The organism is Motiliproteus sediminis, assembly GCF_017912535.1.
Classification (GTDB): Bacteria; Pseudomonadota; Gammaproteobacteria; order Pseudomonadales; family Balneatricaceae; genus Motiliproteus; species Motiliproteus sediminis.
This window is the reverse complement of sequence record NZ_JAERQK010000009.1, coordinates 114,684-170,403: the sequence shown is the minus strand read 5'-3', so window position 1 is coordinate 170,403 and position 55,720 is coordinate 114,684. Positions and strand designations below refer to the sequence as shown.

General features: G+C 54.5%; 53 protein-coding genes and 1 rRNA gene (1 of these 54 running past the window's edge). 4 read left to right on the top strand and 50 right to left on the bottom strand.

Annotated features, from left to right (window positions below):
* The 10 genes from JJQ76_RS14915 to ndk form a co-directional block, all read right to left on the bottom strand.
* Positions 1–116: ribosomal RNA gene (locus JJQ76_RS14915) — 16S ribosomal RNA — on the bottom strand; the annotation flags it as partial.
* A 381-nt stretch (positions 117–497) separates the two neighbouring features.
* Positions 498–1,352: a glutamate racemase gene (gene murI / locus JJQ76_RS14910; RefSeq protein ID WP_210397673.1), complete on the bottom strand. Its 855-nt coding sequence runs from the start codon at positions 1,350–1,352 to the stop codon at positions 498–500.
* A 2-nt stretch (positions 1,353–1,354) separates the two neighbouring features.
* A complete protein-coding gene (der, locus tag JJQ76_RS14905) occupies positions 1,355–2,770 on the bottom strand; it encodes a ribosome biogenesis GTPase Der (RefSeq protein WP_210397672.1) in 1,416 nt (471 codons plus the stop codon).
* Between the two features lie 93 nt (positions 2,771–2,863).
* Positions 2,864–4,015, bottom strand: a complete 1,152-nt coding sequence (bamB, locus tag JJQ76_RS14900; protein WP_210397671.1) for an outer membrane protein assembly factor BamB — start codon at positions 4,013–4,015, stop codon at positions 2,864–2,866.
* 1 nt (position 4,016) lies between these two features.
* Positions 4,017–4,676 carry a YfgM family protein gene (locus tag JJQ76_RS14895; RefSeq protein WP_343232544.1) on the bottom strand — a complete coding sequence of 220 codons (660 nt, stop codon included), beginning with the start codon at positions 4,674–4,676 and terminating at the stop codon, positions 4,017–4,019.
* A gap of 31 nt (positions 4,677–4,707) precedes the next feature.
* Positions 4,708–5,955: a histidine--tRNA ligase gene (hisS, locus tag JJQ76_RS14890; protein ID WP_246480937.1), complete on the bottom strand. Its 1,248-nt coding sequence runs from the start codon at positions 5,953–5,955 to the stop codon at positions 4,708–4,710.
* Positions 5,956–6,009: 54 nt separating this feature from the next.
* Positions 6,010–6,972, bottom strand: coding sequence for a RodZ domain-containing protein (locus JJQ76_RS18275; RefSeq protein ID WP_210397669.1), 963 nt, complete (start codon positions 6,970–6,972; stop codon positions 6,010–6,012).
* Positions 6,972–7,736 carry a type IV pilus biogenesis/stability protein PilW gene (gene pilW / locus JJQ76_RS14880; RefSeq protein WP_210397668.1) on the bottom strand — a complete coding sequence of 255 codons (765 nt, stop codon included), beginning with the start codon at positions 7,734–7,736 and terminating at the stop codon, positions 6,972–6,974. Before pilW ends, JJQ76_RS18275 begins: the two co-directional genes overlap by 1 nt.
* A gap of 23 nt (positions 7,737–7,759) precedes the next feature.
* Entirely contained in the window at positions 7,760–8,881 is a 1,122-nt protein-coding gene (rlmN, locus tag JJQ76_RS14875) for a dual-specificity RNA methyltransferase RlmN (RefSeq protein ID WP_210397667.1), read from the bottom strand.
* 67 nt (positions 8,882–8,948) lie between these two features.
* Entirely contained in the window at positions 8,949–9,356 is a 408-nt protein-coding gene (gene ndk / locus JJQ76_RS14870) for a nucleoside-diphosphate kinase (protein WP_210397666.1), read from the bottom strand.
* A 147-nt stretch (positions 9,357–9,503) separates the two neighbouring features.
* Between ndk and JJQ76_RS14865 the strand changes: the two genes are divergently transcribed.
* Positions 9,504–9,830, top strand: coding sequence for a hypothetical protein (locus tag JJQ76_RS14865; RefSeq protein ID WP_246480885.1), 327 nt, complete (start codon positions 9,504–9,506; stop codon positions 9,828–9,830).
* A gap of 42 nt (positions 9,831–9,872) precedes the next feature.
* Here the strand turns inward: JJQ76_RS14865 and JJQ76_RS14860 are convergent, their stop codons facing one another.
* The 11 genes from JJQ76_RS14860 to gyrA all read right to left on the bottom strand — a co-directional run bounded on the left by JJQ76_RS14860 (position 9,873) and on the right by gyrA (position 22,340).
* Positions 9,873–10,160, bottom strand: coding sequence for a ComEA family DNA-binding protein (locus tag JJQ76_RS14860; RefSeq protein WP_210397665.1), 288 nt, complete (start codon positions 10,158–10,160; stop codon positions 9,873–9,875).
* Positions 10,161–10,222: 62 nt separating this feature from the next.
* A complete protein-coding gene (gene pyrF, locus JJQ76_RS14855; protein WP_210397664.1) occupies positions 10,223–10,933 on the bottom strand; it encodes an orotidine-5'-phosphate decarboxylase in 711 nt (236 codons plus the stop codon).
* Between the two features lie 18 nt (positions 10,934–10,951).
* Positions 10,952–12,127, bottom strand: a complete 1,176-nt coding sequence (gene lapB / locus JJQ76_RS14850) for a lipopolysaccharide assembly protein LapB (RefSeq protein WP_210397663.1) — start codon at positions 12,125–12,127, stop codon at positions 10,952–10,954.
* A gap of 2 nt (positions 12,128–12,129) precedes the next feature.
* Positions 12,130–12,435, bottom strand: a complete 306-nt coding sequence (locus tag JJQ76_RS14845; RefSeq protein WP_210397662.1) for a LapA family protein — start codon at positions 12,433–12,435, stop codon at positions 12,130–12,132.
* A gap of 22 nt (positions 12,436–12,457) precedes the next feature.
* A complete protein-coding gene (locus JJQ76_RS14840; RefSeq protein ID WP_210397661.1) occupies positions 12,458–12,748 on the bottom strand; it encodes an integration host factor subunit beta in 291 nt (96 codons plus the stop codon).
* Between the two features lie 80 nt (positions 12,749–12,828).
* Positions 12,829–14,505, bottom strand: coding sequence for a 30S ribosomal protein S1 (gene rpsA / locus JJQ76_RS14835; protein WP_210397660.1), 1,677 nt, complete (start codon positions 14,503–14,505; stop codon positions 12,829–12,831).
* Positions 14,506–14,572: 67 nt separating this feature from the next.
* A complete protein-coding gene (cmk, locus tag JJQ76_RS14830; RefSeq protein WP_210397659.1) occupies positions 14,573–15,259 on the bottom strand; it encodes a (d)CMP kinase in 687 nt (228 codons plus the stop codon).
* Between the two features lie 3 nt (positions 15,260–15,262).
* Positions 15,263–17,470, bottom strand: a complete 2,208-nt coding sequence (locus JJQ76_RS14825; RefSeq protein WP_210397658.1) for a bifunctional prephenate dehydrogenase/3-phosphoshikimate 1-carboxyvinyltransferase — start codon at positions 17,468–17,470, stop codon at positions 15,263–15,265.
* Positions 17,467–18,570: a histidinol-phosphate transaminase gene (gene hisC / locus JJQ76_RS14820; RefSeq protein WP_210397657.1), complete on the bottom strand. Its 1,104-nt coding sequence runs from the start codon at positions 18,568–18,570 to the stop codon at positions 17,467–17,469. The genes JJQ76_RS14825 and hisC overlap by 4 nt, the downstream gene beginning before the upstream one ends.
* A 15-nt stretch (positions 18,571–18,585) precedes the next feature.
* Positions 18,586–19,686 (bottom strand): prephenate dehydratase, encoded by a 1,101-nt coding sequence (pheA, locus tag JJQ76_RS14815; protein WP_210397656.1) that lies wholly within the window; start codon positions 19,684–19,686, stop codon positions 18,586–18,588.
* 26 nt (positions 19,687–19,712) lie between these two features.
* Positions 19,713–22,340 carry a DNA gyrase subunit A gene (gene gyrA, locus JJQ76_RS14810; RefSeq protein WP_210397655.1) on the bottom strand — a complete coding sequence of 876 codons (2,628 nt, stop codon included), beginning with the start codon at positions 22,338–22,340 and terminating at the stop codon, positions 19,713–19,715.
* Positions 22,341–22,573: 233 nt separating this feature from the next.
* Between gyrA and ubiG the strand changes: the two genes are divergently transcribed.
* From ubiG to JJQ76_RS14795, 3 genes are read left to right on the top strand one after another with little or no spacing between them, the layout of a single operon-like run.
* Complete coding sequence (ubiG, locus tag JJQ76_RS14805) at positions 22,574–23,308, top strand: bifunctional 2-polyprenyl-6-hydroxyphenol methylase/3-demethylubiquinol 3-O-methyltransferase UbiG (RefSeq protein WP_210397654.1); 735 nt, start codon at positions 22,574–22,576, stop codon at positions 23,306–23,308.
* A 21-nt stretch (positions 23,309–23,329) separates the two neighbouring features.
* Entirely contained in the window at positions 23,330–24,031 is a 702-nt protein-coding gene (locus tag JJQ76_RS14800) for an HAD-IA family hydrolase (RefSeq protein ID WP_210397653.1), read from the top strand.
* Positions 24,024–24,800 (top strand): YciK family oxidoreductase, encoded by a 777-nt coding sequence (locus JJQ76_RS14795; RefSeq protein ID WP_210397652.1) that lies wholly within the window; start codon positions 24,024–24,026, stop codon positions 24,798–24,800. The genes JJQ76_RS14800 and JJQ76_RS14795 overlap by 8 nt, the downstream gene beginning before the upstream one ends.
* Here JJQ76_RS14795 and rluB read toward each other — a convergent pair.
* The 29 genes from rluB to rfbA all read right to left on the bottom strand — a co-directional run.
* A complete protein-coding gene (gene rluB, locus JJQ76_RS14790) occupies positions 24,794–25,645 on the bottom strand; it encodes a 23S rRNA pseudouridine(2605) synthase RluB (protein WP_210397651.1) in 852 nt (283 codons plus the stop codon). The genes JJQ76_RS14795 and rluB overlap by 7 nt on opposite strands.
* A gap of 137 nt (positions 25,646–25,782) precedes the next feature.
* Positions 25,783–26,187, bottom strand: coding sequence for an H-NS histone family protein (locus JJQ76_RS14785; protein WP_210397650.1), 405 nt, complete (start codon positions 26,185–26,187; stop codon positions 25,783–25,785).
* 131 nt (positions 26,188–26,318) lie between these two features.
* Positions 26,319–27,332, bottom strand: a complete 1,014-nt coding sequence (locus tag JJQ76_RS14780) for an MraY family glycosyltransferase (RefSeq protein ID WP_210397649.1) — start codon at positions 27,330–27,332, stop codon at positions 26,319–26,321.
* Positions 27,333–27,375: 43 nt separating this feature from the next.
* Positions 27,376–28,323: an NAD-dependent epimerase/dehydratase family protein gene (locus JJQ76_RS14775; protein ID WP_210397648.1), complete on the bottom strand. Its 948-nt coding sequence runs from the start codon at positions 28,321–28,323 to the stop codon at positions 27,376–27,378.
* A gap of 11 nt (positions 28,324–28,334) precedes the next feature.
* Positions 28,335–29,231, bottom strand: coding sequence for a glycosyltransferase (locus JJQ76_RS14770; RefSeq protein WP_210397647.1), 897 nt, complete (start codon positions 29,229–29,231; stop codon positions 28,335–28,337).
* A gap of 25 nt (positions 29,232–29,256) precedes the next feature.
* Positions 29,257–30,270 (bottom strand): NAD-dependent epimerase, encoded by a 1,014-nt coding sequence (locus JJQ76_RS14765; RefSeq protein ID WP_210397646.1) that lies wholly within the window; start codon positions 30,268–30,270, stop codon positions 29,257–29,259.
* 17 nt (positions 30,271–30,287) lie between these two features.
* Complete coding sequence (gene tviB, locus JJQ76_RS14760; protein WP_210397645.1) at positions 30,288–31,565, bottom strand: Vi polysaccharide biosynthesis UDP-N-acetylglucosamine C-6 dehydrogenase TviB; 1,278 nt, start codon at positions 31,563–31,565, stop codon at positions 30,288–30,290.
* A complete protein-coding gene (locus JJQ76_RS14755) occupies positions 31,562–33,490 on the bottom strand; it encodes a polysaccharide biosynthesis protein (RefSeq protein ID WP_210397644.1) in 1,929 nt (642 codons plus the stop codon). The genes tviB and JJQ76_RS14755 overlap by 4 nt, the downstream gene beginning before the upstream one ends.
* Positions 33,491–33,500: 10 nt before the next feature.
* The gene (locus JJQ76_RS14750) at positions 33,501–34,847 is read right to left on the bottom strand and encodes a UDP-glucose dehydrogenase family protein (RefSeq protein WP_210397643.1); all 1,347 of its coding nucleotides are present in this window, start codon (positions 34,845–34,847) and stop codon (positions 33,501–33,503) included.
* A gap of 28 nt (positions 34,848–34,875) precedes the next feature.
* Positions 34,876–36,114 carry a UDP-N-acetyl-D-mannosamine dehydrogenase gene (gene wecC / locus JJQ76_RS14745; protein WP_210397642.1) on the bottom strand — a complete coding sequence of 413 codons (1,239 nt, stop codon included), beginning with the start codon at positions 36,112–36,114 and terminating at the stop codon, positions 34,876–34,878.
* A 49-nt stretch (positions 36,115–36,163) separates the two neighbouring features.
* Positions 36,164–37,291 carry a non-hydrolyzing UDP-N-acetylglucosamine 2-epimerase gene (wecB, locus tag JJQ76_RS14740; RefSeq protein ID WP_210397641.1) on the bottom strand — a complete coding sequence of 376 codons (1,128 nt, stop codon included), beginning with the start codon at positions 37,289–37,291 and terminating at the stop codon, positions 36,164–36,166.
* 253 nt (positions 37,292–37,544) lie between these two features.
* Positions 37,545–38,660 (bottom strand): glycosyltransferase, encoded by a 1,116-nt coding sequence (locus JJQ76_RS14735; RefSeq protein ID WP_210397640.1) that lies wholly within the window; start codon positions 38,658–38,660, stop codon positions 37,545–37,547.
* Positions 38,657–39,847 carry a GumK N-terminal domain-containing glycosyltransferase gene (locus JJQ76_RS14730; RefSeq protein WP_210397639.1) on the bottom strand — a complete coding sequence of 397 codons (1,191 nt, stop codon included), beginning with the start codon at positions 39,845–39,847 and terminating at the stop codon, positions 38,657–38,659. Before JJQ76_RS14730 ends, JJQ76_RS14735 begins: the two co-directional genes overlap by 4 nt.
* Before the next feature lies 1 nt (position 39,848).
* Entirely contained in the window at positions 39,849–41,882 is a 2,034-nt protein-coding gene (locus tag JJQ76_RS14725; RefSeq protein WP_210397638.1) for an alginate lyase family protein, read from the bottom strand.
* 184 nt (positions 41,883–42,066) lie between these two features.
* On the bottom strand, positions 42,067–43,326 hold the full coding sequence (locus tag JJQ76_RS14720; protein WP_210397637.1) for a lipopolysaccharide biosynthesis protein: 1,260 nt from the start codon (positions 43,324–43,326) through the stop codon (positions 42,067–42,069).
* Positions 43,319–44,365, bottom strand: coding sequence for a glycosyltransferase family protein (locus JJQ76_RS14715; RefSeq protein WP_210397636.1), 1,047 nt, complete (start codon positions 44,363–44,365; stop codon positions 43,319–43,321). Before JJQ76_RS14715 ends, JJQ76_RS14720 begins: the two co-directional genes overlap by 8 nt.
* The gene (locus JJQ76_RS14710; protein ID WP_210397635.1) at positions 44,366–45,523 is read right to left on the bottom strand and encodes an N-acetyl sugar amidotransferase; all 1,158 of its coding nucleotides are present in this window, start codon (positions 45,521–45,523) and stop codon (positions 44,366–44,368) included. It lies immediately after the preceding gene.
* Between the two features lie 4 nt (positions 45,524–45,527).
* A complete protein-coding gene (locus JJQ76_RS14705) occupies positions 45,528–46,298 on the bottom strand; it encodes an AglZ/HisF2 family acetamidino modification protein (protein WP_210397634.1) in 771 nt (256 codons plus the stop codon).
* Between the two features lies 1 nt (position 46,299).
* Positions 46,300–46,914, bottom strand: a complete 615-nt coding sequence (gene hisH, locus JJQ76_RS14700) for an imidazole glycerol phosphate synthase subunit HisH (RefSeq protein ID WP_210397633.1) — start codon at positions 46,912–46,914, stop codon at positions 46,300–46,302.
* A gap of 2 nt (positions 46,915–46,916) precedes the next feature.
* Positions 46,917–47,846, bottom strand: coding sequence for a methionyl-tRNA formyltransferase (locus JJQ76_RS14695; RefSeq protein WP_210397632.1), 930 nt, complete (start codon positions 47,844–47,846; stop codon positions 46,917–46,919).
* A complete protein-coding gene (locus JJQ76_RS14690) occupies positions 47,846–48,949 on the bottom strand; it encodes a DegT/DnrJ/EryC1/StrS family aminotransferase (protein ID WP_210397631.1) in 1,104 nt (367 codons plus the stop codon). The genes JJQ76_RS14695 and JJQ76_RS14690 overlap by 1 nt, the downstream gene beginning before the upstream one ends.
* A gap of 4 nt (positions 48,950–48,953) precedes the next feature.
* On the bottom strand, positions 48,954–49,922 hold the full coding sequence (locus tag JJQ76_RS14685; protein WP_210397630.1) for an NAD-dependent epimerase/dehydratase family protein: 969 nt from the start codon (positions 49,920–49,922) through the stop codon (positions 48,954–48,956).
* Positions 49,919–50,866, bottom strand: coding sequence for a Gfo/Idh/MocA family protein (locus JJQ76_RS14680; protein WP_210397629.1), 948 nt, complete (start codon positions 50,864–50,866; stop codon positions 49,919–49,921). The genes JJQ76_RS14685 and JJQ76_RS14680 overlap by 4 nt, the downstream gene beginning before the upstream one ends.
* Positions 50,863–51,363: an acyltransferase gene (locus tag JJQ76_RS14675; RefSeq protein WP_210397628.1), complete on the bottom strand. Its 501-nt coding sequence runs from the start codon at positions 51,361–51,363 to the stop codon at positions 50,863–50,865. The genes JJQ76_RS14680 and JJQ76_RS14675 overlap by 4 nt, the downstream gene beginning before the upstream one ends.
* Positions 51,364–51,366: 3 nt before the next feature.
* Positions 51,367–52,533: a DegT/DnrJ/EryC1/StrS family aminotransferase gene (locus JJQ76_RS14670; protein ID WP_210397627.1), complete on the bottom strand. Its 1,167-nt coding sequence runs from the start codon at positions 52,531–52,533 to the stop codon at positions 51,367–51,369.
* Positions 52,534–52,757: 224 nt separating this feature from the next.
* Positions 52,758–54,068: a phenylacetate--CoA ligase family protein gene (locus JJQ76_RS14665; protein WP_210397626.1), complete on the bottom strand. Its 1,311-nt coding sequence runs from the start codon at positions 54,066–54,068 to the stop codon at positions 52,758–52,760.
* A gap of 250 nt (positions 54,069–54,318) precedes the next feature.
* Positions 54,319–55,170 carry a dTDP-4-dehydrorhamnose reductase gene (rfbD, locus tag JJQ76_RS14660; protein WP_210397625.1) on the bottom strand — a complete coding sequence of 284 codons (852 nt, stop codon included), beginning with the start codon at positions 55,168–55,170 and terminating at the stop codon, positions 54,319–54,321.
* Positions 55,167–55,700: a dTDP-4-dehydrorhamnose 3,5-epimerase gene (gene rfbC, locus JJQ76_RS14655; protein WP_210397624.1), complete on the bottom strand. Its 534-nt coding sequence runs from the start codon at positions 55,698–55,700 to the stop codon at positions 55,167–55,169. Before rfbC ends, rfbD begins: the two co-directional genes overlap by 4 nt.
* A protein-coding gene (rfbA, locus tag JJQ76_RS14650; protein ID WP_210397623.1) for a glucose-1-phosphate thymidylyltransferase RfbA crosses the window boundary here: on the bottom strand, positions 55,697–55,720 show its final stretch. Its footprint extends 858 nt past the window's final position; the window shows 24 of its 882 coding nt (coding positions 859–882); its start codon lies off the right edge, out of view; the stop codon is at positions 55,697–55,699. The genes rfbC and rfbA overlap by 4 nt, the downstream gene beginning before the upstream one ends.

Here is a 55,720-nt window from a genome sequence, read left to right as displayed (position 1 = left end):
ACTCACCCGTCCGCCGCTCGTCAGCAACTAGCAAGCTAGTCCTGTTACCGCTCGACTTGCATGTGTTAGGCCTGCCGCCAGCGTTCAATCTGAGCCATGATCAAACTCTTCAGTTCAAATTTTGTGATAGTCCGAAAACCATCAAATCTGACTCAAAGTAACTACTGTAAAAAACCTAACTAAACGTAAACGTTGTAGTTAAATGAATTCACGAGTCGTTTACCTTGATAATGCTTTACTGCTTCATCCCGGCAAACGCCCACACGAATTGCATGGTCGATTTGTTAAAGAGCGTGCCTGAGCGAGATGCCTTTCGTCTCAAGCAGGGCGCACATTATAGCGCTGCCCGATGCGGAGTCAACCGCGAAAACCGATAATTTTTAACTTCAAAATCACCTGTTTTCCTGTGCCGCTCCCGCTTCGTCAGCGGCAACGTGGGGGCGCATTCTACAGCCTCGCCAAACCCTGTCAACGGCCCTGATGAAATAAATATGAAATTATTTTTGGAGCTGAGGAATATCGATCAGCTCGACCTCCTCGGCCCGCACCGGGCGGCTGAAGAAAGTGCCGGCAACGCGGGCAAATCGAGCCGTTCCATCGGTGACCAGATAGCGGATCTCGCCCTGACGATCTGGCTCCGGATGCAATTCTCCGGAATCAGTCAGCAGCTCCGTCAACGCCGCGGCGGTAGTTTCCGCCGAATCAACCAGTCTCACCTGACTACCGAGCACGTTGGCGATGGCATTTTTCAGTACCGGAAAATGAGTGCAACCCAACACCAACGTATCAATCCCCGGCGCATCGCTTTGCTGCAATGACCCGAGATAGCGCTCCAGCACCCGCTCAAGCAATTCACCTTCGGTCCAGCCCTCTTCCGCCAGCGCCACAAACAACGAGCACGCCTGAGCATGAACTACCGCACTCGGCCGCAACCGCCTGACCGCTGCCTGGTAGGCGCCGCCCGCTATAGTGCTCTCAGTGGCAATAATACCAATATGCCCGCTGGTTGACGCTTCACAACTGGCTTTGGCTCCGGGCTCGACCACACCCAAAATCGGCATGGTCGGATAGCTGTCGCGCAGCAGCTCTACAGCCACTGCCGAAGCGGTGTTACATGCGATCACCAACGCCTTGACGTTACGCTGCACCAAAGCCAAAGCCGCCTGGCGCGCATAGCGTGCGACCGACTCCGGGCTTTTGGTGCCGTAAGGCACCCGCGCGGTATCGCCGAGATAGACGAGGTCTTCGCCCGGCAACGCCCGATGGATAGCATCCAGAACCGTGAGTCCGCCAACACCGGAATCAAAAACACCGATCGGACGCCGAGCGTCCGCCTGAACCTGGTTGCTCACAGCTACCGTTTTCCACTCTTGCCGCTTTGGCTGAAGCGCTTCAGACGCGCTTTCTTGGCGATCTGGCGCTTGCTGAGCTCGTTTTTCTTACCCTCGAAAGGGTTGTCGCCGGAGCGGAAGTCAAAACGCACCGGTGTACCCTTGATCTTGAGAATGTCAGTGAACCTATTCTGCAGATAACGGCGGTAGGACTCCGGCAGCTTGTCGGTCTGGTTGCCGTGAACGATAAACAGCGGCGGATTTGAGCCACCCTGATGCGCGTAACGCAACTTGATCCGACGCCCGTTCACCAGCGGCGGCTGATGATCGGCGATTACGTCTTCGAGCAACTTGGTCAAACGGTTGGTGCTCCACTTGCCAGTTGCCGAAGCGTAGGCCTGCTCGACCGACTTATACAGGTCACCCACACCGCTGCCATGTAACGCGGAGATAAAGTGGATGTTGGCAAAATGGGCAAAAACCAGCCGCCGGTCAAGCTGATCTTTGATTCGCTGCTTCTCGTCCGGGGACAATCCGTCCCACTTGTTGACCGCGATCACAATGGCTCGACCATCATCGAGGGCAAAACCGAGCATATGCAGATCTTGTTCGGTCAAGCCCTCACGCGCGTCCATCACCACGATAACCACATTGGCGTCTTTAATCGCCTGCAGGGTTTTGACGATGGAGAATTTTTCTACCGCATCCTTGATGTTTTTGCGCCGCCGAACACCGGCGGTATCAATCAGCGTGTACGATTTGTCGTTGCGGGTATAGGGAATGTAGATACTGTCCCGCGTGGTACCTGCCTGGTCAAAAACAACCACCCGATCCTCACCCAACATACGATTAACCAGTGTCGATTTACCCACGTTCGGGCGCCCGATCACCGCCATACGAATGCCGCGTTCTTCGTCGTCTTCAATACAACCTTCTTCAGGCGCGTCGCTATCAAACCGCTCCAGCACCTCCTCCAGTAGCGACCGTACTCCACGACCATGGGCTGCGGCGATCGGGACCGGCGCCGCCAGACCCATAGCGTAGAAATCCGCCATCGCTACATCAGGGTCAAGGCCGTCAGTTTTGTTCACTGCCAGAAAGTAAGGTTTGTCGGTACGGCGCAGATGTTGCGCAATCATCTCGTCCGCAGGATTCAACCCGCTGCGACCATCTACCAAAAACACTACCGCGTCGGCCTCATCGATCGCCAACAGCGACTGCTCCGCCATCACCGAATCGATCCCCGATTCATCCCCGGAGATGCCACCGGTATCGATAACAATAAAGTCACGCTCATCGAGCTTGCCTTGACCATATTTTCGATCACGGGTAAGCCCGGGGTAATCCGCCACCAGCGCATCGCGGGAGCGGGTCAGACGATTAAACAGTGTGGACTTCCCCACATTGGGCCGCCCCACCAGGGCGATCACAGGTACCATGTTGCTATCCGATTTGGTTAAAGCACAAAAAAGCACAAAAACGAAAAAGGGGTGCCAGTTGCTGGCACCCGCTTTCTCTCAATTCAAACCCTGTTAACCGTCGATGGTCAGGGCGGTGACTCGTCCACTGTTGCCGAGCACATAAAGCACACCGTCCCGCACCGCTAACGGCGCAGCCACACCGGCAGAGTCAACCCTTTCACGAGCGATAAAGCGTCCATCCTGCGGTGACAAGAAGTGCAGGTAACCTTCAAAATCCGCCAGTACTACTGCGCCTTTATAATAGACGGGCGCGGTTGGCTGGCGGAAGTAAAGTCCCTCTTGCAGCCAAAGCTCGGTACTGCTCACCTTGTCGTAACCCAGTACCCGGCCTTCGGCATCAACCGCAAAAAGCTGCTCATCACTCTCAGCCACGCCGCGGTAGCTTGATAACTCACGCCCCCATAGCACACGGCCGTCACGCATAGCGATGGTCGCAACACGCCCTTGGTAGGTCGTTGCATAGAGCACACCGTTACCGGCGACCAGATCGCCGTCGATATCGACCATACGCTCAAGCTCTGTTTGGCCAGTCGGCACCGTTACACGTGATTCCCAGACCATCTCACCGGAGGCAAGTCGCAGCGAAACCACCTTGCCGTTGGCAAAGCCTGCGTATACCAGGTCACCAAGAATCAGCGGCCGACTGGTGCCGCGCAAGGTCAATGAAGGTTTCTGAGCCGTGTAGCTCCACTGCCGTTCGCCGGTTTCAGCATTGAAGGCGACCAAACGTCCGTCGATGGTCTGCACCAGCACCAAGCCGCCACCAATGGCAGCCGGAGCAACGGCCTCACTGCTCAACGGAGTCTGCCATTGCGCTGCACCATCCAAAGCACTGAATACCAGCAAGCGGCCATCGTAACTGGTTACTGCCAGCTTTCCGTCACCGGCAGCCACGCCCCCGGCTATGGCTGTATCAATGTCCACCCGCCACAAGCGCGTACCGCGTTCAACATCGGCCGCTGCCAGACGGCCATCCGCGCTGATGCTATAAATTCGATTGCCCAAGAACGCCGGCCGATATTGTTGATACTTGTCGCCCAGCCCGCCAGCGAGCTGGCTCGACCATAACTCCTGAACATCGAACTCTTCGTCAAAACTGACCAGTGCCGCCGGCTCGACCTCTTCACCGTCAGAAACAGCACTGCAGCCCCCGAGCATTACCAACAGGCTCAGCAGGACCGCTAATACGGCACGACTGCGCATCTTAACTTTCCTCTGCAACAGCCAGGTCATCCAGCTTCATGGTCAGTATGGGGCGCGGCTCTTCGCCGGCAAGATCAATCCCTTGCCGATAGGCACGACGAGCACCATCGATATCTCCCTGATGAAGCAAGATATCGCCTTTAATTTCATAGAAGGTCGCTTCAAAGCCCTGCCGAGGTGCGTCGCCCAGTGCCGCCAGCGCCTGCGGATACTGTTCGCTGGCGGCCAGCACGCGAGCCAGCCGCTGACTGGCAACCTGCTGTACCTCGGGCTCCGGCTGCTGCGCCAACACCCACTCAAGCTCCTGACGGGCACGGTCGAGTTCACCTGCCTCTACCGCAGATTTTGCCAACCAGAGCGCCGCAAACTGGGCATAAGCACTAGCGGAAAAATCACTTTTGAGCTGACCGGCCAGATGTTCTGCAGTTGCACGCCGCTCTTGCGGCAACTCCTCGCCAGGCTGGAGCTGAATCGCACCAGTCAGGTTCTGATAGATTGCCGAAGCCGTCTCAGCCTTCTGCTGCTCGAAGTCCTGGTAAGTGCGCCAGCCAAACACCGCCACTGCGGCTAAAGCAACCCCCAGCACGGTGGAACGGCCATTCTCTTTCCACCAGTTCTTAATCGCTTCAATCTGTTCTTCTTCGGTACGCAAATCTGCCACTACGGCATTCCTCTTTAAATCGAAAATAAGATCAGGAGCGGCACGCCGTCTCCGTGGCTTGTAACGCTTCTATCAGGGCGGCAGCCGGCATCGGCTCGCTCCGCTCCTCTCCTCGCCACAAGGTCGCCAACACCTGCTCCGGATCCTGTTTCAGCAGCACAATCAGTGGCGCCCCGGTCTGGCGCGCCTTGTTGTTGATGTTCTTCAAGCCGCTGCAATGGATCATTACCCGCAGTTGCGGCAAGGCGTTACGCAGCTGTTCGGCCAGAGCCACCACATCGGCCTGCAATCCTTTGTGCTCTGCTGCCAGAAAGAGATCTAGCGGCACACGCAGAGACGCGGGGAAACACTCGAGCGCCTCAAGCAGCAAAATCAACCGCTCCACACCCATGGCGAACCCCACTGCAGGCGTTGGCCGGCCACCAAGCTGGTTGACCAGACCATCATAACGCCCTCCGGCACAGACAGTTCCTTGCGCGCCAAGCTCGTCGGTCACCCACTCAAACACTGTCTTACAGTAGTAGTCGAGCCCTCGCACCAAGCGAGGGTTAACCTCATATGCTATCCCGGCCCGGTCAAGGTGACCGCAGAGCGTTGCAAAATGCTCGCGCGATTCGTCGTCAAGGTAATCGGTCAAAACCGGTGCTTCGGCAAGAATCAGTCGGGTTCGTTCATCCTTGGAGTCAAGGATCCGCAACGGGTTGCTCGACAGGCGGCGTTGGGAGTCTTCGTCCAACTGGTCGCGATAGCCACTCAGGTAGTCGACCAGTGCCGACTTATAGAGAGATCGCGCCTCATTGCTTCCCAATGAGTTCAATTGCAGCGTTACCGCATTAGCCAGGCCCAGCTGCTGCCAGAGACGCGCCGATACCATGATCACCTCGGCATCGATATCGGCACCACCCATACCGTAAGCTTCGACTCCAATCTGATGAAACTGGCGGTAACGACCTTTTTGCGGCTTCTCATACCGAAACATGGGACCACGATACCAGAGCCGCTGCACCTGATTGTAAAGCAGGCCGTGCTCTTCGGCCGCCCGCACGCAACCGGCGGTGCCTTCAGGACGAAGAGTCAAACTTTCCTCGTTGCGGTCATTGAAGGTATACATCTCCTTCTCGACGATATCTGTCACTTCGCCGATGGAGCGTTTAAAGAGTTCGGTTTTTTCAACCACCGGCAGGCGTATTTCGCTATAGGCATACTGGCCCAACACACGCTCCACAGTGGATTCCAGATAGCGCCATAGCGGCGACTGATCTGGCAAAATATCGTTCATGCCACGAATGGCTTGGATCTTTGCCACAACTAGGGTCTCAATTCTGTCGTTCAATCAGGGAATGCGCAGAGTTATGCGGGCCACATTCTGGCGTGCAGCTTCATCTAGCGCCAAGTTCTCACCCGCGAACCGAGCCTCATTGACGGCGCTAACGCGACCAACCAGCAGTTCAGCGGGCTCCGACAAGCTGAGCGACAACCGGTCGCCCGCATTGAAGATTCGAGCAACCAAGGTGCGCCCGGATTGACTCTTAACCGTCACCCAGCACTCATCAACAAATTCGAGGCTGAGCTCCACCTCTGCAGTAGTTTCCTCGCTGGCGACTAGCGCCTCAGCGGCCGCCGGCTCGGTTGACTCATCCTGCGCCGATGAAGCGTTCGCCGCCATCTCTGCGGCCAGCCGGGCAGTCTCTTCATCAGTGAGATAGGTGGGTTCGCTCTCTTCAGCGTCCACGCTGAGAGGAGCAGCCGTATCCGTATCACCATCAGCAAAGGACGCCGCCGAAACAGCGGGCGCAACCTCCGGCGATGCGGCTTCCGGTTCGCTTGACAGCTGCGGCACTGCCGACGGAGGCACTACCACCGCTGGTGACGGTTCGGTTTGCGCCTGCCACCACCAAAGGCTGAATCCTACCAGAGCCAACAGCAAAATCACCGCCACAGTGCGAACCAGAGGATCTGCCATAGTTGCTTGCGGGCGGACTTTGGTGATCGTGGTTACGCTACGTTCGGGCCCCTCCCCCAAACTCTGATTGTACTGTTGCACCAGTGCGTCACCATCCACTCCCAGCAAGCGGGCATAGCTGCGCAGATAGCCACGAACAAAGGCCCCGCCCGGCAGACGCTCCAGCTGGTCCGTTTCCAGTGCAACAATATACCGGCTGGTGATATTCAGCTGGGTGCTGACCTGATCAATGCTTAGACTTAGCTGTTCGCGCGCCTGACGCAATGTTTCGCCAATGGCAGCCGTCGCAGAGATGCCCTCCGCGCCCTGCTCGTCAAGAGGGGATTCGGACACTAGCGTGACTCCTTATACTGGCGATACTCGGCAGAATCTGGATAGCTGCTCTTGAGCAAGAGCGCATAGGTTGCTGCCATAGAGGGATCCTCACTGGCTCGCGCCAAACGGACGCCCAGCCAAAGACTCTTGGCCGTATGCTCAGCAACACGGTTGCGCACCAGACTACCGTGCCGGTTAAACAGCTCCCAGGACTCGGCCGTATCTCCCCGCACATATGCCAGGTCCGCCAACTCAATCAGAGCCACTGCCGAGTTGGGGTTAAGGCCCAGCACCTGGCGATAGGTTGCTTCGGAGCGCTTCGCATCACCCGCTGCGCGATAGCAGGAAGCCAGATTCTCCAGCGACTGCGAGCGCTGCGCATAGAGAGGCTCCGCCGCAGCCAAGGCCAGGTAACCGCAGGCCTCATCGAAGCGCTGCTGCAGCATCAGAAAAATGCCGTAGTTATTGTTCACCGTGGCGTTGTCCGGTTCACTTTCCAGCGCCTGTCGGTAATACTGGTCGGCAATATCCGACTCCTGCTGGCGCTGGAACACGAACGCCATCAACGCCAGGGATTCGCCCGATTGCGGGTTAATTTCGAGCGCCCTCTGCAGCGGGCGCTTGGCCTGTTCATAGCTGCCATTCTGGATATAACAACGGGCCACGTTATTCCAAGCCTCGACACGCTCAGCAACCGCCTTGGTGGTGTATCGAGAATCAACCTCAGTCGTGGCACAACCGGCCAGCGCGACAACAGTAAAAAGCAGAACAATTCGCAGCACCCTGAGGTCACTCCTTGATCGAATTACGAGGACGAAGCCCCTTGATTAACGGGGATATATTTTTGACTACGTCTTGTTCTATCGTCAACCTGACCAACCAACTGGCCGCACGCCGCATCGATATCATCACCACGCGTGCTGCGTACGGTCGTAATCAGGCCGCCATGAGTGGTGATCTCTTTGAAGCGATCAATCGCCGCACGCTTGGAACGACGGTAACCTGAGTTGGGAAAGGGATTGAACGGAATCAAATTCAACTTACACGGCAGATCGCGCAGCACGCGTACCAACTCGCGTGCATGCTCGGGCTGATCGTTCACGCCGTCTATCAGGGTATATTCAATGGTCGCCACCCGCTTGTCATTACAACGCGCCAGGTAACGTTTGGCCGCGCCAATCACCTCTTGAATGGGATAACGCTTATTGAGGGGCACCAGTTCGTCGCGCAGCGAATCATTAGGCGCATGCAGCGACAACGCCAGGGATACGTCCGTGCGTTCACCAAGCTCGTCGATGGCAGGAACCAGCCCGGCGGTACTCAAGGTGACCCGACGCTTGGATAAGCCATAGGCGTTATCTTCCATCATCAGCGTCATGGCATCGACCACTGGCTCAAAGTTCATCAGCGGCTCACCCATACCCATAAGCACCACGTTGGTAACCCGGCGCTGCTTGGAATTAAGCTCGATCGGACCGTAGGATTTGATCGCAATACGCACCTGCCCGATAATCTCGGCAGCAGTCAGATTGCGGTTAAAGCCCTGCTTCCCGGTTGAACAAAAACTGCAGTTCAAGGAACAGCCCACCTGCGACGACACACACAGCGTTTTACGCTCCCCCTCGGGAATCAGCACCATCTCAACGGAGTTGTTGCCACCCACCCGGATAACCCATTTCCGGGTACCATCGCTAGACTCGCTCTGAAAAACCACTTCCGGCGTGCGAATCTCAGCAATTTCATCGAGTTTGACGCGCAACGCCTTGCTGATATTAGTCATCTCGTCAAAGCTTTCTGCACCGCCCTGGTGAATCCACTTCAACACTTGGACCGCACGAAATTTCTTTTCGCCAATACTCTCGAAAAAAGCTTCCAGCTTTGACAGGGGCATCCCTAACAGATTGATCTTTTCGCTACTGGAAGACATCAGACAAGGTCTCGGTTGCGTTACAGGAAGAAAGGCGGCATACGGCCCAGCCGTATGCCTGACAGCCTTAGCCGCCGAAGAAGTACGCGACTTCGCGCGCAGCGGAGGCCGGCGCGTCAGAGCCGTGAACGGCATTGGCATCAATTGACTCGGCAAAATCGGCACGAATAGTGCCTTCGGCCGCTTCTTTCGGATTAGTCGCGCCCATCAGTTCACGGTTCTTGGCGATCGCATTTTCGCCTTCCAGAACCTGAACCATGACCGGACCTGAGGTCATGAACTTAACCAGATCTTCAAAGAAGGGGCGCCCTTTGTGCTCAGCGTAGAAGCCCTCAGCCAGCTCGCGAGACAGAGTCAGCATCTTCGCTTCGACGATCTTTAGACCGTTAGTTTCGAAACGGCTGTAAATTTTACCGATCACGTTCTTAGCAACGGCGTCAGGCTTGATGATTGAAAGGGTACGTTCAATTGCCATGTATATTCCCCAAAAGTTTGAGATTGCAAAAAGGGGCCAATTATAAGGCCGCGCCGACCTTGTTAAAAGGTCTTATCTCACCTAATAACCTAGGTAATGACTAAACTAAACGCGAACTCAATCGACTTTGTGCACGAGGAAGGAGCCATGCCCGACACCCCGATTGGACTAATGCTGCAAGATTGGCAGCGCCATGTTATCGAACATCATGACAAAGAAGAGTTCCCGGTCCCCATAGCCTGCAGCGATATTGTCCGGGTTAAAGCCCTGGCCGAGGTGTACCACCTGCCGCTGGAAGAGGTCATCGCCAACCTACTGGCCAGCGCACTTCAGGAGGTCGAAACCCGTATGCCCTACGTGGCGGGTACTAACGTTATTCGCGTCGAAGAAGGGGAACCGGTGTATGAAGATGTCGGTTTGACACCGCGCTATCTGGCCGCCAAGGACAGGTTGGAAAAGCTGGCGAAATCATGAGCGGCATACAAGACCACGCCCTTTGTATGCCGCAACTGCTGCTTACTGGGTAGGTGTCGCTTGCGCGACCCTCAGTCGGTCGCGGTTACGCGCCAGCAGAGCGTCTCCGATACCTTTGACAGCGACCAGCTCCTCAACCGAGGCAAAAGGACCGTGCTGTTCACGATAAGCGACAATGGCAGCGGCCTTGCTCGCTCCAATCCCTTGCAACCGTTCAGCCAGCTCCACCGCTGACGCAGTATTGACATCAACCGGCTCAACGGCAAATAACGCCGCAGACCACCCCAACAACAAAGCTAACAGCGCACTACGTACTCCATACTTAGTCATAATCATCTCCTTTCGATTATTGTCTGCTTAGTCAAAAACAGACCAAGGAGATAGTAGACCAGTTATTCAAGTTCTGCGCAGATTTGCTCAACTGCGGCAGCAGGATCAGCCGCTTGGGTAATGGGTCGCCCGATCACAAGGTAATCGCTGCCGGCAGCGACGGCCTCTGCCGGTGTCATAATTCGCTTCTGATCTCCCACCGCGGCCTCATGTGGCCGTATTCCCGGTGTCACCAATTTGAAGTCAGCACCAAAACGCTGCTTAAGGAGCGCCGCCTCCTGCGCCGAACAGACCACACCGTCCAGCCCCGACTTCTGCGTCAGGTCAGCCAACTGCAGCACCCGCTGCTGGGGAGAAGCGTCCACCCCGAGCTCACTCAGGTCATCACTCCCCATACTGGTGAGCACCGTCACGCCGATCAGTAACGGCCTGCGGCCGGGAACGCCATCAAGTATATCGCGCGCCGCCGACATCATGCGGCTGCCGCCGCTCGCGTGGACGTTCACCATCCACACGCCCATCTCAGCCGCAGCGCGAACAGCCTGGGCGGTGGTATTGGGTATATCGTGAAATTTAAGATCAAGGAAAACGTCGAACCCTTGCGCTTGTAACGCCTCTACCACGGCCGGCCCGGAGCGGGTGAACAGCTCCTTCCCCACCTTGACCCGGCAGCGCTTGGGATCCAGTAGCGCCGCCATTGCCAACGCGCCCGCCTGCTCGGGATAATCCAAAGCAACCACGATCTTTGGCCCCGGGTTTAACTCATCAGACATCAACTGTTCACACTCCCTCTATTCACCTTCAAGCCCCTGAATAGGCGCCACTGTACCCCAGCTTCGGCACCCGGGACACAGCCAATGCAGCCGTTTACCGGAGAAACCACACTGACCGCACTGATAATTGGGTTTAACTTGCATCAACTGCCCTGACAGCCCACGCAAGACCGCCAGGCTCTCATGTGCATCCCCTTCTGCATGAAGCAGATGAAAATCAATCAGCCGATTGAATCCTCGTACCGTTGGCCGTCGCTTTAGCTGATCAGTGATGTAACTCGCCGCCTGGTAGTCGCCCCGACGCTGCGCTATCAGGTCAGCCAACGCCAGCAGCGTGGTTGTAGACGGAGCAGCCGCCATGCTCGATTCGAGCAGCACATAGAGTTCATCCTCGAGATTTAGCTGTCGATGGCAATGCACCAGCAGCGGTATGGCTTCAGACACAAACGCCGGCGCTTGCTGCTCTATCCGTCGCAGTATCTTTATCGCGTGCTTCCAACGCTCCTGCGCCATCTCCCACTCGGCCAGCAACAACGATGCCCTGACACAAGCCGAGTCATAATCAAGCGCCAGCTTGAGGTATCCGCGCACCGCTTTATCATCGGCGGCCTTGATGGCAACCTGCGCCAACTCGCAGCAGTAGTGGGCTAAAGACGGCCCCAGATCCTGTTCGCCACGATCCAGCTCAGGCGCCCAGTCGAGAGCTTTCTGCCACTCTTTTTCCTGCTCATACAGGGTAATCAGCAACCTCAACGCCCGCTGACGGCGCTGCCTCCCCTTGTGCTCGGCAATACCGAGGAGCAGATTTTCCGCTCGATCAAACCAGCCAGCTGCCAGGTAATCTTCAGCAAGCGCTAACTGAACCTGGACCGACTCATCAGCAGTCAGCTGCGGATAGGCCAGAATTTCCTGATGAATCTGTGTTGCGCGCTGAATCTCACCGCGCTGTCGAAACAGAGTACCCAGCGCCAGGCGCAGCGGTACTGTTTCGGAGTCCAGGCGCAACGCTTCGATGAAACTATCGACAGCCTTATCCGCATCGTTATTAATAAGCTGGGACAGGCCGTTAAAGTAGGCTTTGCTGAAATGCTGCTGCAGCTTTTCCTGGCGGGACTTTTTACGTTCAACCCGGCCGAGCAACCAACCGATACCGAGGGCAGCTACCAACGGCACCAGCATGAGATAGTCACCCATAATCAACTGGTCTGATTGAGATGAGCAGTTCTGAGCTTATCGAGTTCCCGTTCGGAATTACGGATTTTGCGGCGCGCGTTCCGTAGCTGGGTACGCAATGCCAATATAGCCACTACGCCCAAAACGAAACTGAGCAACGCTCCACCTACAAAACTTAACATTAGCCAGCGCGCAATACTGGCTTCAGGCAGCTGAAAAAACACCAGATCGACCGCTATTTGCTGCTGGTTATTGACGGTCAGCAAAACACCCGCCAGCAGCAACACCACAAGCCCGACTAATACCAGAATGCCCTTGATGAGACGCACAAATGACCTCGAAAATTAAACGTTAGCGCTTAAGACTATCGTTGACCTGCTCCCTTAGCTCCTTTCCGGGCTTAAAGTGGGGAACATACTTGGACTCCAGTTTAACCGATTCTCCGGTTTTAGGGTTGCGGCCGACACGCGGAGCGCGGAAATGCAGCGAAAAACTGCCAAACCCGCGAATCTCAATACGCTCCCCGGAAGACAGCGATTCAGTCATATGGTCCAGAATCGTCTTTACAGCCAACTCCACATCTTTCACCGACAGGTGCTCGTGTCGACTTACCAGTCGCTCAATCAGCTCGGACTTCGTCATAGATAACCCCTAATCTATTGCTTTCGCCACCCGTCGCCTATTCCCCGCGGGGAGACCGTCTTGCGCCACCGGGCTTCGTGTTAGTTTTTCTTTTCCAGTTGCGCCTTGATGAGATCCCCGATAGTGGTCGGCGAGTGAGCCGCGTCCTGATTTTCACGCACTGCCTGCATCGCTTCCTTATGACGGGCCGACTCCAACGCCTTGGTAGATATCACTATTTGCCTTTTCTTGCGATCCACGCTGAGTATAGACGCTTCCAGCATATCACCCACTTTTATCGCAGTGCGCAGATCATCGGCCGCCTCAGCGAACTCCGACAGTTTAAGCACCGCGGTCACCCCTTCTGCCAGTTCAAGCAGAGCGACGCGCATGTCGACTTCAACCACGCGCCCGCTAACCATCTCACCCCTGTCGTGACCAGCAGCGTAACTACTGAACGGATCATCGTCCAACTGTTTGATACCCAGAGATATCCGCTCGCGCTCGGTATCGACCTGTAAAATCAGCGCTTCGACCTCGTCTCCCTTATGATAGTTACGCGCCACCTCTTCGCCCGACTGCTCCCAAGAGAGGTCGGACAAGTGCACCAAGCCATCAATCCCCCCATCCAGACCGACAAACACACCAAAATCGGTGATCGTCTTGATGGTACCCCGTACGCGGTCACCTTTTTTGTGGGTCGACGCAAACAGCTCCCAGGGATTGCTCTGGCACTGTTTCATACCCAGCGAAATTCGACGACGATCGGCGTCGATATCCAACACCATCACCTCGATCTCCTGACCGAGCTGAACCACCTTGGAAGGGTGTACATTACGGTTGGTCCAGTCCATTTCCGACACGTGAACCAGTCCTTCAATGCCGGGCTCGATCTCGGCGAAACAGCCATAATCCGTGATATTGGTGACCGTCGCCTGCAGTTTTGTCTGACGCGGGTAGCGCGCCTTGAGGCCACTCCAGGGATCGTCTTCGAGCTGCTTCATCCCTAGCGATACACGCTGCTTATCCTGATCATACTTAAGCACTTTGACCCGAATCTCGTCACCCACACTCAATAACTCACTGGGATGACGTACCCGCCGCCAAGCCAGATCGGTGATATGAAGCAAGCCGTCGATGCCACCAAGGTCGACAAAGGCACCGTAATCGGTCAGGTTTTTAACGACGCCGCTCAACACCGCGCCCTCGGAAAGTTCGCCGAGCAACGCCTCTCGCTCGGCACTGTGGGCCTCCTCCAACACCGCACGGCGGGAGACGACCACATTGTTACGCCGGCTATCGAGCTTGAGCACCTTGAACTCCAGCGGCGGGCCTTCCAAGTGAGAGGCGTCGCGCAGTGGCCGAAGATCAACCTGGGAACCAGGCAGGAATGCACGGATGGAGTCGAGCTCTACGGTAAAGCCCCCTCTCACCTTGCCGGTAATGACACCGTTAACCGTATCCCCTTGCTCATGGGCACGCTCCAAGCGGGTCCAGGCCTCAGCCTGGCGTGCTTTAAGGCGTGACAAGGTGGTGTTGCCAAAACCGTCTTCCAGATTCACGACCACCACGTCAACCTGATCACCTTCGGCGACCTCAAGCTCACCCTGGTCGTTGATAAACTCCTTGAGGGGGATGGCGGCCTCAGATTTGAGGCCGGCATTGACAGTCACCATGTCACTGCCAATCGTTTCGACAGTCGCGACTATCACGGCTCCCGAGGACAGGTTCAGCTGTTTCAGGCTCTCTTCAAACAGCTCCGCAAAGCTCTCGCCCATAATCCTTTACCAGATTCGTCTGCGCTCAGCCTAAGGCTGAATCAATGAGTTCAGACGGACACCTGCGTTACGGTGCCAGGCGCCCTTTGACCAACTCGCTGATCCGGCCCAGCACATCCTCGATGCCGAGTTCAGTGGTATCCAGAACTACAGCGTCGTCCGCCGGTTTCAACGGCGCAACAGGGCGGTTCATATCGCGGTCATCCCGTGCTTTGATATCATCCAGCACGCTCTGAAGACTAGCACCGCCCCCCTTGCCTATCAACTGGTTATACCGACGCCGGGCGCGCTCCTCCGCGCTCGCGGTCAGGTAGATCTTCAGTGGTGCCGCGGGGAACACTACAGTACCCATATCGCGACCGTCCGCCACCAGCCCCGGCGCCAAGGCAAAGTCACGCTGACGCTGGAGCAGAGCCGCCCGCACCGACTCGATCGCGGCCACTACCGAAGCGGCGCTGCCGGCTTCCTCCGTGCGCAGTGCGCCGGAGACATCATCGCCCTCAAGCACCACCCGAACCACCTCGTCGGCGGGATCGGCGATGAACTGAACATCCAACCCGGCCGCCAGAGCGACCAGCGCCGGTTCGTCATCGAGCGCCACCTGGTGACGAGCAGCGGCAATCCCCAGCACCCGGTACAGCGCGCCACTGTCCAGCAGATGCCAGCCGAGCGTTGCCGCCAACCGCTTGCACACAGTGCCCTTGCCCGAACCACTGGGACCATCAACGGTAATCACCGACACCTGCTCGGTCATCGCTCAGCCCTCTGCATCCAGGGATAAGCCGGCGGCACACGCCAGCTCGATAAAATTAGGGAAGGAGGTCGCCACGTTGGCGCAATCATCAATCTCGATCACACCGCGGGCCCGCAGCCCGGCAATGGCAAAGGACATGGCGATGCGATGATCTCCCAGGCTATCCACTTTCCCGCCCTGTATCGGCCCACCCTTAATAATGGCACCGTCCGGAGTCCCTTCAACCTCAACCCCCAGCGCCAGCAAACCGTCCACCATCGCCTGGATGCGATCGCTTTCTTTAACTCGCAGCTCTTCGGCACCACGAAGCACCGTCGTCCCCTCGGCACAGGCGGCGGCTATAAAGATCGCCGGAAACTCATCGATCGCCAGCGGCACCTGATCTTCGGGAATGTCGATCCCTTTCAGCGCAGCCGAACGCACGCGAATATCCGCCACCGGCTCACCACCGACTTCGCGCTCGTTGAGCAGCGTCAGATCCCCGCCCATGGCGCACAGAATATTGATCACCCCGATGCGGGTGGGATTGATACCCACGTGCTCAAGAATCACCTCAGATCCCGGGGCAATGGATGCAGCCACCATAAAAAAGGTGGCTGAGGAGATATCGGCCGGCACATCGATATGGCAGGCACTGAGCTTGCCCCCGCCAACGACGCTGGCCGACGCGCCAGCCCGACTAACCGGATAGCCAAACCCCTGCAGCATCCGTTCAGTGTGATCGCGGGTGGGCGCAGGTTCAGTCACGCGGGTTTCGCCCTCACTGTAGAGCCCTGCCAACAGTACGCAGGACTTTACCTGGGCGCTCGCCATCGGCATATCATAGTCGATCCCCTTGAGCGAACTGCCACCGCGGATCCGAATCGGCGGGCAACCGTTAGCACCGGTTTCCACCTGTGCGCCCATGCTGCGCAGCGGCTTGGCCACGCGCTCCATTGGACGCTGACTGAGCGATTCATCACCGGTGAGTTCACTGTCAAACGCCTGCCCTGCCAGCAAGCCGGCAAACAAACGCATCGCTGTTCCGGAGTTGCCAACGTAAAGAGGCCCGGCAGAAGGCTTAAGACCGTGCATACCCACGCCATGGATTCGCACCTTGCCCTGGTAGGGGCCCTCGATCACCACCCCCATGTCACGAAAGGCCTGCAATGTTGCCAGACTATCCTCTCCCTCAAGGAAACCCTCAACATCGGTCACCCCTTCCGCCAACGCGCCCAACATAATCGAGCGGTGGGAGATGGACTTGTCACCGGGCACCCGCAGGGTGCCGTTAATCTGACCACCGGGCTGCACCCGGAAACGTACATTTGAACTGTTCATAGGCATGGAATAAGCGGTTCCGGAAAGAATCTTGGAAAAATGGTCGCGCGCCGACTTCGCGCGGGTGAATATACCCAACAGCTGATGGCCATCACCTGCGTCGATCGCCGCGCGCAGACGCTCAACACCGGCACTGAACTCATCCAGCACCTTGAGGGTGGCATCGCGATTGGCCAGAAAAATATCGTGCCACATCATCGGATCGCTGGCGGCAATGCGGGTGAAATCGCGAAAGCCACCCGCCGCGTAGCGGAAAATGTCGCGATTTTCATGGTCGTTCGACAGAGTATCCACCAGCGAAAAAGCGAGCAGATGCGGAAGATGACTGGTGGCGGCAAGTACCTCGTCGTGGCGCTTGACGTCCATATGGTGAACATCCGCCCCCAACCGCTGCCAGAGATCGCTGACCAGCTTCAACGCAAAGCGGTCGGTACCCGCCATTGGTGTCAAAATCACCTTATGATGCGCGAATAGATCCGCTTTGGCGGCGGAGACACCGCTCTTTTCAGAGCCGGCAATCGGATGCCCGGGGACAAAATTTGCCGGCACCTCACCAAACACGCGGCGCGCCACGTCGATGATATTGCCTTTGACACTACCGACGTCAGTCAACACGGTTTCAGGACGCAGCACCGGCGCGATCTGCGCCATCACCCGCTCCATGACTTTTACCGGCACGGCCAGCATTACCACATCGGCAGCACTTACAGCAGCGCACAGATCGTCGGCGGCCTCGTCAATCACACCCAGGCGCAACCCTTCACGCAGCTCCGTTGCGTTGGCATCAAAGCCGATCACGCGCGCTGCTCCCTGCTGGCGCAGTCCTTTGGCAAACGAGCCGCCGATCAAACCCAGGCCGACAACCAGCAGTTTGGGTAGCGCTGGCGTCACCGGCCCAGCACCTGCTTGAATGCCGCCAGACAGGCTTCGTTTTCCGCCTCAAGGCCGATACTGACGCGCAAGTGCCGCGGCATCTCGTAGTTGCCCACCGGACGCACAATTACACCGGCGTGCAGCAGCGCCTGATAGACAGGGCCCGCCTCACGACCGACATCCACAGCGATAAAATTACCCACCGATCGAATCCAGCTCAGTCCGAGGCTGGCAAAGCCGGCTTCCAACTGAGTCATACCGGCGCTGTTGACCGAGACGCTGCGGGCAAGATAGCCCGCATCCTGAAGCACCGCCTCCGCAGCAGCCAGGGCCAGACAATTGGCGTTAAACGGCTGCCGCACCCGGTTCAAAAGATCGGCCAACTGCGGGTTGGAAGCCGCATAGCCGATACGCAAGCCCGCCAGACCGTAAGCCTTGGAGAAAGTCCGTGTCACAATCAGGTTGGGATATTCCGCCAGCAGCGACAAGCCGTTGGGGAAGGCTTCATTATCAACGTACTCGGTGTAGGCCTCGTCCAGCACCACTACCACATGGGCAGGGACCTTACCCAGAAACGCCACCAACGCCTCGCGTGACAACCAGGTACCGGTGGGATTATTGGGATTGGCGATAAAGACCAGTTTGGTTCTGGCGCTGATCGCCGCCGCCATGGCCTCAAGATCATGACCCCATTCCCGTGCCGGGGTTACCACCGCCGTGGCTCCGACGGCCTGGGTCACAATGGGATAGACCGCAAAGGCATGCTGCGAAAATATAACCTCATCGGCCGTCGTTACCAACGCACGGGCGATCAACTCCAGCACATCGTTAGACCCGTTACCCAGGGTAATCTGCGCCGACTCCAGGCCAAAGCGCTCCGACATCACCTGCTTGAGGCGAAAACCACTGCCGTCAGGATAACGGGTGCTATCAGACGCCGCGCCGGCAATTGCCTCAACGACTGCAGGGCTTGGGCCTAACGGGTTTTCGTTGCTGGCGAGCTTGACGATATTGCGGATGCCCAGTTCACGTTCCAGCTCTTCCACCGGCTTACCCGGCACATAGGGATGCAATCCGCGCACACCCGGGGTGGCCAGACTGAAAAAATCACAGGACACGATCGACTCCTATCCTCAAAGAACAGCTTGGGGGTAGGACCCCAGCAACTTTAGCTCCATCGCTTCGTCAGCGACCTCTTTCATCACCCGCTGCAGCGGTGCATCGCCATAATGGCCTTCGCAATCGATGTAGAAGATGTAACCCCAGGTACCCATCCCCGACGGCCGGGTTTCAATCCGGGTCAGACTGATCCCCTGGCGATGGAAGGGCTCCAACAAGTGATACAAGGTTCCGGGTTTGTTGCGCGCCGAAATCAACATCGAAGTTTTATCCTTGCCGCTCGGCCCCACCAACTGGTTGCCGATCACCAGGAAGCGGGTAGTGTTGTCGGGCTGATCCTCGATACTGTCAACCACACAGTTAAGCTGATACAGCTCCGCGGCCATATCGCCGGCGATCGCGGCGACATTGTCGGCTTTTTCGTCGGCCGCCCGGCGCGCCGCTTCCGCATTGCTGCTGACGGCCACCCGCTCCACGTTGGGATAACGAGCATCCAGCCAGCGACGACATTGGGCCAAGGATTGCTGGTGAGAATAGATCCGGGTCAGGTTTTCCAGATCAACACCATCCGCCGCAAGCAGATGCTGATGGACACGCAGCTCAACCTCACCGCAAATTTTCAACGGCGAGTTGCGGAACATATCCAGTGTGTGGTGAACCATGCCCTCGGTAGAGTTCTCGATCGGCACCACCCCGTAATGGGCACTTCTGGACTCGACTTCGCGGAACACTTCATCAATAGAGTGCAGCGGTTTGCTGATCACCGAATGCCCGAAGTGCTTTAACGCCGCGGCCTGGGTGAAGGTTCCCTCCGGCCCCAGAAAGGCGATCTGCATCGGCTGCTCCAGCGCCAGACAGGAGGACATAATCTGGCGAAAGACCCGCGCCACCTCTTCGTCCCCCAGCGGCCCCGGGTTTTTAGCCATAATGCTGCGCAGCACCTGCGCTTCACGCTCAGGGCGATAGAACACCGCATCGCTGCCGGGGTTCTGCTGCTTGACCTCAGCCACTTCTGCGGCGCATACGGCCCGTTTGCTGACCAGTTCAAGGATCTGCTGATCAATCTGGTCTATCTGCTGGCGCAGCTTGCCCAACTGCTCTTCCTGGCTACTCATCGCCCCGACTCCCGCACCGAAACGGCTTACTCGTCACCACTGTCGGCGGCATCAGCAACCTCAGCGTCAATTTCGGTTGCGACGACCTCACCCTCAATAGCTTCACCCTCGAGAGAATCCACCTCTTCAGGCTCTTCAACCCGCGCGATACCCACCAGCTTTTCATCGGCGTTGACACGGATCAGGGTGACCCCCTGGGTATTCCGGCTCTGCACGGTAATCTCGTCGGTACGGGTGCGCACCAAGGTGCCCTGATCACTGATCAGAATCACCTCATCGCCCGGGAACATCTGCTCAACACCGACCAAATTGCCATTGCGCTCGGAGATGGTCATGGCGATAACACCCTGACCACCCCGCCCCTTGGTGGGGAACTCGCTCAACGGGCTCATCTTGCCGTAGCCGTTGACGCTGGCAGTGAGGATACGCCCCCCCTCAGCAGGAATAATCAGCGAGATCACCTGCGCATCACTGGGAATGCGAATACCGCGAATGCCCCGCGCGGTGCGACTCATCGGCCGCACCAGCTCCTCTTTAAAGCGCACCACCTTGCCCTGGTCACTGAACAGCATCACTTCATTGTCGCCATTGGTAATCGCCGCGCCAATCAGGGTGTCGCCTTCATCCAGCGCCAACGCAATCAGACCGGAACTGCGCGGCCGGGAGAAGTTGATCAGCGGTGTTTTCTTGACCGTGCCGTTAGCGGTCGCCATGAAGACGTAATGGTCGTCAACGTACTCGTTCACCGGCAGGATAGTAGTGATCCGCTCGTTCTCTTCCAGCGGCAGAATATTTACGATTGGCCGCCCGCGCGCCGCACGGCTGGCCGGTGGAATCTCATAGACCTTCAGCCAGTAAACCTTGCCCCGGCTGGTAAAACAGAGAATGGTGGCGTGAGTGCTCGCTACCAGCAGGTGCTCGATATAATCTTCATCTTTTACTGCGGTGGCGGACTTACCCTTACCACCGCGGCGCTGGGCCTGGTAAGCGGTCAGCGGCTGGGTCTTGGCATAACCACCGTGGGAGATGGTCACCACCATATCCTCTTCGGTGATCAGGTCGGCAACGGTCAGATCCTGACGCGAGGCGGTGATTTCGGTGCGGCGCTCGTCGCCGAACTCCGCGACGACCGCTTCCAACTCTTCACGAATTACTTCCATCAACCGCTCGGTGCTGCCGAGGATCTCCAGCAGTTCGGCGATGCGATCAAGCAGCTCTTTATACTCGGCGATCAGCTTCTCCTGCTCCAGCCCGGTCAGGCGGTGCAGTTTCAGATCCAGAATCGCCTGTGCCTGTGCCGGTGACAGGTGATAATGACCGTCATGAATTCCAAAGCCGGGATCCAGATCATCCGGGCGACAGGCGTCAGCACCGGCACGTTCCAGCATCTGGGTAACATTGCCCGGCAGCCAGCGCGCCTCGACCAGTTTTTCTTTCGCCTCGGCCGAGGTTTTACAGGATTTGATCAGCTCGATAACCGGATCGATGTTCGCCAGCGCGACGGCTAAACCTTCAAGGATATGGCCACGCTCGCGCGCCTTGCGCAACAGGTAGATTGTACGGCGAGTCACGACTTCGCGGCGATGGCGGATGAAAGCTTCGAGCAACTCTTTCAGGTTCAGCGTCTTGGGCTGACCATCAACCAGCGCCACCACGTTGATACCAAATACGTTTTCCAATTGCGTGTGGGCATAGAGGTTGTTCATCACCACCTCGGCCACCTCACCACGACGCAACTCGATGGCGATCCGCATGCCGTCCTTGTCAGACTCGTCACGCAGTTCGGTAATGCCCTCGACCTTCTTCTCCTTAACCAGCTCGGCGATCTTTTCGATCAAGCGCGCCTTGTTGACCTGATAGGGGATCTCGGTAACAACAATGGTTTCCTTGCCGTTCTTGTTGTCGGTCTCGATGTGATATCGCGCCCGCAAATAGATACGCCCGCGTCCGGTGCGATAGGCCTGCAGAATGCCGGCACGCCCGTTGATAATGGCGGAAGTGGGGAAGTCCGGACCCGGGATGTACTCCATCAGCTGATCAACATCCAGCGCTGGATCATCGATCAGCGCGATGGTGCCTTTGACCACTTCACTCAGGTTGTGCGGTGGGATATTGGTCGCCATACCAACCGCGATACCGGAGGAGCCGTTGACCAACAGATTAGGGATGCGGGTCGGCATCACTTCAGGAATCTGTTCGGTACCGTCGTAGTTGGGTACGTAGTCGACGGTTTCTTTGTCCAGGTCAGACAGGATCTCGTGGGAGATCTTCGCCATCCGCACCTCGGTATAACGCATTGCCGCGGCGGAATCGCCGTCGATAGAACCGAAGTTACCCTGTCCATCGACCAGGGTGTAGCGCATGGAAAAAGGCTGCGCCATCCGCACGATGGTGTCATAAACCGCAGAGTCACCATGGGGGTGGTATTTACCGATGACATCACCCACCACACGGGCCGATTTCTTGTAGGACTTGTTCCAGTCGTTGCCCAGCTCGTGCATGGCAAAAAGCACCCGCCGGTGTACCGGCTTGAGCCCGTCACGTACGTCCGGCAGCGCCCGGCCAACAATAACGCTCATAGCATAATCAAGGTACGACTGCTTCAGTTCGTCCTCGATGTTAACGGGGTGTATCTCTCTGGCTATCTCACCCATAAAACCCTGATTTCCTTCTTCCAAATCCGCGCTAATCCCGCAGACGTGATCGTGGTTCCAAGGCCCGAAGCTGTCCCTCGCGACCGCGTTTAAAAAATCACGCAATCATACCACAGGCCAGCACAAAACGGGGCACCCAATTCGCCTTACGAGCCCCGTACTGGGCGCAACCTGGCGGGGGTGATAACATGGCGCCCTGAAACCGATCACCCGCACTCGAAAGCGAGACATCGATGAGCCAGCACGCTGCACCAGAGACCCCCGAGTCCGCCAACGTCGATCCGGACGAAATTGCCAAATTTGAAGCCCTTGCCAGCCGCTGGTGGGACAAGGAGAGCGAGTTCAAACCGCTGCATGACATCAATCCGCTGCGGGTCAATTTTATCGACCAACTGGCATCACTGGCAGGAAAAAAGGTGATTGACGTCGGTTGCGGCGGCGGCATCCTGGCAGAATCTATGGCGCTGCGCGGCGCCGAAGTCACCGGTATCGATATGGGTGAAACACCATTGAAGATCGCCAAACTACATGGTCTGGAATCCGGCGTAAGCGTCCGCTACCAACAGATCACCGCCGAGGCCATGGCAACCGCAAACCCGGAGCAGTTCGACGTCGTCACCTGCATGGAGATGCTGGAGCACGTTCCCGACCCGGCATCAGTGGTAGGCGCCTGCGCGCGCCTGACCAAACCGGGCGGCCAACTGTTTTTCTCGACCCTGAACCGCAACGCCAAATCCTACCTGATGGCCATTCTGGGCGCGGAATACCTGCTGAAGCTGGTCCCCAAGGGAACGCACGACCACAGCAAGTTTATCCGCCCGAGCGAACTCGCCCACTGGTGCCGCGGAGCCGGACTCGAGTGCGGCGAAATCAGCGGCATGACCTACAACCCGCTGACCCGGCACTACCGCCTCCATCCAACCGATGTCGACGTCAACTACCTGCTGCAGTGCATTAAGCCGGAGTAACCCAATGGGCGGAGCCACTCGATGACAACTCCCCGCCGCGCGGTCCTGTTCGACTTGGACGGAACCCTGATCGATACCGCACCCGATTTTCACGCCTGCATCAATCGTCTTCGCCAGCAGGAGTCTCTGCCCCCGCTCGACTTTGATACAGTGCGATCAGAGGTTTCCAACGGTGGCAGCGCGATGATTCAGCTGGCGTTTGGGTTGGCCAAGACCGATCCCGGCTTTCAACCGCTACTGCAGCGCCTGCTCGACCTTTACAGCCACCATATTGCCGATCACAGCCGCCTGTTCGACCGCATGGAGGCGCTGCTCTGTTGGCTGGAACAGCGTCACTGGCCCTGGGGGATTGTCACCAACAAACCCGAGCGCTTTGCCCGCCCGCTGCTGCGCGCCCTGAACCTTGACCGCCGCTGCTCAGCGCTGATCTGCCCGGAGCAGGTCAGACACACCAAGCCGGACCCGGAGGGGCTGCTGCTGGCCTGCGCCCGGCTTCGCTGCCAGCCTGCCGCCAGCGTGTATGTCGGCGACCACCCGCGAGATATCGAAGCAGGCAAGAATGCCGGCATGATGACGGCCACAGCACTGTTTGGCTATCTGCCGCAAAACAGCGACCCCGGCCGCTGGGGTGCCGACTACGCAGCCACCTCCGCGACTGCGCTACAGGCCTGGCTCGCATCCATCGATCCCTCTCAGCCGCTAACAGGAACTGAGCATGTTTAACTACCAAGCCCCCACGTCACTTCTCAAGGATCGCGTTATTCTGGTTACCGGTGCCGGTGACGGTATCGGCCGTGCCGCAGCGAAGTGCTACGCATCCCATGGCGCCACCGTGGTTCTGGCCGGACGCACCGTCAAGAAACTGGAACAGGTTTACGACGAAATAGAAGCCAGCGGCGCCCCACAACCGGCGATCATCCCGATCAATCTGGAGGGAGCCGCCGCCCATGAGTACGAAACCCTGGCCGCCACGCTGGAACAGGAGTTCGGCCGCCTGGATGGATTATTGAATAACGCCGGTGTGCTTGGCCAGCGCACGCCGATCGAAAACTACGACCCCTGCATCTGGAATCAGGTCATGCAGGTCAATCTCAACGCCCAGTTCTACCTGACCCAGGCGTTGCTGCCACTCCTGCAGCAGTCCGATGACGGCTCGATTGTCTTTACGTCTTCAGGAGTGGGCCGCAAGGGGCGCGCCTTCTGGGGTGCCTACGCCGTGTCGAAATTTGCGCTGGAGGGATTTGCCCAGGTGCTGGCTGACGAGCTGGAGGGGCTGGGAACGCTGCGGGTCAACTGCATCAATCCGGGCGCAACCCGTACCAGCATGCGCGCCTTTGCCTATCCGGCCGAAAATCCGGCAGCGCTGGCGACACCAGAATCGATCATGCCGCTCTACCTCTACCTGATGGGACCCGATGCCAAAGGCGTAACCGGACACTCCATCGACGCCCAGGGCAACGGCTCGCCGGCGTCACTGCAAGGCGGTCAATGACCGCCTTTAGCCGATTTTCTGCGACCTACGTCCCTAACCGGGCGAGCGCGACGCTGAACCCGACGATCCGCCTGTAGCTCTTCTTTAGTCTGCTTGGCTCGCTTGCGGCGCGGCAGGTCGACCATATCGCACAGATCGTTGAGCTCTTTCTGCCCCAGCTCTTCCCAGCGCCCGGCGGCGACCCGCTTGGACAAAAAGATACAGCCATACCGCACCCGCTTGAGCCGACTAACCTCGACCCCCTGGGACTCCCACAAACGCCGTACCTCACGGTTACGACCTTCCATCACCACCACATGGAACCACTGGTTCAGCCCGCTACCGTCAAAATGCTGCACATCGGTAAAGCGTGCCATACCGTCCTCAAGCAGCACACCCTCCTTCAAACGAGCCAGCATCTCATCGTTAACGGTGCCATGAATCCGAACGGCGTATTCACGATCCACCTCTGAGGAGGGGTGCATCAACTTGTTGGCGAGTTCCCCGTCGGTCGTGAACAACAGCAAACCGCTGGTATTGATATCCAGTCGACCGATAGAGATCCAACGCTCTCCCGCCAGTTTTGGCAACTTGTCGAATACCGTTGGTCGCCCTTCCGGATCCTTGCGGGTACACACCTCACCCAGCGGCTTGTTGTACACGATAACCCGACAACCGGGCGTGGTTGCCCGTGCGGAAACCGGACGACCGTCGACAGTAATTTCGTCACCCGCTTTAACCCGGTCACCCAGTTTTGCCACCTGGCCGTTAACCACTGCACGGCCATCGGCGATCCAGCTTTCCATTTCACGGCGGGAGCCCAAACCGGCACGGGCCAGCACTTTCTGGAGTTTTTCGTCACTCATGGGATGATCATCTTTCGGTCGTAGGAAGGAGACACAAGGGATTGTGTGCCGCCATGATAACAGCGCGGCGCGCGCCTGCAAACCGAGACAAAAAAAGCGCCCTATTGGGCGCCTTTTAAGGTACTGAGTTTTGCAGCTTACTTGATCAGGCAGCTTTCTTTGCTGCCACCTTTGTCAAAATAAGCCTGAAATACTTTCGGCGTACGCCCGCGGCCGGTCCACCGATGAATCTCGCCCTTGTCGTCTTTGATCTCGTACTTTGGCTTGACGCTGCCTTTCGGCTTCTTCGCAGCAGGAGCAGGGTCCAGGGACTCAACCAGATCGGATATATCGATACCCGATTCAGCGATCTGCTTCTTGATTGCTTCCAATTTGGCCAGTTTCTGCTTCTGCGCTTCCAAGCGATCAGCTTCCTCTTGTTGACGCTCGGCAATCAATTCAGCCAAGGTTTCGGCCAGTTTTTCCATATCGGCCAGTTGCAAATCCCTGCACGCCTTACGCAAAGAGGTTTTGCGCGTCAGCACGTTGATAATATCGCTCATTCTTAAAACCCCGATTTGAAGGTCATATTTACAGGTAGGGTAAAAATAAAGCGGAGAAATAAAAAACGCAAATAATTAGCGCAAAAAACTTATATTCAAAAAAATCAGATCAGACGATCAAACAAATTAAATCACGCGATCCGGGAATCTCCGGCTCCGATCAGCCACTGCGCCACCAGCAGCGGAACACACGCCACTAGAGCCAACAACGGTCCGTTGTCGGGCATACCGCTTTCAACCAGTGCCAACGGTATCAGCCACAGTAGATTTATACCTGCAGCCAGAAGCGTTACTGAACGGTGAGAGCCCCAGCGCCGTGACAATATCTGATACGCATGTGAGCGATGCGCCTGATGCCAGGTTTCCCCGCGACCAATACGCCGCAATAACGTAAGCGTCGCATCGGTCCAGAACAGGGCCGTCAGGATTATCCACCCCCACAGTGACATGAACTGTTGTTGCAGCGAGGTCAGCGCCAACGCCGCAATTATCAAGCCTAAAAAACAACTCCCCACATCACCCATGAAAATACGCGCAGGCGGCCAGTTAAAACACAGAAAACCTCCGACACAAGCAATCAACCCCAACCAAAGGACAACTAAGTCCTCAGAAGCACCGCCCTGCCAGAGCAAAACCACAGCACCAGCTGAGATACAGAGCGCCTCAACCGCAGCCAAACCATCAATACCGTCCATGAAGTTATACAGATTCAACAACCACAGACTAGCTAAAGCTACCAAAGCCACCGCTACTCCCGGCAAGGGAATTAGATCGTAAAGCCATAGGTCCCCCACCCACCACAAAACCCACAACACAATGACGCTTTGGATAGCGATACGCAGCCGCGCAGATAAATTACGCACATCATCCCAAAAGCCGAGAAAAGCGATGCCGCCGCCACCTAGACCCAAAGTCATGAACATGGCCCTATCGATGTGCCCCTCAAAAAAGAGCCATACGCAACAAGCAATAAAGGGAATTACGAAACCAACCCCACCGCCGCTAGGCGTGGGAACTTGATGAGAACTCCTGACGTTTGGATGATCAATTACCCCATTAAATCTCAACAATCTCAAAACGATCCAGGTACTGCCGACGGCAAGCCCAAACAATGCAATAAAGAGAAAGCCATAGCTGAAATGCATCCTCAGTACCCGTGAAATTGTATTGCTATCACTAACATTTGTATCATTGCTCCGACGCTGAGGCGCTGCTCATCTCACGCAACGCATCGCGAGTAGGGACCCCACCAGACCAACCCAACAATTCTCTCGCTTTTCCAGTGTCTATTTCTAACGATCGAAATAATTGCGCATACAGCCGGCTCTGCCCAAGTAGCCTGAGTAGCAGACGAATCACGCTTGGCGGAAAGTAAAACGACACGGATTTCCGCCCCAAACCCTCGGCAATGGCATTAACCATATCCATGGTTGAAACGGCCTCATTATCCGCAACGAGAAACACCTCTCCGGCGGCCTCCGGTCTAGTGACGCAAAGCTCAACAAACGCACAAAGATTAGCAATCGACACTACGCTACGACGATTATTCACCCCTCTGAAAGGCAGAGGCAGTCCAAATCGAACCAGCCTGACCAACCGATCAATATTACCGGGGGCACCGGCACCAAACACCAATGGCGGACGAATAATGACAAACTCCATTTCTGATCCAGAACAGACGCTTTCCAGTTCTTTTTCGGCTCTCAATTTGGATTCAGCATAGGGAGTTTGGGGGGCAAGATTCGATTGCTCGGTGATAGGCGCTGCCCATTCGGAGCCATGAACACCTATCGAGCTAAAAAAAACAAAACGGTGTACACCCGCTCGGGCAGCGTAGCGAGCAAGATTCAATGTGCCTTGAACATTTACTGAATTGAAAGCCTCGCGAGGATTACGGCTGGTCTCTTTAAAAACATGGACTCGCGCTGCCGTATGGACAATAGTATCAACTCCGTCCAAAATCCTGGTCCAATCGAAGGTTTCGAGAGGCGCATCCAGCTCAACGCAATCTTGTGCGTCATCACCCTGTTTGTCACGATGTCGCACCACCCCTCGGACTGAAAACCCTCGGTTCAGAAAATGACGGTGAAGCTGCTTGCCTATGAAGCCATTGGCCCCTGTAATCAAGATAGTCAATGACCTCAGCCTCAAGTGGCATTCAAAACGCACAACAACAGCAAAACCATCCGATGCCGAAACCGCCTTCGGGTCTTACCGATATTTAATGCTACGAACAGGCGCCCCAGATATCCGCGGTGCATCCTCCGTACAAAACCGGAATCATCCTGTCCACAGACCGCCGCAATCTTTCGAGATTGGTCAAAGTACCAGCCTGACTTCATTTGAGCCAAGCGATTAATAAGCTGCTGCAAACCGACATTCGCACCGTATTGGTTCGATTCATGCTGTCGATATCTAAGCCCGCAATAATCATCAATAAGCCAGCGACTACCTTTCGAGCGAGAGTAGGCGTAGAACAGCCAGTCATGGAACTCAATCTCAGACACTCGCGGAAACTCCACGGTCACAAGGCGCCGCAAACTCAGCGCAAGCTGGTTATCAAACACATAAGTGCAACCAGGCCCTGCCGACTCAAACAGAAAATCCCACTGGCGCTGCGGCTGTGACTTCTTGACCACTTTTTCCCGGCCATCCTCCCAGACAGCCATGACATCGCTAGAATAGCCCTGACAGCCCGTTGTAGTCATAAGGCAGGCCGCTCGACGGAGCTTATCGGGTGACCATATATCGTCTTGATCCGCCAGCGCTACATAATCAAAGTCGGCAATGTCAACATCACGAACCAGACGATAAAAATTTGGAGCAGCCCCTCCATACACTTCGCCATAGGGAAGCACCACGATACGTTGATCGTCTGCGGCTTGCTGGGTCACCCACTCATAGGTTCCGTCATCGGATCGGTCCACACTGACAAAAAGTGTAACCTCAGATTCAGATTGCCCTAATATGCTCTCGAACTGCTCAGGAAGCCAGCGCACCCCGTTATATGCCGCCAACAACACCGCGAAACGAGGTAGATTCAAACCTGATTGCTCCCCCAAAATATATTTAGCCGTAATGCTTACAGTACCAGGCGATAAAACGCTTTACCCCCTCCTCGACACTCGTGGAGGGCCGATAGTCTACCCAGTCAACCAGAGCCTGGACGTCCGAAGCGGTATCGGGTACATCGCCAGGCTGCAATGGCAGCAGGTTCATCTCCGCCTTACGACCGAGCTCCTGTTCGATGCAGTTAATGTAGGTTAATAGCTCGACCGGACTCTGATTACCGATGTTAAACACCCTCCACGGCGCCTTACTGGTGGCCGAATCGGGAGCACTCCCATTCCAGTCAGGGTTCGGCTCCGCCACTCGGTCAAGCGTGCGTACCACCCCTTCAACGATATCATCGATATAGGTAAAGTCGCGCCGATGCTTGCCGTAGTTGAACACGTTGATCGGCTCGCCAGCACGAATCGCCTTGGTAAACAGAAACAGCGCCATATCCGGGCGGCCCCAGGGGCCGTAAACGGTGAAAAAACGCAGTCCCGTGGTCGGCAAGCCGTAAAGGTGGCTGTAGGTATGGGCCATCAGCTCGTTGGACTTTTTCGACGCGGCATACAGCGACAAGGGATGGTCGACATTATCATGCACCGAGAACGGCAGGGTTTCGTTGGCGCCGTAGACCGAGCTGGAAGAGGCATAGACGAGGTGTTGGACTCCGTGATGACGGCAACCTTCAAGAATGTTGAGAAAACCGACGATATTGCTATCGATGTAGGCGCGCGGATTCTCAATGCTGTAACGCACACCCGCCTGCGCTGCCAGATTCACCACCCGGTCGAAACCCTCGCTGGCAAAGAGCTGCTCGATCCCCTCGTTGTCGGCCAAATCCAGCTTAACGAAACGAAAACGGTCGGCGTTGGCATGCTTCGCCAGCTCGGCCAAGCGCGCCTCCTTTAGTGAAACCGCGTAGTAGTCATTGAGATTATCCAACCCAACCACTTCATCGCCGCGATCCAGCAAATAGCGGCTGACATGAAAGCCGATAAAGCCCGCAGCACCCGTGACCAGTACTTTCATTGGCAAAACCTCCTGTTTTACAGCCGCGCGTCTACCATATCCGCCGGCAGCAGGTGCTTAATATCAAAAATGACCGAGTCTCTCTTCCCCAGTGCCCGAATGGCTTCCGGCCCCATCGCTTTGAACTGATCGTGGGCGACAGCGACAATCACCGCATCGTAACTTCCCGATTCCAGCTGCGGGGTCAAGCAGATACCGTACTCCTGTTCAGCCTCTTCCGGATCCACCCAGGGGTCGTACACATCCACGCCCACATGATACTCCTCAAGTTCACGCAGCATATCGACTACCCGTGTGTTACGCAGGTCAGGGCAGTTTTCTTTGAACGTCAGCCCCAGGATCAGCACTCGGCTACCGACCACCTGAATTCGCTTTTGGGTCATGCGCTTGATCACCTGCGACACCACATACGCGCCCATGCTGTCGTTCAGACGTCGACCCGCAAGAATAATCTCAGGGTGGTAGCCGATCGCCTGTGCCTTATGGGTCAGGTAGTAGGGGTCGATACTGATGCAGTGACCGCCGACCAGTCCCGGACGGAAGGGTAGAAAATTCCATTTGGTGCCAGCCGCTTCCAGCACTTCGCCGGTATCGATACCGAGCTTACCAAAAATGATCGCCAGCTCATTGACCAGCGCGATGTTCAGATCGCGCTGGGTATTTTCGATAACCTTGGCTGCTTCCGCCACCCGAATACTGCTTGCCCGGTGAGTGCCGGCGGTGATGATGCTGGCATACAGACTGTCCACAAACGTCGCCACCTCTGGGGTGGAACCGGAGGTCACCTTGAGAATACTCTCGAGGCGGTGCGACTTGTCGCCCGGATTGATCCGCTCGGGACTGTATCCAACGAAGAAGTCCTGGTTAAACCGCAGCCCGGAATGCTGCTCCAGCAGCGGCACACACTCCTCTTCCGTCGCCCCCGGATAGACGGTCGATTCGTAGACCACAACATCACCCGACCGGAGCACTTTGCCCAGCATCTCCGAGGCACGACGCAGGGGGGTCAGATCCGGTTGTTTATGTTCATCAATCGGCGTCGGCACGGTAACAATAAACACATTGCACTCGGCCAGCGCCTCAGGGTCACAGGAAAAACGTAGCTGCGCGGCCTCAGCCAGCTCCGCTTCCGACACTTCCAGCGTGCTGTCACGCCCTTCACCAAGGGCCGCAACCCGCGACTGGTTTATATCGAACCCCAAAGTGGGATAGTTCCGTCCGAACGCTACCGCCAGCGGCAGGCCAACATAGCCCAGACCAACCACTGCAATCCTTGACTCCGCTAAGGTCTTCATTCTTCACTCTCCTTTGGCGACCGGCCGGCAACCACCAGCCAATCCTGAATCTCGCACTGTGGCGCAAACCCGTCCACTTGTTCTAGCAATAGCTGCCGCACTCCCGCAACATCCTGGGCATCGGCCAACTGCCGCAAGCGCTCCAGCGCCGCGTCCATCTCAGCGTCATCGGGGGCGGTTTCCCTGGCAACCAAGATACGGGGGTGCTGTGTACCCGCTACCGCATCGCCGATTAACAGCTCTTCATAGAGCTTCTCGCCAGGGCGCAAACCGCTGTAGTGGATGTCGATTCCTCCCTGCTCCGGCGCCGCAACCCGGTAGCCGCTCAAGCGAATCATACGTCGCGCCAGATCGGCAATGCGAACCGGCTCCCCCATATCGAGCACGAAAAGATCGCCCCCTTCGCCCATCGAACCAGCCTGAATGACCAACGACGCCGCTTCCGGAATGGTCATAAAATAGCGGGTAATCTCCGAGTGCGTCACCGTCACCGGTCCGCCTTGGGCAATCTGACGCTTGAACAACGGAATGACTGAGCCGGACGATCCCAATACATTGCCAAAACGCACCATCACGAATCGGGTCTGTTCCGGCGCAACCCGTTGCTGCAAACCCTGAAGCACCATCTCGGCCATCCGCTTGCTAGCGCCCATGGTGTTGGTCGGTCGAACCGCCTTGTCGGTCGATACCAGCACCATCTGACGAACACCCGCCGCGATCGCGGCTTCGGCCATCACCCGGGTACCCATCACGTTATTGATGACCCCAGGCAGCACGTTCTGCTCGACCAGCGGCACATGCTTGTAGGCGGCAGCATGATAAACCGTTGAAATTTCAAAACGGCTCATTACGCCCAGCATTCGCGGCTGGTCCAGCACCGACCCCAGCAACGGCACCAACTCCACCTCAAGCTGCTGCTGGACGCAGCGTTTACGCAGGTCCTGCTCGATGGCAAACAGCGCAAACTCGGCGTGCTCGACCAGCACCAACCTGCGCGGGCCCAGCTCTATAATCTGGCGACAGAGCTCGGAGCCAATGGACCCTCCAGCACCCGACACCAACACCTGCTGCCCGGTGATACAGGAGCCCAACAGCTGCGTGTCAGCCTCCACCGGCGCGCGCCCGAGTAGGTCAGTCACGTCAATCTCGTTAAGCTCGGTCATGTCCGAACGGCCAAGCGCCACCTGATCCAATGATGGCATGGTGCGTACCGCCACCTCTTCACTCTCCAGCGCATTGAGGATGTCGCGCCGCTGCTGTCGGCTGGCCGAAGGCATCGCCAGCAACACCTCCAGGTTCTCATAGTCCAGCTTTAGCGCGCCGATAACATCGCGCCCTCCGAGCACCGGATAGCCGGCAATCTGCTGTCCACGCAGCTCCGGCGCATCATCTACAAAACCCAGTACGGTAATTTCGGCGCTGGGGGCCATCGACATGGCCAACTGAGCACCCGCCTCACCCGCACCGTATATCAGCACATGGTTACCGCGCCGGGCACGAAAACTACCGGAAACAAACCAGCGGGCCATCTGGCGACTGCCACCAATACTGATACACAGCACCATCCAGAAGATAAAGGGGAGCGACCGGGGCGAGAACAGCTCGAGTTCGAGAAAACGGTTGATGTAAAACGGCAGTAACGACCACAACAGCGCCACCAGCGCGTTGGCGTAACCTACGGTAACCATGGCGCGATGGCCGATGTAACGGATAACCGCACGGTAGAGACCGAGGCGAATAAACACCGGGATCGCAATCAGCGGCGCCGCCAGAAACAGTAGCCACTGGTTGCCATTGGGCAAGTAAAACTCCCCCAACCGCAACGAGAAAGCCACCCACAGAGACGCCACCACCAGGCCGGTGTCGGCCAGCGCGATCAGCAACGCTTTCTGATATCTCTGCAGGCGTAACAGACGCTTCAGCATCGGCGCAGGATCACCCGTTCAGTCGTCTGACACTATCGCCGCGCCCGATAGCGTAATAACAGATACCACGCTCTTTCATCAGCTGCGGGTCATACAGGTTGCGGCCATCGACCACCACCGGGTCATTCAACGCAGAGATGACGGCATCAAAATCCGGTGCCCAGAAGCTCTTCCACTCGGTGCAAATTACCAGACAATCGGCACCAACGAGGGCATCGTCCTGGCTCTGGCACAGCCGCAGTTCCGGTCGATCACCGTAGATACGAGCCGTTTCCACCATCGCCTCCGGATCAAAAGCCTGCACCGAGGCGCCGGCAGCCCACAACGCCTCAATCAGCACCCGGCTGGGGGCCTCCCGCATATCGTCGGTTTTAGGTTTGAACGCCAGCCCCCAGAGGGCAATGGTTTTGCCGCGCAGCTCACCCCGGTAGTGGGTACTCAACAATTCAAACAGCCGCTCCTTCTGCCGCCCGTTAACACTCTCCACTGCCGCCAACAGCTCTGCCTGGTAGCCGACTTCTCGGGCCGTCCGTTCCAACGCTTTTACATCCTTGGGAAAGCAGGAGCCGCCGTAACCGCAACCGGGATAGATGAAGTGGTAACCGATACGAGGATCCGAGCCGATGCCGAGACGCACCTGTTCGATATCGGCACCCAGCCGCTCGGCCAGATTGGCCATCTCGTTCATGAAGCTGATCTTGGTCGCCAGCATGGCGTTGGCCGCATATTTGGTCAGCTCCGCCGAGCGGATGTCCATAAACACCAGCCGGTCACGCTGACGGTTAAACGGCTTGTAAAGCTTCAACACCTGCTGCCGCACCCGCTCGCTATCGGTACCGACAATAATGCGATCGGGACGCATGAAATCCTCCACCGCAGCACCTTCTTTGAGGAATTCGGGGTTGGAGACCACATCAAAGTCGAGATCCAGCTGACGGTCGGCTAATGCACCGGCTACCGCGGCACGCACTTTGTCCGACGTGCCTACCGGCACCGTGGACTTGGTTACAACTGTTTTAACATCCTGCATAAACCGGCCACAGGTAGTAGCGACGTCCAGCACGTAGCGGAGATCCGCCGAGCCATCTTCATCCGGCGGCGTCCCCACGGCGATAAACAGCACCTCACCAAAGTTGACCGCCTGTTCGGCATCGGTCGTAAAATGTAGCCGCTGCTGTTCGACGCCCCGGCGCACATAATCATCCAACCCAGGCTCATAGATCGGTATCTCACCCTGCTTCAGGCGCGCAACCTTATCAGCGTCAATATCAACGCAACACACCTCATGACCGACCTCCGCCAGACAGGCTCCGGTCACCAACCCGACATAGCCGGTACCAAAAATTGATACTTTCATCGTTATCCTTGCGTGCGAGTCTCGCTGGCTACCAGAGCCCGCGGGTGTCAATTACCACTTTACTGGCGATTCGCGACAGCGCTATATGTTTGAACGGTTTGTGATCGACCAGCGCCACCAGGGTATTACAGTTTTCCAACGCTTCATCAAGAGCCACCAGCCGGCAGCCCGCCTCAGCCAGCGAAACGGGCAGTTCATCAATATTGGGCTCGACGATCAGCAGCTCGCCAAGCTGCTCTCTGGCCAGGGTTTCAACGATAGCCATGGCGGGGCTTTCACGCAGGTCATCGATGTCGGCCTTAAACGCCAGCCCCAGACAGGCGATGACCGGCTTCTTGAACTGGTCAGCCGCTTGGCGAACCTTTTGCAGCACATAGTAAGGCTTGCCATCATTTACCAGCCGCGCCGTATGAATCAACCGTGCCTCTTCCGGTGCACCACTGACGATAAACCAAGGGTCCACCGCGATGCAGTGCCCCCCGACCCCAGGGCCCGGATTCAGGATGTTAACACGCGGATGGCGGTTGGCCAGCTCGATCAGCTCCCACACATTGATCCGCTGTTTGTCCGCAATGATCGACAACTCATTGGCAAAGGCGATGTTGACATCCCGGAATGCGTTCTCGGTGAGTTTACACATCTCCGCAGTGCGCGCATCGGTGGTAATACACTCACCGCGCACGAAGGTCTGATACAGCGCTTTGGCCTTTTCGGCGCAGCCCTCGGTCAGACCACCGATAACGCGATCGTTGGCCACCAGCTCATGCAGCACATGGCCGGGCAAAACGCGCTCGGGGCAGTGGGCAAGATTCACATCGGGCTTATCTTTGTGCTGGTGAGGAAAACGCAGATCGGGGCGAAACTCCGCCAGCCACTGCGAGAGTTGTTCCGTTGCCCCCACCGGCGATGTTGACTCCAGCACGACCAGATTGCCCTGCTCCAGCACCGGCGCGATCGCTTCGGCCGCGGCACGGATATAACTCAGGTCTGGCTCGTGGTCACCTTTAAAGGGAGTCGGAACTGCGATCATAAAGGCATCTGCTGGCTCCGGCTGCCGGGTGGCCCGCAGTTTACCGGTGGTAACCACCGCTTTAACGATGATATCAAGATCCGGCTCAACGATATGAACCTCCCCCCGGTTGATGGTGTTCACCGCGCGCTCGGTGACGTCTACGCCGACCACATCAAGACCGCGCGACGCCAGCACCGCCGCCGTTGGCAAACCGATATACCCCAAACCGATTACAGAAACGCGTTCAAAGCTCATGCGGGCGTTGCTCCCTTCTATTGATTACCCGTGTACCTGACTCAGTTGATTACCCATGTACCTGACGCAGTCGCGCCACAATGCGAGCGCAGGCCTCACCGTCCCCGTAGGGGTTATGGGCCACGCTCATGGCACGATAGTGCGCGGCATCATCCAGCAACCGAGTCGCTTCGGCGACGATCCGCTCACAATCGGATCCCACCAGCCTGACCGTACCTGCGTCCACCGCCTCCGGGCGTTCGGTGGTATCACGCATCACCAGCACCGGTTTCCCTAACGACGGAGCCTCCTCCTGAATTCCCCCCGAATCGGTCAGAATAAGATAGGCACGCCCCATTAGGTAGACGAAGGGCAAGTAATCTTGGGGCTCAATCAAGAGCACGTTATTGGCGCTACCCAAAATGCGCTTTACCGGTTCCTGCACGTTGGGATTGAGGTGGACCGGATACAATACCTGCACATCGTCGCGCTGCGACAACTGCAATAGCGCCTGACAGATGTTCTCGAACCCGCCACCAAAGCTTTCTCGCCGGTGGCCGGTCACCAAGATCAGCTTTTTATTCGGCTCCAAGCACTCAAACTGCTGCGCAAACGCGGCCGCCAGTGAGCGATCCTCGTTCAGCCGGCGATCAACATGCAACAACGCATCAATCACCGTGTTGCCGGTCACTTCGATCTGCGTCGAATCTACGGCCTCCGCCAACAAGTTATCCCGTGATTTCAGCGTTGGGGCGAAATGCAGATCCGTGATCGCTCCGGTCACCCGACGATTGACCTCTTCCGGCCAAGGCGAGTAGATATTGTGCGTACGCAGCCCCGCTTCCACGTGTCCCACGGGGATCCGTTGATAATACGCCGCCAAAGTCGTTGCCAAGGTGGTGGTGGTATCACCATGAACCAGCACGCGATCCGGTTTCAGCTCCTGCAGCACCGGCTCCAATCCCTGCAAGACTGCACAAGTGACTTCTGTCAGCGACTGCCCGGCTTTCATCAGGTTGAGATCATAGTCGGGCTGGATGTCGAACAGATTAAGAACCTGATCCAGCATTTCGCGGTGCTGAGCAGTAACGCAGACGTAGGTTTCAAAATCAGCGGACTTTTTCAGCGCCAACACCAGCGGCGCCATTTTGATTGCTTCAGGGCGGGTTCCGAAGACGAGGAGAATCTTGGTCGGCATGGTAATCCTTTTAGGAACGAGGGCATCCGGTTGCAGCTTGAGCGTAGTCTATCAGACCAAAATGCTTTGTAGATTACTACTACGAGATTTCGTGGAATTACCCGGCATTTAGGCTTGTCGCGCGGTGCCAGTAAAAGAGCTTCTAAGGATTGGTTAAGACTTCTCGCACCATTGAGCTTCAGGGCTAGGACTGGGGCCGAAAATTGGGGGCAGGTCAATGGGACACCATCGATACAAACAACTCCATCAGCTTCTATTTCCCATCAACGACATAACGAATCAGATCGTCCCATCCATTTACCACCGGAGTGTTATCCGGCATCACAAAATTGCTACCTTCAAACCGCAGCGTTCCGCTTATAAGCTCACGAATCCGATCAGCCAGCTGCTGGGCATCGCCAGGATCGAAAAAAGAGACCCGGGCATACTGCCCCAATGTTTCTTTGGCGTACGGCAGGTCGGCAGCCAAGATCGGCAGGCCGTGGAACTTAGCTTCCGTTAAAGGCAAACCCCAAGTTTCCAGTTTGGAAGGAAAGACCAGCGCATCACAAGCCGCATACTCGCTCTCAACCTGCTCACGGGTTAACCGGCCTAAAAACCGTATACTTTCTATCCGGCGCGCACTCCAGATCAGATAACGGGCATAAAGACTGTCTTTTTCTGAGACAGTGATACGAATCTCAAAGCCACGAACACCGAGCCCCTCCAGCGCAGCCGCGGCTTTGATCAAATGCTCGATGTTCTTAAAGCTGCGGGGTAGCGTTGGGTAAAGTAAACGAACAGTATTATCACCATCGCCTTCCTGGGCATGCTGTCTGGTATATGCTGCCACAGCCCCCCCGGTAGAAGCAGGCCGAGCTACAACGACCCGTTTCGCAGAGTATCGAACCAGAAAATAATCCCTGATATGGCTCTGCTGAACGAACACCGCAGCATTCGCTGTGATATTCAACCGGTATAGGTATCGGTAAAACAATGCAAAAACAAAAACCGTTGGTTGAAACACTAAGTCACGCCAACCCGCTTTGTAGAAAGGTGTCGGATTATGACAGTAAACATATTGTCGGGGCGTTTTAACTCGTGGCGAGATATCATGTAACGCAAACCAAGCCTCGGCGTTGAGGCGCAAGCTAAGACGATAGCTCGCCACGAACTCAAAAAACAACCGAAGGAACCAACTACGCTTTGGCCATTGGACCTCTAACAGCTTCACTCTCCTGTACCGAGGGTAAAGAGAGCGTTTGTTAACGAACGCGATGCAACGCACATCGTCACGCTTGTCGGCAGCACTCAACACGTCATGAGCGACGCTCAATGTCCCGCCTTGATTTAGACCGACGGCACTAAAAACTACCAAGGGACGCTTCAAGGCAGCCCCTCTTCGCAAGTGTTGCTGAGATCGAGCTTAGACAACAAAAGCTCCGTGATACGGTCCCATCGATTGCTCTCAATAAAACGGTACCCGAGGGCGGGGTCATGGGGATCCGAAATGGACCCTTTGATGGCACCAGCGAACTGATCGACCCCTTCCGCATACCTGACTGGTGGATCAATGGATTTAAGCTCTTGCCAAGGAACCGAAACTACGGGCAAGCCACAGGCCAGATACTCATAGAGCTTTAGCGGATTAATGCTGTCGACGAGTTGTGGATAACGGGCACGGTCAAAAGGAATAATGCCAACGTCACTATTACGCATGTACGCGCCCAGTTCAGAGTGCGCCTTCCGACCCAAAAAATGAAGGTTTGGAAACTGCTTTAGGCGCTCAGGCATGTTAGCCACCGGACCAATGATAACGAATGCAACCTCCGGCAATCTTCGAGCGCATCCTTCCAAAAGCTGATAGTCGAACCAGTAATTGACCGATCCAACGTAAATAGCTTTGGGGCCATTAATACACGCAAGATCATGCGGCGAGCTTGGCGAATTATCGACAAAGCTAGCAGGATCGAAACCATTAGGCAGAATATCAACAGCACCTCCCCACTGCCTAACAACATCTGCCATTTTCTTGGCAGAACAAACGGTTAGATTAACGCGCAGTGATAGTTCTTTCTCTACAGAGGCCTCTTGCGACTTAAAATGCTCAAACCCCTCATTAGCGTCGGCAATCCGCAACACCGACTTCTTATGAGAAATACGTTTAAGCCAGAAGTTTTGGTAAGGATTATCAAAATACAACAGCTCTACATCCCCAAACCCAGCTTTAATGACTTTTTCGACCAGTCTTTGATGAGAAAGACGATACCAATTATTAAAAAACCATTTATGGTCAAAAGGTGCTACTCCACGAGGCACTGCTAATGACCATGGCACAAGGGACCAAAGACGCTCATTCAAGAAGTACTTGCCGTAACCCCCTCTATTTTGAGCCTTACGCCGGTTATAGTCCTCTTTGTTCTTGGATAAACGGTGCAACGGAGTTACTGGGTAAGACACAAAACCCACTCGCCACCCTTTCTCAACTAAGGACTTAGCCAACAAGTGCGAGCCAACACGTATAGGTGATTCCCAGTCCAGTGAAGAGATAAAAAGCGCTTTCTTCGTGAAAGCCAATTTATAACCCTCGGTAGCCGGTTGGCTTTCTTTCGATCCAGCCATAGCCGGGGGAGTATGGCAAAGGTTTTGGTAGTGAAAATTTCAATGAGCGGTCCCCATCATGCCAATCGGTTATCATTACGCTATCTGTACCAATCATAATTTTTCGATAGACATTGAACCCGTACCCTCGGTGAGCACCGATAAAAGTATGACGGTCGACTCCGTGAACTTGGGCCTGAGACTCATTGCCGAGTTGGAACAGACCTAGGTTCAAATCACCAGGCTCGTTGTCCCAATCAAATTGAGGGGCGTTATGAGCTTTAACAGAGCGGTACATGTTGCGCATATTCGGATCAGCGGAGTATGTGTAGGTCCCAGGATCAAGAAATATCGGCTCCCCTTCAACCCAAAGTTCAATACTTAACTGATCATTATGTGCATGACCACCAAAACCTTTTTGCCCGATATCTCCACATCTCACTGCCAGATACAACGACTGGCTTTTCCAGATATAAAGCCCGAAGTCAGAGAAAACATGCAACTCAATCCCTTCGTGAAGGTCGGAGCCGGAGGTAAAAACCTGTTCTAGCGCTGTATCGTTCGGTTCCAAGGGAAGGTTATCAGCCCTCCTCAACAAACAATTCTGGGTTACAGGCCGACAGCTACCCAAGTTTTGACTTTGGCTCAACGCACGGATTATCCGAGCTGGCCAGCCAAGCCTCTCGTCACTATCTCGCAAAAATGGATCGCCTAGTAGCGAATCCATCATCTCTAGCAAATAACACGGATTCATTGGCTCGATAAGGGGGTAGGGGTCCGGCTGGCCTTTTTCAATCATGCCGATGTTACTATAACGACGCTTTAAGTAGGCAAAACTGACCTGTGATACGACCCTACTCAACAAGCAAAAGCAACCACTGTCGTTATCACCGAACTGCGCTAGTTGGCCATCAGGACGCACCAATGCCTCGATAAAACGCCGCGCCCCATGGAGTCGCTTAAGCATCGCATCTGGGAACGGCGCCTCTCGCCTTCCCTCCTGCCAATCAAGGATTGAATCGATGACTCTTTGGTTACGCCCAGAACGAAGCCTAATTCCAGACTCAAAGCTTATTGCCTGCTTCTTGTGTTCTGATAACCCCAGAACCAAAGCGCAGCCAAACACCAGCATTTCAGCCGACAAGCCATGGTACGCGGTCGACCCTTCAAAGTTACTTCCTTCCGGGTGAAATTGGATTAACGACTGGGATATGAACTCATAGAGCGAAAACGAAAGCCAACAGTTTGCGTCCTCTCCAACAGGCAAGTAAGCTGCGACAAAAAGCAACCCTACTATATTAGCCAGATAATGGTTGCCGCAATACTCATCATTCCACTCCAAATTCGCAAAAATATGCTCTCCGTGATCCACAATAGAATTAGTAAATATATCTACAAAAGCCTGATCAAAAATATGCCCAAAGGCACGAAATAGATCAAAACTTATGAGTAAATTTGCAGCACGAATCGCCACGTCCATAGTACAGGCCCAACCTACGCCGTATCTAGGCGGATTGGCTGCGATGAAATCAATGACTTGGTTGCGGTACTCAATGGCCATATGCGCGGCAGATTCTGAGTCACTTGATAGCGAACGAGTGTGATACTCTGTCGCAAGAATAATAAGGTGCTGAAGTCGCGCAATTTCCCAAGGCACTTTAACATCAGCTCCTGCCCTATCTCCCCACCGGATATCCTTGTACCAAGTGCGAACAGACCAGAGATGGCCGCTTTTCACATCCCGCTGCCAATGAATCCGCCGATAGTTCGGCGCAAGCTGGGATGCAATTCGCAGAGAGTCGCGAGCACTAGCGCAAGACACCATTCCGCTGAATAAGCGCCTAGAGCTCTCCACTCCAGCAGAAACATCATCGCCCGTCTCTCCTGGCAGCTCAGACCAATCCTGCCAGCAGGAGCCAAGGAGGTCGAATCGGTGTTGCAGGTAAAGCGCACCTAGCAACTCCCCCCCCTGAGTACCTTCAGCTGCAGAGGACAGCAATTTAGTATCCATGACGGCACACACAGAATTGCCCTGAGGAGAAGAGTGGGTGTAAGTACTAACCAAACAGTCCTTTAGCTTCCTAACTGGATTGAGCAACCCACGCGAGGCGCGAGCAAACACCTTGAAGACCAGCTGCCTAGAGCTCAGCCTCTTTAGTCGTCTGAACTGAGAACCACGTGACGACATTTCAGCCTTAGTCACTGGCATTCGGACGGCACCCGATGTAATACATAAACATTGCAACGGCTAGAAAAAACGAAACCAAGGCCGTGACGGCTTGAGAAGTAGCGACACCATAGTAACCATGTGCGTCATACAGCCAAAAGCTTAAAACCAGATTGATTACTATGCCCACCGCAACCAAATAGATACCAGGCTTGATGATTCCCTGCGCAAACAGAGCGATCCCTAAAACCGAGTAACCTGACCAACAGAAAAACTTGCACAACAGGATCAGCCCCAAGTAGAAGGCATCCTGGTATCCGTCACTGAAGTAGTAGAGATCGAGAACCTTTGCAAACAACATGACGCCGACACAAACGATGACCGATACAGCGACAAAAACAAGCTGGTACCTGACAGCCCGTTGCTTTATCCAGTCGATATCACCCGACTTTTCGCTAAAATAGGGCAACACAAAGGTCTGCATCGTAGAGATAACCAACACGGCTGCGGTGTAGTAGATCGTCGCTATCGAGTAAACACCAATATCTTCCTTATTGGCAGAGAAGTAATCCAACAGATAGATATCGAGGTTCTGCGACACAAGGGTCAGTACCGCGCCAAAAACTATCGCGTAGGCATATTTGTTAACCTGACTGGAACGAGACTCTGCAAGCAGGCCGAAATCAATGTACTTCCTGACAAATGGATAATAAACCAGCAGTCCAACAATAGCGGCCAGCACGGTGGAAATAATAATTCCTTCCAGTTGCCAAAAGTAAGCCGATACAAATACAGCCGCAACGAATATCAACTTGGTGACAAATTGAACCATGGCAGCTTTCTTGACCATTTTTTGCGACTGCAGAAAAGAAAGCGACAGGTAGCTAAACGCAGTGAAAATTACCAGAATAGAATAAATGCCAATCAATCCCAACAGCCTTGAATCTCCAGCAGAAATATAAGAATATGAAAGACCGTTAAAGGCGATAACAGATAGCAGGGAGAACTTTAAAACCCTGGTAAAAGCAAAGGACAGGTCTGCTGTTTTCTGCCTGCAAGAAATATTCTCTGAACAGAGTTTCAATGCTGAAGAATCATAACCAAAGGCTCCGAGCATAATAAATAAAACAGCGTAGGACTGGATAAGCTTCAGATCACCAAGATCTGACTTACTTAAATACCCAGCCACAAATATAACCAGACCAAAATTTAAAAACTGGACAAAAAAATTGACGCCCAGTATATGAAACAGCCCTCTTTGAAAACCTGTTTTAATCAGATCAATCACGTAAGATTCCCTGATAGATCTCGATGAGTTCATCGGCAACGACAGAAGCGCAGTGATACTTCTCCACATATGCCCGGCTGTTCCTGCCGATATCCCTCCGCAGATCGGTGTCAACCAGCAACTTCTCTAAGACCCGTTCGATGGTATCAGGATTGGCGTTGACTAGCGGTAGCTCCGCCGGAAACTTATCGAGCAGATCGTCCCGGATATAGGTGATCGTGGGCTTGCCGGCCGCCATCGATTCAACCGCTGTGACGCCATGCGAGCCACACCTGAGCTCGTCAACATAGATATCGCATTTCGAGATCTCGTCGTAGACCTGACTCTGGCTCAGCCCCGTTTTCATGACAAAGTCAAAATCAAGTTTCTTCTGCCGAAGCCTGTCCACGGCTTTGACGATATATGCAGTTCCCTTGACCTCTGGTTCGGTTGGAATATGCAATACGACCGGTTTTTCCGACCGAGTCGCGGTGGGTTCGGGTATTCTTGCCAGATCGATAGGTTGGCGGAAGGTAAAAACCCGGTCAAAATGCGGCAAGGCATACTCTTTCATTTCAGGATCTGTCGCACAATACTTTATATTTCTTGACCAGGAAAAATAGCGTAGATTAATTCTCAACTCATGGAAAAAGTCATTATCTCGATAGAAGTATTTGTTTAATCTATTTGCGATACCTAATGGCCTTGCATCGCCACCACCAAATGATATCAGCATGGGAACATTGGCTTTTCTTAGCACTCTCCCCTCGTAAATAAAGTGGTACTCAGGAGGAAAAACTGTTGCACCGTGGTAATGAACCAACCCACACTCTCGGCTTAATTCGTTAACAAAACTGCAAGCCTTTGCTATTTTTTCTAATTTAGTATCACCAAGATCACAAACCGTTGAGTCATACTTTAGATTTCGTTTAAAACCAGACTCATCTCGGTCATAAAAAATAACATTGCTGCTAGCAATTCCTTTTTCTCTAAGCGTGTGAGCAATCGTATACGGCCATCCTGCAAGACTACCGTATTGCAGAATAGACTTGTCAAACACTTAGCAGCCCTCCTTCTCAACTTTGTGCGGTAAGGTGTACTTAATATAAAAACTCCAAGGTATCAGGTTCCATTTCGCCATCAGATAAAAGAAGGGCCGCATCCTTTCGAAGGTTTTTTTGTAGTTTTTATAATCCGTGTAGTATTTCTTCGGTAGATCCATCAATAGCTGCAGTTCGGTATCACTCAGGTTCAGGCGTTTCTTCACATAGTCCAACAGCCCCTTTTCCATATGGGGATCTTCTGCCATCAGCGCTAGGGCTTCTTCACGGCTCATCCGACCGTCTCGGCAATAGGCCGAATAGCCAGCGATTCGAAAGTCCGTATTCCAGCGCTTAGGGAGAAAATAACTGTGGTAAAAAGTCGTCAGGCGGTTTTCCAAGTGGTGCCCGCCATACCACTGCCATCCATAGGTCTCACTTAGCAACCTCTTGGCCCCTTCCTTGTCATAATCCAGGTAATAGAGCGGACGAATCGACTTGATTCGATTCATCAACATCCATTTCAGCTGCTTCGATAACCAAAGGTTGGGGAAGGTTTTCATCGGCATTGTGCCAAACTGCTTATGAACGCTGTGCAGATACCGGGCATCCATATAAACCCATCCCATCGGAGCCGACCCCTCGGTTCTGAATGAGTGGCCATCAAGCTTGTATTTGATACCGAACTTTTCGGCGGCCATATTCATTGTCGACGCCAAGCCAAGGTCGGTGGCCATCTCGATATCCTTGACGCCTGACTTCAGCGCCGCTAGCAGCATGTCGTCAAACTCGGTCGCATCGACCACATGGGTGAACAAGTCGATCCCCAGCTTCTCGGTCATGCAGTGAATATTCTGCGTGGCAACCGTCGAATTCCAAGTATTGTCAAAATGGACCGCCAACAATCTTAAACCGTAGTCCCTCGAGAACTTGTGCAGCAGGTAGGATGAATCGCAGCCGCCACTGACGCCAACCAATGCATCGTACTTCTTACCGCGCCCGGCGCGCTTGATCTCGTAGACAATCCGGTCGAGTACCTTCGCCCCGCGCTCGTCATTGGGAAACTGCTGCTCGAGCTGTTCAATCTGGACACAATAGTTGCAGATACCACGGTCATCGAACACGATATTTGGGACTTTGGTGTCAAAAATACAGCGGCTACAAATCTGGTAGGACATCTCGCTATTTACCACCCAACAATTCATCGAGCTCTGCCATCTTTGGAAACTTAATCAGCACGCCGAGCCCCTTGCCCTGAAACACCGCCATGCTTCCGATTCCAACCGCGCTGGCTCCGGCCCCGTCAACCACGTCCTTGATATCTTCGAGCTTGCCCGCTCCGCCTAGCGCGACCACAGGGACCGAGACCCGGCTGCTAACGGTTTGAATCAGCTCTCGATCAAATCCGGCCCAAGTACCATCACGATCGATCGAGTTGACCACGATCTCGCCGACACCCAGCTCCTGCGCCAGCTCAAGAATCTGGTGCAGGGCTTCAGGCCTTTTGCGCCTGCCATTGTGGGTACAGGCGAACATCTTCTTAGTGAGCCAGTGGCGCTTGATATCCAGGGTCAGCACGATGCTCTGGGAGCCAAACCGCGACACCGCGGCCTTGACCAGCTCCGGCTGGTTAAAGAACGCGTGGCTGACCGACACCTTCTCGACACCCAGCGTAAAGAGCCGCTCATAGTCTTTCAGGCTACTGACCCCCCCGCCGTAACAGATCGGCATGAAGCATTCGGACGCCACCTGCTCTAGCAGTTCAAAGTTGATCCCGGATTGCCGAGCCGTGGCATCGATATCAAGGAGAAAAAGCTCATCGACCTCCATCTGGTTGAAAATCCGAACGGCATTGATCGGGTCGCCAACATAGACTTCATTTTTGAAGCCGGTCGTTTTTACCAGCCCCTTGCCTTTCAACAGCAGGCAGGGGATCACTCGAGTACGTAGCAAGTTAAAGCTCCGAAAAACTTTTCATGAGGGCGAGACCGAACTTATGGCTTTTCTCGGGGTGAAACTGGACCCCATAGATGTTATCGCGCTGGACCGCACAAACAAACTCACTGCCGTGTTTGCTGGTCATCAGAACATCTGACGGGTCCGAGCAGCAGAAATGGAAGGAATGGACAAAGTAGAAGCGGGGATCATCTGGAAGCGAATCGGTCAGTACATTCGTCCGCCGGGAGAACACCCGGTTCCAGCCCATGTGCGGAATCTTAAGCCCCTGTTCGAGCACATCGTCGCCGAAGCGCACTACCTTCCCTGGAATCCAGCCCAACCCCGGCAGGTCGCCCTCCTGGCTGGACTCGGCCAGAACCTGCATTCCCAGGCAAATACCCAGCAAAGGGACCTTCTGCGTCAGAACCTTGTGGTCGAGTACCTCTCTTAGGCCGCTGCGGGTCAAGTTGGCCAAGCCATGGTCCCAGCTACCAACGCCAGGCAGGATGAGTTTCTGTGCCTGCTCAATGGCCGCAACGCTCGAGACCACTTCGCTTGGCACATCAATATAGTTGAACATGTTTCGGACCGAGCCGAGGTTGCCCATTCCGCAGTCGACGATAGATATCATTGCTATTGCTTGCCACTCAATTCAAAGCTTTTAGCAGGCGAGGAGAGTCGCCGAAAAAGACTGGCCAGAGTTCGATCGCCCTGTTCATCGGCCGCCTCGGTTACCAATATGCCCCGGCCATCGCCGCAACAGATAACGGCCCCCCGATCGATGTGACAGACGACCTGCCCGGGAATACCACTGATCGGAAAATCAAAGGCTTCGGCCTTAAGAATATAAACCTTACGGCTGTCGATAAAGGTAAAGCTGTCCGGATAGGGTGCACTCAAGGTCCGGATAAATCGCAACGTTGCTTCGGCGCTTCGGTTCCAGTTGATCGCGCTGTCTTCAGGACGACGCTTTGCACAGTAACTGGCATCCCGGTGAGGCTGGGTCATACGGGGCTGTTCGCCCCGTATGACCCGGTCAAACACCCGACCAAAACTCTTTTCGATCGCCCGGTCCAGCGAATCGATAATGCTGTTCACGTAGCCACCGTCGTTGGGGATCGACCATTGATGATAAACATCGCCGGTATCCATACCCTGGTCAAACTTGAACAGTGACGCCCCGACTTCAGCATCGCCATTGAGCAGCGACCAGATCAACGGAGCATGCCCCCGGTACCGGGGCAACAGCGAGTTGTGAATTCCAAAAAAACCTAGCAGTGGGCGCGAAATGAGCGCCTCGGGGATCACCCGGTACCAACCACAGACGAAAACTACATCGGGCTCGGTCCGTTCGACCAGAGCTTGAAGCTGGTCATTGTTTTCCAGCACATTGATCTCCGAGCCCTGATCGCTCGCCAGCCGCTTGATATCGTCAAAACAGCTCCTTAGATCGGATCGATCATTAAGCGTGGCACAGCTAAGCCGGTGATCGCCCTGTTGATACAGTGAACGCAGACACCTCAGGCCTGTGCTCTTGGAGCCGACAAACAGGATATGACTCACTAGGTCGCTCCAGAGACAAATTCGACAATCGCGTCGCAGACCCGGCCCACGTCAACGTTATCATGGCAGGGAAGCGTAATTGTGTTCTGTTCCAGCCACTGGGAGTTGGGTTGAATGCGCTGATATTTTTTCGCGTAATAACTCGTTGCGCTCAGGCTGTACGTGCCCAGTGTGGATTCGATATTCACCGTATTCAATCGGTCGATAAGCACATCCCTGTAGATACCTGCCGGGACCGTTAACACGATCGACTGAACATTATGGATATATCCCGCATCGACAGACTGCCGGGCAAAGCCATGGTTCCCCAGAAGACCCATATATCGCGCCATCATTGTCTGGCGTCGCTCAATCACTGAATCCAACCGGGCCAGCTGTTTCCATCCCAGCAAGGCTTGGAATTCACTCATTCGATAATTGTATCCGTAATCGATAAAGTCGGCTCCGACGCCCCGGACACCCCTGGCACCATGATTGAGCTTGATCTCCAGCGCCTCTGCGTACTGAGGATTATTGGTAGTGATGGCACCACCTTCTCCGGTGGTCAGTAATTTCCTTGGGTGAAAACTGAAACAGGTCATATCGGCGATCGCGCCGACTTTTACACCCTGGACAGAGCTCCCCAGCCCGCAGGCCGCATCCTCGACCAGCGGGATCCGCTTGGCGCGGCAGATCTGCTGGATCTCCAACAGGCTGCTGGGACAACCAAAAGCATCAACAAAAATAACTGCTTTGACAGAGTCGATCTTGTTCCGCAAGTCCCGAGCCGACATGTTGTAGGTATCCCGATCCACATCGACAAAGACCGGTATGGCCCCCAAGTCCTCGACGACATTCGCGGTCGCCGGAAAGCTGAAGTCAGATATCGCCACTTTATCGCCGGCGCCAATTCCCAGCACCTTCAAACACAGCGACAGGGCCGTGGTTGCAGAAGTCGTCAAGAAAGCATGCCTGGCTCCGGTATATTCCGACAATGCCTTGATAAAACGAGAGACATTGACTCCCCGGGTAAACTGCCCCGAGTCGAAAATATCCCTGAGCTCTGACTCGACGTCGTCAAAGTCAATATAGGGTTCTACCAGCTTAACCCGCTGACTGCTCATAATTTCAACTTCCAAACTCGTTGCGGTACCAGGACAGCGTCTGATCCAGCCCTTGATCAAACGGGGTCAGCCTGTAGTCGATAAGTGTCTTAACCTTTTCATTGCTAGCGATATGGCACTGCACATCGGCATGCCGGGCTGGTTTTGCCGCGATCGGGCCCAAATAGTCGAAGTACTCGCATATTCGTTTAACCAGCGTCTTGATATCGCAGCAGTTGTCGGTAGAAATATTCACACTTTGACCGGCTTCAAGCACCGGGAAGAGCTTCACAACCGCATCGACCGTATCTTCGACGTAGATAAAATCGCGTGTCTGGGTACCTTTACCATGAATCTCGGGCTCGACACCGTGAGTCACCCGCCAAGCGGTAATAGGAATCACACCGGCCAACAGGCCTTTATAATTCTGCCGGGGGCCGTAATTATTGAATGGCCGGACTATAAACGCATCCAGCCCGAACATATTGACGTAGCTTTCAATCGCCAGATCAGCCGCTGCCTTGCCGGCGGCATAGGTGGTCGTTGGCTTCTTGGGATGTTCTTCATCCATCGGCTCATAAACAGCGGTACCATAAACCTCGGAGGTCGAAAAATGGCACAGCGTCTTGAATCCACCCTTTCGCTGTATCTCGAGCAAGTTCAACACCCCTCTGACATTGGTATCAAACGCATTCGACGGATTCAAAAACGAGTAATTAAGCGCCTTGGTCGCACAGTTAAAGACAAGGTCCACCGTATGATTACTGAATATGTAATCAAGACTGGTCGCCAACTCAATATCCTCTTTATAAAAGAGAGCCCCTTTTTCCAGCGCAGATTCGATATTGCGCTCACTGCCCAGAAAAAGGTTATCGACGACGATAACCTTTTTAGCACCTTCGCTGATCAGCCGGTCCACTAGGTGGCTGCCGATAAAGCCAGCACCACCGGTGACTAGGACGGTGCTGTTTGCAATGTCTAACCTGTCAATCATCCGATCTGTTCCAACACTCGATAACTCAACTGCAACGACTCAAGCCCAGCTTCAATATCGGGAATCTGATCGCTCTCCCCCGTACAGAGCCCAATAAAACTCTGCAACTCGACTAGCAGGGCCTCCTGTGGCTTCACTTCAACCTGCTGTTCGATCGAAGCGATGGTGTAGGGTTTATTGGCATCTTGGATCACCTCCGACTGCTTATTGATGATCACTTCTTTTCTCAACAGCTCACCATCGATAAACGAGCTATCCGTTGTCACCTGGATCTGACGGATTTTCTTCTCGGTCATCCGGCTGGCCAGTATCCGCGACATCGCCCCACTTTCATGGACCATCATCGCATTGGCAAAGGCAACCAGGCCGTGCTCCTTCGCACCGAAGGCCATAACCGATTTCACAGGTCCATTGAGATACAGGGCAAGATCAATATCATGGATCATCAAGTCCAGCACGACATCAACATCCGATATGCGGCTGCTAAGCCGATTGGTTCGCATGAAATCGATATTGATCACTCTCTCATGGTCGAGCATCGGCTTTAATGCCGAAACCACCGGATTGAAGCGCTCGATAAATCCAATCTGGACTTTGACGTTGTACCGCCCCGACAGCGCCTTGATCTTCTCCGCCTCCTCGACCGTCGCAGCAACCGGCTTCTCGATAAAAGCAAAGCGCACCAAAGGGGCGCAGTATTCAAACAGCTCACAGTGGGTACTGGTCGGGGTGGCGATAATGACCGCTTCTGCGCCAGAGAGTGCCGTAGCCAGGTCAGTTGTATAAGGGACACCATACTGCCGACCCAACTGTGCCAGCCGATCTTGCTGAAGGTCATAGATATAGGTCACTTCGACCCCCTTGAGCATTGACAGTATGCGCAGGTGATTGCGCCCCATATTGCCGACGCCCAGCAGCGCAACCCTTAATGACTTATTGTTCATATATCCCCTTCTACCCTGTTGCCGAGCCTGTCCACCTTTGCCACCGCCCTAGCCGGGTTACCAACCACCAGAGTGTAGGGTTCGACATCCCGGGTCACGACGGAGCCGGCGGCGACCATAGCATATTCGCCTATTGTCACCCCGCAGACGACCGTGGCATTGGCCCCTAGGCTGGCCCCCTGCTCGACGCGGGTTTCGGTAATCTGCCAATCGTCATTGAAAGCCCTAGGAACCTTATCGTTAGTGAACGCAACATTCGGACCGACAAACACGTCATCGGCAATGCTGACCCCACTATAGATGGAAACAGAGTTCTGAACCTTGCACCGATTCCCTATCCTAACACCCTGATCAAGATAGACATCCTTGGACAGGATACAATCTTCGCCAACCTGAACACCTTCGCGAATCTGGACATTAATCCACACTTTGGTGCCTGCACCCACGGTAGCATCCGGACTGACATGGGCACTTGGGTGTTTGAAGTAATCTGACACGAACTAACTCCTAATAATCACCTGTACTACGGATTCTATTTCCGACTCCGTCAAGTAGGGGTGCATAGGAATGCTAAACACTCGAGACGCTAGGTTTTCAGCAACATGAAAGTCTGTCACCTGATAGCCTAGATAGGTGAATGCGCGCTGCAAATGCAGCGGAATCGGATAATAAATCGAGTGACCGATATCTGCTGCAGCTAGGGCCTCGAGCACCCTATCCCTTCGCTCCTGATTGGAGGCCAGCAGCGTATACTGTGCCCAAGCGCTTGCCGAATATTCCGGGACGCACGGGACACGAAATCCTTCAGCATCTTGAAGGCAGGCATTGTAGTATGCTGATACTTTCTGCCTAGCCTTGAACTCATCGTCGAATATATCCAGTTTAACTTTCAGATATGCAGCCTGAATGGCATCCAGCCGTCCGGTGACCCCCAGACGGACATTCTCATATTTACTTTCTCCCTGACCATGAACCCTAATCGACTCTAGCAGTTGTTTGGTCTGATCATCATTGCAGAAGATAGCCCCACCGTCGCCGCAGCCACCGAGGGGCTTGGCGGGAAAAAATGATGTACAGCCTATATCAGCTAGCCCGCCAGTCTTGCGCCCCCTGTACGTTGCTCCAAAGCTTTGAGCTGCGTCTTCAATAACGAACAGATCGTTCTCCGCGGCAATGGAATTGATGCGGTCATACTCGGCCGGTAGTCCGAAAAGGTCGACGGCGATAACCCCTTCCGGTTTCATTTCTTTCTCAATGACTGCTGCCGGCAGAGGGTAGATACCTGGATCGCGGCTTCTACAAGCCGCGATGGCCAGTTCAAGCTGCTTAGGATCCATATTGAAGCTAGTTGGGTCAACATCGACAAAAAACGGGGTCGCGCCCAGCAGAGCGATTACTTCAGCGGTCGCAACAAAGGTAAAAGGGGTCGTAAAAATAATACTGCCGGGCCCAACCCCTTTGGCCATCAAGGCCATCAAAAGCGCATCCGTTCCAGAAGCACAACTGACACAGTACGTGGTCCCGGCGTAGGCTGCCAACCGCTGCTCCAGCTCGGCCACTTCAGACCCCTGGATGTACTGACCGCTGTCCAATACATCAACAACCGCCTTTTTGACACGGGTTTCAATTTGTGCGTACTGCCTTTTAAGATCAATCAGGGGAAGCATAACCAAAACTCCATTTCACCCCCGGGCATAAACAAAATACCCGCTCTAGGGCGACTAATTTAAGCGACACACTATATACATACTTGAGGACTTGTTTTTATTAGACCAAAGGACTCAAATAAATTCTACAATCATATTAAGAAAACGAACATAAAACAAATCCAAACAACATTAGAAACATATCCTTGATACACAAGAAAACAATATCACTCTCTACAAAAAATTCATAAATCATCTATATTCTGAACTAATAGTTCAAACTTACGATTATCTGCATACTCCAAGCGATCAACTTTTTTTATCGTAAAATTAATACCATTTGGCACCTTATGCATAAGCGCCTCAATCAGATCATCTTCTGACTCAAAACCCCATGATAAGCCAGGCACGACCCTTACCTCCAACTCACCAGCCTTATGCTGAAAATACTGTATCCCATCAATCCGGGAATAGATACTATCATGGAGATTGAGCGCAGTAGTGGTAATCCAGCTTCCATTAGAGAGGTATATCTTGGCACCGGCCCACCTCCCCTGTACCTGCTTAAATGTCAAACCAACATGTCCACAATCAGGACAAACATCGCCCACATACTCTGCGTAATCACCAGTACGATAGCGGACAAAGATGGTCTTTCTATTGATATATCCAGTTCCTACCAGCTCGCCTCTCTGACCAACCTCTTTTACTTGCTTGCCATCTGCACCAATTAATTCAGCATAGCCATAAAACGGATTAGAATGATAATTCTCACACTCTATTCCCTCATGCGCTAATATCAATTGCTCACTATGACCAAACCACGTAAACATTCTGATGTCTAGCTCTTCCTGAATAAGTTTTTTTTGGTAATCAAATACATTCTCACTACCGCAAAGAAAAGCTTTAACGCACGCAGGTTTACAGTTTTCATTTCTCCAAAAAGATGCAATTGCAAAGGCAGCGCTGGGATATGCATGAACAAACTCTATCCCTCGCCTTTCTATCTCTTTAGTAACATAACCCATATATTCATTATCTAGCCTAAAGTTATCAAAACGAACCTCTTTTAATAAGCGGTTAACCTCATAATCACGACCACCCAGCGAATGATTTCTGAGCACGGCGCGCCATGACTTAGCCCAATCAAAGCCGACCAATGACCACGCGCTCGTCATCCAATACCATTCTACTCCTCTACCACTTTTATCCGCATAAAAAGCAAGCGGCCTGCCTGAAGTCCCCCCAGTACTGACTAACTCCGAGCCTATTTTATCAACCACTAGCGCATCATCAGCACTAATCACCACGTCCTTATCTATATAATCAAAACTTTCTATACTACAGTTCTCGGGGAGATTATTGTAAAATCTACACTGTGCTGCCAACTTAAAGACATAGGAAAGAGATGATTTCGTATATGACAAAACAAAATTATTTTTATCCTCAGATTCTTTATAACGCTCATGTACAGAATGCGCATCTCTAAAACGCCTACCAAATAAAATACTTTTTGGCAAAAAAGAAGCAATATAAATAAAGGCATCATGAAACATAATATACAACAACAATCAGCAATCAATTTAGAGTCAAATGAATAAAAGATCTACATTTTATCATAAATAAAATTTTAAATTTACCAAAATCTATTACAATAGAACTCAGTCAGAATAATAATTAATATATTAACAGAGATGCAAACATATTTTTATCCAAATCACTCATTCCTAGAAAATAGTGTTAACACGCTCATTAACACCACGGAATAAATCATAAAATCAAATACACTTCGTACACGGATAAAAACTATATACTCAACAGTACGTTTTTTATTACTCTATCTAGGCTATCAGAATCATTAAGTACCAACTCAACAAAGGTGTTGCTATCAAGAACTGAATAATTAGGCCTGATCGCAACTGAGAGAAAATTGACAGCTCCAACAGGTTTCAAAGCGGGGATAGAAGTGCTGGATACTTCCGACCAGAGGCGAAAAATATGACCGGAAAACTCATACCAACTAGTAGCAACACCACCACAAAAGTGGTACCTCCCCCAACCAACGTTACGATCGGCCAACCGTAAAACCACCTCAGCCAAATCCCCCGCATAGGTCGGGCAGCCAATCTGGTCATCGACCACCCGGATCTCATCACGCTCTTTGGCCAACCGCAGCATGGTTTTGACGAAGTTATGGCCATACTCGGAGAACAGCCAGGAAGTGCGGATAATCAGGTGTTTTTCCCAGATGCGCCTAATCGCCTCTTCGCCAGCCAGCTTGCTGGCGCCGTACACATTGATGGGGTTGGGATTGTCATCCGGGGTGTAGGGGCTTCTCTTGGTGCCGTCAAAGACGTAATCGGTGGAGATATGAATCAGCGGGATATCGAGTTCAGCGCAAACAACGGCGATATGGGCCGGCCCGTCACGGTTAACCGCATAGGCCAAGTTGGGCTCGGACTCGGCTTGATCGACATTGGTGTAAGCGGCGGCGTTGATCACCGCATCCGGGCGATGAAGCCTGACGCAATCAGTGACGGCTCCTTGATCGGTGATATCGAGCTGTTGGCGATTCAAGGCGACCAATTCATGATCACCAGCACGATCCTGGATACAGCGCCCCAGCTGTCCGTCGGCGCCGGTTAGCAAGATTTTCATCGACATAGATCCGCGAAACGTGGCGCTGCAGCGTCTTTGGGCGACAAGATGACATCCTGTAACGGCCAAGCAATGCCCAGCTCCGGATCGTTCCAGATGATCACACCCTCATCAGCCGGATCGTAGTAATCGGTACATTTATACTCAAAGTCAGCCTGGTCCGAGAGCACCACAAACCCATGGGCAAAACCGGGCGGAATCCACAGCTGGCGTTTATTGGATTCGGACAAAGTTACACCCTCCCACTGGCCAAAGGTCGCGGAGTCGGGCCGAATATCCACCGCCACGTCAAAAACCTCGCCGCGCACAACTCGTACCAGCTTGCCCTGCGGTTTGTTCTTCTGAAAGTGAAGGCCCCGCAGCACGCCCTTTTGAGAGCGCGAGTGGTTGTCCTGAACGAACGACTGGGTGATACCAACGTCCGCGTAACGCTGTTGCTGAAAGGTCTCAAGAAAGAAACCCCGCTCATCATCGAACACCCTCGGTTCAATAACCTTGACCCCATCAAGACGGGTATCGATCACGTTCACTGCGACTCCCCCAGCAAACG

Coding starts and splice junctions, on each gene's coding strand:
- der (WP_210397672.1), bottom strand. CDS start 2,770: ATGGTACCTGTGATCGCCCTGGTGGGGCGGCCCAATGTGGGGAAGTCC.
- bamB (WP_210397671.1), bottom strand. CDS start 4,015: ATGCGCAGTCGTGCCGTATTAGCGGTCCTGCTGAGCCTGTTGGTAATG.
- hisS (WP_246480937.1), bottom strand. CDS start 5,955: ATGAACGATATTTTGCCAGATCAGTCGCCGCTATGGCGCTATCTGGAA.
- rlmN (WP_210397667.1), bottom strand. CDS start 8,881: ATGTCTTCCAGTAGCGAAAAGATCAATCTGTTAGGGATGCCCCTGTCA.
- ndk (WP_210397666.1), bottom strand. CDS start 9,356: ATGGCAATTGAACGTACCCTTTCAATCATCAAGCCTGACGCCGTTGCT.
- JJQ76_RS14865 (WP_246480885.1), top strand. CDS start 9,504: ATGCCCGACACCCCGATTGGACTAATGCTGCAAGATTGGCAGCGCCAT.
- JJQ76_RS14860 (WP_210397665.1), bottom strand. CDS start 10,160: ATGACTAAGTATGGAGTACGTAGTGCGCTGTTAGCTTTGTTGTTGGGG.
- pyrF (WP_210397664.1), bottom strand. CDS start 10,933: ATGTCTGATGAGTTAAACCCGGGGCCAAAGATCGTGGTTGCTTTGGAT.
- lapB (WP_210397663.1), bottom strand. CDS start 12,127: ATGGGTGACTATCTCATGCTGGTGCCGTTGGTAGCTGCCCTCGGTATC.
- JJQ76_RS14840 (WP_210397661.1), bottom strand. CDS start 12,748: ATGACGAAGTCCGAGCTGATTGAGCGACTGGTAAGTCGACACGAGCAC.
- rpsA (WP_210397660.1), bottom strand. CDS start 14,505: ATGGGCGAGAGCTTTGCGGAGCTGTTTGAAGAGAGCCTGAAACAGCTG.
- cmk (WP_210397659.1), bottom strand. CDS start 15,259: ATGACCGAGCAGGTGTCGGTGATTACCGTTGATGGTCCCAGTGGTTCG.
- pheA (WP_210397656.1), bottom strand. CDS start 19,686: ATGAGTAGCCAGGAAGAGCAGTTGGGCAAGCTGCGCCAGCAGATAGAC.
- gyrA (WP_210397655.1), bottom strand. CDS start 22,340: ATGGGTGAGATAGCCAGAGAGATACACCCCGTTAACATCGAGGACGAA.
- ubiG (WP_210397654.1), top strand. CDS start 22,574: ATGAGCCAGCACGCTGCACCAGAGACCCCCGAGTCCGCCAACGTCGAT.
- JJQ76_RS14800 (WP_210397653.1), top strand. CDS start 23,330: ATGACAACTCCCCGCCGCGCGGTCCTGTTCGACTTGGACGGAACCCTG.
- JJQ76_RS14795 (WP_210397652.1), top strand. CDS start 24,024: ATGTTTAACTACCAAGCCCCCACGTCACTTCTCAAGGATCGCGTTATT.
- rluB (WP_210397651.1), bottom strand. CDS start 25,645: ATGAGTGACGAAAAACTCCAGAAAGTGCTGGCCCGTGCCGGTTTGGGC.
- JJQ76_RS14785 (WP_210397650.1), bottom strand. CDS start 26,187: ATGAGCGATATTATCAACGTGCTGACGCGCAAAACCTCTTTGCGTAAG.
- JJQ76_RS14780 (WP_210397649.1), bottom strand. CDS start 27,332: ATGCATTTCAGCTATGGCTTTCTCTTTATTGCATTGTTTGGGCTTGCC.
- JJQ76_RS14765 (WP_210397646.1), bottom strand. CDS start 30,270: ATGAAAGTACTGGTCACGGGTGCTGCGGGCTTTATCGGCTTTCATGTC.
- tviB (WP_210397645.1), bottom strand. CDS start 31,565: ATGAAGACCTTAGCGGAGTCAAGGATTGCAGTGGTTGGTCTGGGCTAT.
- JJQ76_RS14755 (WP_210397644.1), bottom strand. CDS start 33,490: ATGCTGAAGCGTCTGTTACGCCTGCAGAGATATCAGAAAGCGTTGCTG.
- JJQ76_RS14750 (WP_210397643.1), bottom strand. CDS start 34,847: ATGAAAGTATCAATTTTTGGTACCGGCTATGTCGGGTTGGTGACCGGA.
- wecC (WP_210397642.1), bottom strand. CDS start 36,114: ATGAGCTTTGAACGCGTTTCTGTAATCGGTTTGGGGTATATCGGTTTG.
- wecB (WP_210397641.1), bottom strand. CDS start 37,291: ATGCCGACCAAGATTCTCCTCGTCTTCGGAACCCGCCCTGAAGCAATC.
- JJQ76_RS14725 (WP_210397638.1), bottom strand. CDS start 41,882: ATGGATACTAAATTGCTGTCCTCTGCAGCTGAAGGTACTCAGGGGGGG.
- JJQ76_RS14710 (WP_210397635.1), bottom strand. CDS start 45,523: ATGTCCTACCAGATTTGTAGCCGCTGTATTTTTGACACCAAAGTCCCA.
- hisH (WP_210397633.1), bottom strand. CDS start 46,914: ATGATATCTATCGTCGACTGCGGAATGGGCAACCTCGGCTCGGTCCGA.
- JJQ76_RS14690 (WP_210397631.1), bottom strand. CDS start 48,949: ATGAGCAGTCAGCGGGTTAAGCTGGTAGAACCCTATATTGACTTTGAC.
- JJQ76_RS14685 (WP_210397630.1), bottom strand. CDS start 49,922: ATGATTGACAGGTTAGACATTGCAAACAGCACCGTCCTAGTCACCGGT.
- JJQ76_RS14680 (WP_210397629.1), bottom strand. CDS start 50,866: ATGAACAATAAGTCATTAAGGGTTGCGCTGCTGGGCGTCGGCAATATG.
- JJQ76_RS14670 (WP_210397627.1), bottom strand. CDS start 52,533: ATGCTTCCCCTGATTGATCTTAAAAGGCAGTACGCACAAATTGAAACC.
- JJQ76_RS14665 (WP_210397626.1), bottom strand. CDS start 54,068: ATGTTTCATGATGCCTTTATTTATATTGCTTCTTTTTTGCCAAAAAGT.
- rfbD (WP_210397625.1), bottom strand. CDS start 55,170: ATGAAAATCTTGCTAACCGGCGCCGACGGACAGCTGGGGCGCTGTATC.